This is a genomic window from Stenotrophomonas sp. FW305-3-2-15-E-LB1 (assembly GCF_058787375.1).
Genome location: NZ_JBYSZR010000008.1, coordinates 54,743 through 111,019, shown reverse-complemented (window position 1 = coordinate 111,019; position 56,277 = coordinate 54,743). Strand labels below are relative to the sequence as shown.

Below are 56,277 nucleotides of genomic sequence, written 5' to 3'. Positions count from 1 at the left end.
GTGGCAGCGCCATGGACACGATTGTCAAAGCGCTGCTGGCGCAAGGAGAGGATTCCCCGCATGTTGTATGAACTGGCTCGATGGTTGCAGCAGTTGGAGAGCCTGTTCGGGCTGTTCAACTACCAGACGTTCCGCGCCATCCTTGCCGCGCTGACGGCCCTGTTCCTGTCGCTGTGGCTCGGCCCGGCGGTGATCCGCCGGCTTGCCCAGTTCAAGGGCGGCCAGCCGATCCGTACCGACGGCCCGCAGACCCACTTCGTCAAGGCCGGCACGCCCACCATGGGCGGTTCGCTGATCCTGCTCACCGTCACCCTGTCGGTGCTGATGTGGGCCGACCTGCGCAACCGCTACGTGTGGCTGGTGCTGGCGGTGATGCTGTGCTTCGGCGCCATCGGCTGGTACGACGACTGGATCAAGATCGTGCGCCGTGACCCGAACGGCCTGGCCTCGCGCTGGAAGTACCTGCTGCAGTCGATCTTCGGCCTGGCTGCGGGCATCTTCCTGCTGCAGACCGCCGACGTGCCGGCGGCGCTGACGTTCTACATCCCGATGTTCAAGTCGATCGCGCTGCCGCTGGCCGGCATCAGCTTCGTGGCCATCGCCTACTTCTGGATCGTCGGCTTCTCCAACGCGGTCAACCTGACCGACGGCCTGGACGGCCTGGCGATCATGCCGACCGTGCTGGTGGCCTGCGGCCTGGGCGTGTTCGCCTATGCCTCGGGCAACGTGGTGTTCGCCAACTACCTGCAGATCCCGCAGATCCCCGGTGCCGGTGAACTGGTCATCATCTGCGCGGCCATTGCCGGTGCTGGCCTGGGCTTCCTGTGGTTCAACACTTACCCGGCCATGGTCTTCATGGGCGACATCGGCGCGCTGGCGCTGGGTGCGGTGCTGGGCACGATCGCCGTCATCACCCGACAGGAGCTGGTGCTGGTGATCATGGGTGGCGTGTTCGTCATCGAAACCCTGTCGGTGATGATCCAGGTGGCCTCGTTCAAGCTGACCGGCAAGCGCGTGTTCCGCATGGCGCCGATCCACCACCACTTCGAGCTGAAGGGCTGGCCGGAGCCGCGCGTGATCGTGCGCTTCTGGATCATCTCGGTCGTGCTCGTGCTGATCGGCCTTGCCACCCTGAAGGTGCGCTGAGAATGAACGACCTGTCCCGCCAGGCAACACGCCTCGAAGCCATCGAAGGCAGCTACGACAAGTGGCTGCTGGGCGCGATCATCGCGCTCACGGGCATTGGCGTGGTCATGGTGGCGTCCAGCTCGATCGCGCTGATGAGCAGCCCCTTCTACTACCTCAACCGCCATCTGATCTTCCTGGCGGTGGGCATCGTGCTGGCGGTCGTGGCCGCCCGCACCGAGCTGAAGTCGATCGAGCAGTACAACCAGCTGCTGCTGCTGGGCTGCTTCGTGCTGCTGCTGGCGGTGTTCACGCCGGGCCTGGGCAGCACCGTCAACGGCGCGCGCCGCTGGATCAACCTGGGCATCTCCAAGTTCCAGACGGTCGAAGCGGTGAAGGTCCTCTACATCGTCTGGCTGTCCAGCTACCTGGTGCGTTTCCGCGACGAGGTCAATGCGACCTGGCCGGCGATGCTCAAGCCGCTGGGCGTGGCCGGTGCGCTGGTGGTGCTGCTGCTGCTGCAGCCGGACTTCGGTTCGTCCACCCTGCTGCTGGCGATCACCGCCGGCATGCTGGTGCTGGGTGGCGTCAACATGCCGCGCATGTCGATGCCGGTGATCATCGGCCTGGTCGGCATGAGCGCGCTGGCGATCATCGAGCCGTACCGCATGCGCCGCATCACTTCCTTCCTGGACCCGTGGGCCGACCAGCAGGGCGACGGCTACCAGCTGTCCAACGCGCTGATGGCCGTGGGCCGTGGCGAGTGGACCGGCGTGGGCCTGGGCAACTCGGTGCAGAAGCTGTACTACCTGCCCGAAGCACACACCGACTTCATCTTCTCGGTCACCGCCGAGGAATTCGGCTTCCTGGGCACCTGCGTGATCGTGGCGCTGTACGCGCTGCTGGTCGGCCGCACCTTCTGGCTGGGCATGCGCTGCGTGGAAATGAAGCGCCACTTCTCCGGCTACATCGCCTTCGGCATCGGCCTATGGATCAGCATGCAGACCTTCGTCTCGATCGGGGTGAACCTGGGCATCCTGCCGACCAAGGGCCTGACCCTGCCGCTCATTTCGTCGGGTGGCTCGTCGGTGCTGATGACCTGCGTGGCGATGGGCCTGCTGCTGCGCGTGTCCTATGAACTGAAGCGCGCCGAGCGCCGCCAGGCCGTGCGCATCGGTGGTGGCGAAGACGCCGTGGCCGCGCCCGTGCCGGAACCGGCCGCGCCGGCCGCCGCCAGTGCGCCGATGGGCGCCGAGCCGGTGGCTGCCGCTGCACCGGCGGCCGCACGTGGCACCAGCCGCCTGCAGTCGCGCATCGAACCGACCTTCGGGAGGCTGTCATGAGCACCGCCTCCACCCAGGCCACCCAGGCCCGCCCGGTGATGATCCTGGCCGGCGGTACCGGTGGCCACATCTTCCCCGGCCTGGCCGTGGCCCGCGTGCTGCGCCAGCGCGGCGTGCCGGTCACCTGGATGGGGGCCGACGGTGCGATGGAAACGCGCCTGGTACCGCAGCACGACATTCCGATCGACACGCTGGCCATCACCGGCCTGCGCGGCAAGGGCAAGCTGGCCCTGCTGGGCGCGCCGTGGCGGCTGATGCGCGCCCTGCGCGCGGCCGGCATGATCATCCGCAAGCGCCAGCCGCGTGCCGTGGTCGCCTTCGGTGGCTTCGCCTCCGGCCCCGGTGGCATGGCCACGCGCCTGCATGGCCTGCCGCTGCTGGTACACGAACAGAACCGTGCGCCGGGCATGACCAACCGCATCCTGGCCCGCTACGCGCGCCGCCTGCTGACCGGTTTCCCGGGCACCTTCGCCAAGGGCGAGGAGTTCGTGGGCAACCCGGTGCGCGCGGAAATCGCCGCGATCGCGCCGCCGGAACAGCGCTTCGCCGATCGCCAGGGCCCGCTGCGGCTGCTGGTGGTGGGCGGCAGCCAGGGCGCGCGTGCACTCAACACCGGCGTGCCGCAGGCCATTGCTGCACTGGGCAGTTCCGTGCCGGTGCAGGTGCGCCACCAGAGCGGTGAGAAGCTGCATGCCGAAGCGGTCGAGGCGTATGCCAAGGCCGGCGTGCAGGCTGAAATCACCCCGTTCATCGCCGACATGGCCGAGGCCTTCGCATGGGCCGACCTGGTGGTGTGCCGCGCGGGCGCGTCCACCCTGGCCGAGCTGTGCGCGGTGGGCGTGGGCAGCGTGCTGGTGCCGTTCCCCGCCGCCGTCGACGATCACCAGACCCGCAATGCGGAGTACCTGGTCGAACGCGACGCGGCCGTGTTGCTGAAGCAGGATGGAACGCTGGCCGACGGCATTGCCGCACTGCTGCGCGAACTGTCCGAAAATCCCGCCCGCCGCATGCAGATGGCACAAGCCGCGCGTGCGCTGGCCAAGGTCGATGCCGCCGAGCGCATCGCCGATATCATTCTTGAGGAAGCTGTATGAAGAAGGCCCGCCACTGCGCCTGCCACGCGCGAGGCCGCGCATGATCCGCCGCCTGCACGACACCAACGACCTGGTGCGCGCGTTCCCGCGCGTGCATTTCGTCGGCATCGGCGGTACCGGCATGAGCGGCATCGCCGAAGTGATGCTGACGCTGGGCTATGAAGTGTCCGGTTCCGACAACGCCGACAACGCGGCCACCCGCCGCCTGGCCGGCCTGGGGGCGCGCATCATGCGCGGCCACTCGGCGGCCAACGTGCTGGGCACCGACTGCGTGGTGGTGTCCAGCGCCATCCGCGAAGACAACCCGGAACTGATGGAAGCGCGCAGCCAGCGCATTCCGATCATGCCGCGTGCGGCCATGCTGGCCGAGCTGATGCGCTTCCGCCGCGGCATCGCCGTGGCCGGCACGCACGGCAAGACCACCACCACCAGCCTGACCGCTGCGGTGCTGAGCGAAGGTGGCCTGGACCCGACGTTCGTGATCGGTGGCCAGCTGCTGGCCGCCGGTGCCAACGCCAAGCTCGGTGGTGGCCAGTGGCTGGTGGCCGAGGCCGACGAAAGCGACGGCAGCTTCCTGCGCCTGAACCCGCTGATGTCGATCATCACGAACATCGATGCCGACCACCTGGAAAACTACGGCAACGATTTCGCCCGCGTGCAGGCGGCGTTCGCCGAGTTCCTGCAGCGCCTGCCGTTCTACGGCCTGGCCGTGCTGTGCATCGATGACCCGGAAGTGGCTGCACTGGCGGCCAAGACCCCGCGCCACGTGATGAGCTACGGCATGAGCCCGCAGGCCGACGTGCGCGCCGAAAACGTGGTGCAGGAAGGCTCGCGCATGCGTTTCACCCTGCGCCTGCCGCAGGGCACCAGCCAGGAAGTGGTGCTGGCCCTGCCGGGCAAGCACAACGTGCTGAACGCGCTGGCCGCCGCTGCGGTCGGCTGGCAGCTGGGCGTGGCCCCGGACGCGATCGCGCGTGCACTGGAAAGCTTCGCCGGCGTCGGCCGTCGCTTCAACGACCTGGGCGAAGTGACCACCGCCAGCGGCGCCAAGGTGCGCATCATCGACGACTACGGCCACCACCCCAGCGAGCTGGAAGCGGTGTTCGCCGCCGCCCGCGGTGGCTGGACCGACAAGCGCCTGGTGGTGGCGTTCCAGCCGCACCGCTACAGCCGTACCCGTGACCAGTTCGACAAGTTTGCCGCCGTGCTGTCCAGCGTCGATGCGCTGGTGCTGAGCGAGGTCTACCCGGCCGGCGAAGAGCCGATTGCCGGTGCCGATTCGCACGCCCTGGCCCGCGCCATCCGTGCGCGTGGCCGCAGCGAACCGGTGGTGGTGGGCAAGGCGGCCGAGCTGGCCAGCGTGCTGCCGGACGTGCTGCAGGACGGTGACCTGCTGCTGATGATGGGCGCGGGCGACATCGGCGCCGTCGCCAGCCACATCGCCGTGGAAGGCTTCAAGGCGGAGGGCCAGGCGTGAGCGCACTGACCTTCCCGCCGCTGCGCGCCACCGACCCGGCCGTGTTCGGCCGCGTCGCGGTGCTGCTGGGCGGCAGTTCCAGCGAACGCGAGGTGTCGCTGGATTCGGGCCGCAACGTGCTTGAAGCGCTGCAGTCGCGCGGCGTCGATGCGGTTGCCGTGGATGGCATCCCGGCGCTGGCCACGGCGCTGGCCGCCGGCGGCATCGACCGCGTGTTCAACATCCTGCACGGCCACAATGGTGGGGGTGAGGACGGCATCGTGCAGGGCCTGATGGACGCCTTCGGCGTGCCGTACACCGGTTCCGACGTGCTGGGTTCGGCGCTGAGCATGGACAAGATCCGCACCAAGCAGGTGTGGCTGTCGCTGGGGCTGCCGACCCCGCAGTACCGCAAGGTGACCGCGGAGAACGTGCATGCCAATGCGGCCGAACTCGGCCTGCCGGTGGTGGTCAAGCCGGCCAACGAAGGTTCCAGCGTGGGCATCAGCCGGGTGACCGACGAAGCCGGCCTGGACGAAGCGGTGGCCCTGGCCGCGCGCTACGACGGCCAGCTGCTGATGGAACAGATGGTGGTGGGCGACGAGCTGACCGTGGCCATCCTGGGCGATGTCGCGCTGCCGTCGATCCGCATCGTGCCCAAGGGCCAGTGGTACGACTACAACGCCAAGTACGTCGCCGAGGACACGCAGTACCTGTGCCCGGGCCTGGACGGCGCCGACGAAGACGAGATCCGCCGCATCGCCCTGGCCGCGTTCCGCGCTGCCGGCTGCCGTGGCTGGGGTCGCGTGGACGTGATGCGCGACCGCGCCAGCGGCCGCTTCTTCCTGCTGGAAGTGAACACCGCGCCGGGCATGACCAGCCACTCGCTGGTGCCCAAGGCTGCCGCGCAGGCCGGCATCGGGTTCGAGGAACTGGTGTGGCGCGTGCTGGAACAGACCCTGGAGGCAACGCACGCATGAACGCGCTGCTGCGCATCTTCGTCTGGCTGTTGGCCCTGTCGGTGGTTGCACTGCCGGTGGTGGCCGTGGTCAATGGCTGGGTCGGCGCCGAGCGCTGGCCGCTGGCGAAGCTGCGCGTGCACGGTGAGTTCAAGCGGGTACCGCCGGAACAACTGCAGCAGGTGCTGCTGCCGTACGCGCATGCCGGCTTCTTCGCGGTCAAGCTGCAGGACGCGCAGGACGCCCTGGAAAAACTGCCGTGGGTGGAAAGCGCGCGCGTGCGCAAGCAGTGGCCGGACGTGCTGGAAGTGACCCTGATCGAGCACAAGCCGTTCGCGCGCTGGGGCGAAGGCCGCCTGCTGTCCGAGCAGGGCAAGCTGTTCCCCACGCCGAAGAAGCTGGCCGACCTGCAGCTGCCCGAGCTGGATGGCCCGGACAGCCAGACCGAAGAAGTGGTGAAGCTGTACAACGATGCACGCGCGCTGTTCGCACCGGCCGGTGTGGACGTGCGCCGCCTGACCATGGACGCGCGCGGCAGCTGGTCGCTGCTGCTGAGCAATGGCACCGAAGTGGTGGTCGGCCGTGACGATGCCCGCTCGCGCCTGCAGCGCTTCGTGCGCGTGCTGCCGCAGCTGGCCAACCAGGCTGCGCCGATCGAGCGCGCCGACCTCCGATACACCAATGGTTTCACCCTGAGCTGGGGAACGCCGGCCACGCCGGCCGGCGCACCCGCGACCCCGGCCAGAAGAACGCAGGAAAGGACATGAATCGCAAGGGTGACAAATCGCTGATCGTCGGCCTGGATATCGGCACCTCCAAGGTGGTGGCGCTGGTGGGCGAGTATTCGCCGGGCAACCCGATCGAAGTGATCGGCATCGGCTCGCACGAATCGCGCGGCCTCAAGCGCGGCGTGGTGGTGGACATCGAATCGACCGTGCAGTCGATCCAGCGCGCGGTGGAAGAAGCCGAGCTGATGGCCGGCTGCGAGATCCGCTCGGTGTATGCCTCCATTTCCGGCAACCACGTGCAGTGCAAGAACTCGCCCGGCATCGTGCCGATCCGCGACGGCGAAGTGACCTGGGGCGACCTGGATCGCGTGCTCGATGCGGCCAAGGCGGTGGCGATCCCGGCTGACCAGAAGATCCTGCATGCGATCCCGCGCGAATACGTGCTGGACGATTCGCAGGAAGGCATCCGCAACCCGGTCGGCATGACCGGCGTGCGCCTGGAAGTGCACGCCCACCTGGTGGTCTGCGCGCAGTCCGCTGCAGCCAACATCAGCAAGTGCGTGCAGCGCTGCGGCCTGCAGGTGGACGACCTGGTGCTGTCCTCGCTGGCCTCCAGCGTGGCGGTGCTGACCGCCGACGAAAAGGAACTGGGCGTGGTGCTGGTGGACATGGGCGCCGGCACTACCGACATCGCCGTGTTCGTGCAGGGCGCGATCTGCCACACCGCCTCGCTGCCGATCGCTGGCGACCACGTGACCAACGACATCGCGCACATGCTGCGCACGCCGACCCCGGAAGCCGAGCAGATCAAGGTGCGCTACGCGTGCGCCCTGGCCCAGCTGGCCACCGCCGAGGAAAGCATCCAGGTGCCGTCGGTGGGCGACCGCCCGCCGCGCCGCATGCCGCGCCATTCGCTGGCGCAGGCAGTGCAGGGCCGCTACGAGGAAATCTTCGAGATGGTGCAGGCCGAACTGCGCCGCTCCGGCTTCGAGGAACTGGTGCGCGCCGGCCTGGTGCTGACCGGTGGCGCCTCGAAGATGGAAGGCGTGGTCGAACTGGCCGAAGAAATGCTGCAGATGCCGGTGCGCGTGGGCATTCCGCAGCACGTCACCGGCCTGGGCGAAGTGGTGGGCAACCCGGTGCATGCCACCGGCGTGGGCCTGCTGCTGATGGGCAGCCAGAACGAGCATCCGCGCCGGCCGTCGCTGCCGACCGGACGCGCGGGCAGCATGTTCAAGAAACTCAAGACCTGGTTCCGCGGCGAATTCTGACGCGGAACCTGCACCACCCGGGTCCGCCCGGTTGCATTACCGGCAACACGACGCAACAACGCAACACACAACCCACACAGCCGCACCGGCAACATGACGCGCAAAGGCAGGAGGCCTGAACGCCCATGCCACCGACAAGCGGATACAACGAGGACACGGACATGGCGCATTTTGAACTGATCGAAAAGATGGCACCCAATGCGGTGATCAAGGTGGTTGGCGTGGGCGGCGGCGGCGGCAATGCCGTGGCGCACATGGTCAACTCGGCAGTGGATGGCGTGGAATTCATCACCGCCAACACCGACTCGCAGGCCATCAAGAATTGCGGTGCCAAGCTGCAGCTGCAGCTGGGTACCAACGTGACCAAGGGCCTGGGCGCAGGCGCGAACCCGGAAGTCGGCCGCCAGGCCGCGCTGGAAGACCGTGAGCGCATCATGGACGCGCTGCAGGGTGCGGACATGGTGTTCATCACCGCCGGCATGGGCGGCGGCACCGGCACCGGTGCTGCACCGGTGGTGGCGCAGCTGGCCAAGGAAATGGGCATCCTGACCGTGGCCGTGGTCACCAAGCCGTTCCCGTTCGAAGGCCGTCGCCGCATGCAGGTGGCGCTGAAGGGCATCGAGGAACTGAGCCAGCACTGCGACTCGCTGATCACCATCCCGAACGAAAAGCTGATCACCGTGCTGGGCCGCAACGCCACCATGATCCAGGCCTTCCGTGCCGCCAACGACGTGCTGCAGGGCGCCGTGCAGGGCATCGCCGACCTGATCGTGCGTCCGGGCCTGATCAACGTCGACTTCGCCGACGTGCGCACCGTCATGTCCGAAATGGGCCTGGCGATGATGGGTACCGGCACCGCCCGTGGCGATGACCGCGCCCAGGCCGCCGCCGAAGCCGCCATCCAGAACCCGCTGCTGGACGACGTCAACCTGGCCGGTGCCAACGGCATCCTGGTCAACATCACCGCCGGCGCCGACTTCACCATGGCCGAGTTCGACGAGATCGGCCGCACCATCGATGGCTTCGCTTCCGAAGACGCCACCGTGGTGGTGGGTACCGTGCTCGACCCGGACATGCAGGACGAAGTGCGCGTGACCGTGGTGGCCACCGGCCTGAACCGTGTCTCGGCCAGCAAGAGCCAGCGCCCGGGCGAGCGTGCACCGATCAAGCTGGTGCGCAACGCGACCACCGGCCAGCCGGAATTCGGCGACTTCGACAACGGTGGCGACGCCGTGTCCAAGGCCGTCGGCGGCATGGGCCTGGGCCTGCGTCGTGCCAGCAGCGACAGCGTGGCGGCTTCGACCCCGTCGGCGCCGGCTTCCTCGGCCCCGGCTTCGGCTGAACTGCCCAACGATTACCTGGACATCCCGGCCTTCCTGCGCCGCCAGGCGGACTAAGCGGAGCTGCCCGGGGCTTGTCCCCCCCGGGTTGCGCCACCATGTCCTGATAATGCGGGCGCCGGGCCAGGATGGGCCCGGCCGCCTTGCTTGACGCGTGTCCCACCGGCAGCCTGCAGAGGCGTTTCAGCCGGGGTATGGGACCGTGCGTGTTAATCTAGCGTGTCACTTCCGGTCTACCCCCATGATCCAGCAACGCACCCTCAAGAACACGATCCGCGCCACCGGCGTTGGCCTGCACAGCGGTGACAAGGTCTACATGACCCTGCGCCCGGCACCGGTCAACCATGGCATCGTGTTCCGGCGCGTGGACCTGGACCCGGTGGTGGAAGTGCCGGCCAAGGCCGAACTGGTCACCGAAGTGACCCTGTGCACCGGCCTGACCTGCAACGACGCCAAGATCCAGACCGTCGAACACCTGATGTCGGCATTGGCCGGCCTGGGTGTGGACAACATCATCGTCGAACTGTCCTCGGCCGAGCTGCCGATCATGGACGGTTCGTCCGGCCCGTTCGTGTTCCTGCTGCAGTCGGCAGGCATCGTGGAGCAGGACGCGCCCAAGCGTTTCATCCGCGTGCTGAAGACCGTGGAAGTGACCGAGGGCGACAAGGTGGCCCGCTTCACCCCGTATGAGGGGTACAAGCTGGGCTTCACCATCCAGTTCGACCACCCGATGATCCCGGCCAAGCAGTCGCGCCAGGAAATCGAGTTCTCGACCATGGCCTACACCAAGGAAATCTCCCGCGCGCGCACCTTCGGCTTCATGCGCGACCTGGAGTACATGCGCGAGCGCAACCTCGGCCTGGGCGGTTCGATGGACAACGCCATCGTGCTCGACGAGTTCCGCGTGCTCAACGAAGACGGCCTGCGCTACGCCGACGAATTCGTGCGCCACAAGATCCTCGATGCGATCGGCGACCTGTACCTGGCCGGTGGCCAGGTGCTGGGTGCCTACGAGGGCTTCAAGTCCGGCCACGCGCTCAACAACAAGCTGGTGCGGGCGCTGATGGCCGACGCCACCGCCTGGGAGTGGGTGACCTATGAGTCGCCGACCGCCGAAGATCCGGTGGTGTACGCCGTCCCGGCCTACGCCTGATCGTTCCAGGTTGTTGAAATAAAACAGGAAAACGCCGCCTTCCAGGGCGGCGTTGTCGTTTCCGGGCGCTGTTGGCTGAATGGCGCAGCGGGTAAAGCGACTGTCGGCTCCGGATCACGGTTTTGTGAACCAGACCATCTGGAAGCCTGAATATAACGATTATTTAACAACAATCTAACGACTCGACCACCCGGGGCGGCTAGGATGCGACCCGGCCCCCGAAAATGTTTCACGCTGCGGTGACACGCGCGACGGGGATCGGAGCAGGATGCTCCGTTGTCCTCAGGACCCTTGCTTCGGTTTGACCGGGGCATCCTGCAGGGCCGCCAAGGCGTCGCGTAGCCCTTTGTGCGTGGCGGCTGAAACTGCGTGGGGGCCATTCCGGTTGTCGTGCGCTGGGGAGCGCGTGGGAGTGGGAGACGCAGTCTTGATGGTCACCTTGGTGGCCTTCAGCCCGATGGACCGGGCCGCGTCGAGCAACTGGGCTTCGGCAAGCCGCAACTTGGCATGCCAGACCGGTGATTCGACGAGAAAAATGAGGTGTTCCCCGTCCACATTGGCCAGCCGGCAACGGTTGCGCAACGCGGGCGGTAACTGGGGGCGCAACTGACGGTCCAGCGCATCGAGCCACAGGGCACGACGCAGAGGGTTCCCGCTTTTGTCCGCCATCACTGCATCCAGTGCCGGTTTCGGCCTGGTCGCGGGACGAACGCTGGATTTCGGCTCAGACATGAAAACTCACTGATGGCATTCAAAAAGATCGTAATCAAAACGCGTGAAGGGCAGGCCAAATCGCCGATCGCGCGTTTGCGGTTCTATTTCGAGGACCGCCCCCGCGCCCTGCTGGGCAGCGTGCTCGGGGTAGGCTGCATTATCGGCCTTGCCGGTGGCTTTGGCGCCAGCGCGCTGAACGACTCGCGCCTGCAGGCCAAGGTCGACCGCCAGGAAGCTGAACTGGCCAAGGTCCAGCGCGATGCGCAGACCCAGGTCAACGCACTGGCCGCCCGGCTGGGCGAGCTGCAGGCACAGGCCACCCGCCTGAACGCCCTCGGCGAGCGCCTGACCCAGATGGGCAAGCTGGAAGACGGCGAGTTCGACTTCAACGAGACCCCCGGCCTGGGTGACGGCGATGCCGGCGGCCCGACCGCGGACATCCCGGTCAAGGACGTCAACGCCGACTTACAGGTGCTGGAGCAGCGCTTCGCTGCTTCAGGCCGCCAGTTGTCGGTGATGGAATCGCTGATGTTCGACCACCAGCTGCAGCAGAACGCCGTGCCCTCGCGCATGCCGATCCGCAACAGCTACGTCACCTCCGGCTTCGGCACCCGTGCCGACCCGTTCGGCCGCGGTGCCGCCACCCACAAGGGCATGGACTTCCACGCCCGCGTCGGCGACCCGGTGATGTCCGTGGCCGATGGCGTGGTCAGCTTCTCCGGCGTGAAGGGCGGCTACGGCAACGTGGTCGACGTCGACCATGGCAACGGCTATGTCACCCGCTACGCGCACAATTCGCGCCTGGTGGTGAAGGTCGGTGACCTGGTCCGTGCCGGCCAGGAAGTGGCCAAGGCCGGTTCCACCGGCCGCTCCACCGGTGCCCACGTGCACTTCGAGGTGTGGGAGAACGGCAACGTGGTCAACCCGCGCAAGTTCCTCGGCGACGGCGGCAATACCCCGGTCGGCCGCATCAGCCGCGGTTGAACCCAACGCCGGGCATGGCCCGGCGCTACCGGGCGAAGGTGGTAGCGCGGGGCCACGCCCCGCGAGCGCGCAGCGCGGTCGATCCGACCCCGATCCCGGTTCCGCAGACGCCTGCGGGGTTGAAACCCCAGCGGCCCGTCCCAAGCTACAATGGGTGTTGCCATCGACAGGGCGCCAGGCGCCCTGTTTCGTTTGCGGCGATCGGATCCCCGGGGGGGAGGCCGGGCCGCTGTGTCCATCCAACCCGGTTCCTTCAATGATCAACAGCCTGCTTACCCGCGTATTTGGCAGTCGTAACGAACGACAGCTGCGCCAGCTCAACCGCATCGTCGCCAAGATCAATGCGCTGGAGCCGGAGATCGAGAAGCTTTCCGACGAGCAGCTGCAGGCCAAGACGCCGGAGTTCAAGCAGCGCATCGCCGGGGGTGAAGCCCTGGACAAGGTGCTGCCGGAAGCGTTCGCGGTCTGCCGCGAAGCCGGCCGCCGCGTGCTGGGCATGCGCCACTACGACGTGCAGCTGATCGGCGGCATGGTGCTTCACCTGGGCAAGATCGCAGAAATGCGCACCGGTGAAGGCAAGACCCTGGTCGCGACCCTGCCGGTGTACCTGAACGCGCTGGAAGGCAAGGGCGTGCACGTGGTCACCGTCAACGACTACCTGGCCCGCCGCGATGCCGCGCAGATGGGCAAGCTGTACAACTGGCTGGGCCTGAGCGTGGGCGTGGTCTACCCGGGCATGCCGCACAGCGACAAGCGCGAGGCCTATGCCTCGGACATCACCTACGGCACCAACAACGAATTCGGTTTCGACTACCTGCGCGACAACATGGCGCTGTCCAAGGCCGACCGCTACCAGCGCGGCCTGCACTACGCCATCGTCGACGAAGTCGACTCCATCCTGATCGACGAAGCGCGTACCCCGCTGATCATCTCCGGCCCGGCCGATGATTCCCCGGAGCTGTACATCCGCGTCAACCGCGTCGTGCCGAACCTGGTCAAGCAGGAAGTGGAAGACGGCGAGGGCGACTTCTGGGTCGATGAGAAGGGCAAGCAGGTGCACCTGTCCGAAGCAGGCATGGAGCACGCCGAGCAGCTGCTGGTGGAAGCCGGCATCCTCGACGGCGAGACCGAAGGCCTGTACGCGCCGCAGAACCTGACCGTGGTCCACCACCTCAACGCCGCCCTGCGCGCGCACGCCATCTACCAGCGTGACGTGGATTACATCGTGCGCGACGGCGAAGTGGTCATCGTCGACGAATTCACCGGCCGTACCCTGGCCGGCCGCCGCTGGTCCGACGGCCTGCACCAGGCGGTGGAAGCGAAGGAAGGCGTGCCGGTCCAGCGCGAGAACCAGACGCTGGCGAGCATCACCTTCCAGAACCTGTTCCGCATGTACAAGAAGCTGTCCGGCATGACCGGTACGGCTGATACCGAAGCGTTCGAATTCCAGAGCATCTACGGCCTGGAAGTGGTGGTCATCCCGACCAACCGCCCGACCATCCGCAAGGACAGCCCGGACCAGGTGTTCCTCAACCGCAAGGGCAAGTTCAATGCGGTGCTGGCCGACATCGAAGAGTGCGCCAAGCGCGGCCAGCCGGTGCTGGTGGGTACCACCTCGATCGAAACCTCGGAAATGCTGTCCGAGCACCTGAGCAAGGCCGGCGTGAAGCACGAAGTGCTCAACGCCAAGCAGCATGACCGCGAAGCGACCATCGTCGCCAACGCCGGTCGCCCGGCTGCCGTGACCATCGCCACCAACATGGCCGGCCGCGGTACCGACATCGTGCTGGGCGGTTCGCTGGAATCGGAAATCCACGAGCTGGGCGAGGGCGCGACCGACGAGCAGAAGGCGGCGGTCAAGGCCGAATGGCAGAAGCGCCATGACGCGGTGAAGGCCGCCGGCGGCCTGCACATCGTGGGCACCGAACGCCACGAATCGCGCCGTATCGACAACCAGCTGCGTGGCCGTTCCGGCCGCCAGGGTGACCCGGGTTCGTCCCGCTTCTACCTGTCGCTCGAAGACAACCTGATGCGCATCTTCGCCTCCGACTGGGTGCAGAAGGCCATGCGCATGATGGGCATGAAGGAAGACGACGTCATCGAGGACCGCCTGGTCAGCCGCCAGATCGAAAAGGCGCAGCGCAAGGTCGAGGCCCATAACTTCGACATCCGCAAGAACCTGCTGGACTTCGACGACGTCAACAACGACCAGCGCAAGGTGATCTACGCCCAGCGCGACGAGCTGCTGGACGCCGAATCGGTGAAGGACAACGTCGACGGCATCCGCGACGACGTGATCTTCGACGTGGTCGCCCGCTTCGTGCCGCCGAACTCGGTGGACGAGCAGTGGGACCTGCGTGGCCTGGAAGCGACCCTGGAGTCGGACTTCGGCCTGCAGATGTCGCTGGTGGACATGGTCAAGTCGCACGAGGAACTGGACGCCGAAGGCATCGCTGCGAAGGTGCTGGAGCGCGTCAACCAGCACTTCGCCGAGAAGGAAGCCGGTGTGGGCGAGGAAACCATGCGCGCGCTGGAAAAGCACGTCATGCTGACCGTGCTCGACCAGAGCTGGAAGGAACACCTGGCCCGCATGGACTACCTGCGCCAGGGCATCTACCTGCGTGGTTACGCGCAGAAGCAGCCCAAGCAGGAGTACAAGAAGGAAGCCTTCGAGCTGTTCTCGGACATGCTGGAGAACGTCAAGCGCGAAGTGGTGACCCTGCTGGCACGCGTGCGCATCCGCAGCGACGAGGAAGTGCAGGCGCTGGAAGCGGCCGAGCGGCAGCAGGTGGAAGCCCGCCTGAGCCAGTCGCAGTTCCAGCACCAGGACGCCGGCAGCTACAGCGCCGACGAAGAAGCGGCACAGGTGGAAGCCGCCCAGCAGGGCGGGAGCCCGCTGCAGCGTGACGAGCCGAAGATCGGCCGCAACGATCCGTGCCCCTGCGGCAGTGGCAAGAAGTACAAGCACTGCCACGGCCAGCTGAGCTGACCCCAGGAAGCCCCGCGAAAGCGGGGCTTCTTCGTTGTGGCCGGGGCGATGGCGGCGCCGGGCCGGCGGCCGGCATTGCGCGGCGCCCTGTCGATTCGGCATCCTGTCCGCATGCCTTCCCCGAAACGATCGATCCATGTCGTGGCCGGCGTCATCACCGACGTCCGTGGCCGCGTGCTGCTCAACCGCCGTACCGAGAACCGCGACATGGCCGGCCTGTGGGAATTCCCCGGCGGCAAGCGCGAGGCCGGCGAGAGTTCCGAACAGGCGCTGGTGCGTGAGCTGCGCGAAGAGCTCGGCATCGAGGCCGAGATCGGCGAGTGGATCATGGACGTGCCGCAGCACTACCCGGACAAGCACCTGACCCTGGAGGTGCGGCACATCCGCAGCTGGAAGGGCACCCCGCGCGGGCGCGAGGGCCAGGCCATCACCTGGGTGGCGCCGGACAAGCTGGGCCGCTATTCAATGCCGCCGGCCGACCTGCCGGTGGTGGCCGCGCTGCGCCAGCCCGACCGCTACCTGATCACCCCGGCGCCGGAAGAGGGCGAGGCCGGCGTGCAGCGCTGGCAGGACCAGCTGCAGCAGGCGGTGGCCACGGGCCAGCAGCGCATCCAGCTGCGCCTGCCGGCCGCGCACCCGCAGCGGCAGGTGCTGATCGAGCAGGCCCTGCAGGCGCACCGGCAGGGCGTGCAATGGCTGCTCAACTGCGATATCGAACTGGCCCGCGCGCTGGGCATCGGCGTGCACCTGGGCAGCGAACAGCTGCTGGCCCTGCAGGAACGACCGCTGCCGGAGGGCCAGCTGGTGGCTGCTTCCTGCCATGACCTGGCGCAGCTGCAGGCAGCGCAGCGGCTGGGCTGCGATTTCGCGGTGCTCGGCCCGGTGCAGGCCACGGCCAGCCACCCCGGAGCCACCCCGCTGGGCTGGGAAGCGTTCGCCGCGTTGCGGGCGCAGGTGTCGCTGCCGATCTACGCGCTGGGCGGGCTGGATGCAGGCCAGGTCAGCCAGGCCCGTCGCCACGGCGGGCAGGGCATCGCCGCGATCCGCGGGCTGTGGCCGGCCTGAACCCGGTAGCGCGGGGCCATGCCCCGCGAGCGCGTAGCGCGGCGCTTCTGGCCTTCCGCCGGGCATGGCCCGGCGCTACCACAGGTTCGGTCGCCCGCTGTCAGTAGATCCACGCCATGCGTGGATGCGGCCCTACAACGTGATCCAGAAACACCCGTACTGCCGCCGCAGCCCCAGCACCGTTGCCGCGCGCGCCGCACTGCCCGGCAGGGTCTGTTCCAGGCGCAGGCCGACCGGATGGCGCGCCATCGGCGGCTCGGGCCCGGTTCCCGGCGCGGCAGGGTCCTGCGCTTCTTCCTGCGACGTGTCCGCAGCCTGCTGCTGCGGGTACACCGGCACCACGTCCACCAGCGGACGCCGCACCACCGATTCCAGCTGGCCGAGGATGCGCTGCGCGCCGGCGTCGGACACCGCGCTCCACAGGTACAGCGTGGACAACCGGTTGACGTCCTGGGTGTTCACCGCGTCATGCAGGGCCTGCACCAGCTCGCTGAGGCGGCGCGGGCAGCTGGCCCCCAGGCTGTCGCGCTGCAGGGTGCTGCCGGCCGGTGGCGGCGGCGGACGCCGCGACTGTGCGCCCACGCTGTCACACGGGCGGTCGGTGTAGACGCTCTGGCCCTGCGCATCGGTGCAGCGGTTCAGGCGCGCGGATTGGGCGTGGGCATCGATGCTGGCCGCGGACAGCAGCACCAGCAGCAGGGACAGGACAGCTTTCATTGCCACAGGGTAGCGTTGAAAGCGACAGCGCAGTGTGCTTTCAGCCGTTCAGCAGCTTCAGCACCGACACCGTCGGCTTGGCCAGGTTCAGCGTGTAGAAGTGCAGGCCTGGCGCGCCGCCTTCCACCAGGCGCTGGCACAGCCTGGCCACCACTTCGGCGCCAAAGGCACGCACCGATTCGCTGTCGTCGCCATAGGCCAGCATCCTGCGGCTGATCCAGCGCGGGATCTCGGCACCGCACTGTTCGGAAAAGCGACGCAGCTGGCTGAAGTTGGCGATCGGCATGATGCCCGGGGTGATCGGCACCTGCACGCCCAGCCGCTGCACTTCATCGACGAAGTGGAAGTAGGCGTCGGCGTTGTAGAAGTACTGGGTAATGGCGGCATCGGCGCCGGCATCGATCTTGGCTTTGAAATGCTTCAGGTCGGTCAGTGCATCCGGTGCCTGCGGATGGGTTTCCGGGTAGGCGCCGACCTCGATGCGGAATGCATCGCCATGCTCGGCGCGGATGAAGGCGATCAGTTCGGCCGCGTAGCGCATGTCGCCTGGAAAGCCCATGCCCGAGGGCAGGTCACCGCGCAGCGCGACCAGCCGCCGGCAGCCGATGGCGCGGTACAGCTTGAGCAGCTCGCGGATTTCCTGCCGGGTGCCGCCCACGCAGGACAGGTGCGGCGCCGCATCGAAGCGATGGTGCTGGTTGAGGTGGCGCACCGTCTCGGAGGTGTAGCTGAGGGTGGAGCCGCCGGCACCGAAGGTGCAGGACACGTACTCCGGGGCATACGCCTTCAGGCGGGCGGCGGTACGGTCCAGCTGGCCACGCTGCTCATCGGTCTTGGGTGGGTAGAACTCGAAGCTGATGGCGGTCATGGCACGGGCGGTGGCAGCGGGTGCGGTTGAGTATATCTCTCCATCAAGATGGATGTGAAGCATGAGGGCGTGAAGAGGCGGCAGGGCGTGGCGACCGTTCACCCGGCGTGGCGGCCGTTGCTCCGGAACTGCACCCCGGCGGCGCCCATCGCGGCCACGCTGGCCGCACACCCCACGCACCCGCCCCTGGAAGGAACACACGATGAAGATGATCCTGGCGATCTACTACGCAATGAAGGCCCTGGCCCGGCTGGCCATGCTGGGCATGGCGATGGCCGTGCTCGGCTCGGGCGCCGCCCATGCTGCCGAGGCAGCGCCGATCGGCACCGGCAAGCTGCAGGTCGAGGTGGTCGGCCACGGCCGCCCGTTGCTGATGATCCCCGGTTTGAACAGCAGCGCCGAGGTCTGGCGCGAGACCTGCCTGGCATTGAAGGACGTGCAGTGCCATCTGGTGCAGCTGCCGGGCTTTGCCGGTGCCCGCGCCGCCGCGCCGCGCCCGGCGGATTTCCTGTCGGCCATGCGCGACCAGCTGCTGGCCTATGTGCATGACCGGGCGCTGGACCATCCGGCGGTGATCGGCCACAGCCTGGGCGGCGTGCTGACCCTGCAGATGGCGGTGAAGGAACCGGATGCACTGGGGCCGCTGGTCATCGTCGACTCGCTGCCGTTCTACGCGGGCATGCAGAACCCGCACGCGACCGCACAGAGCGTGCAGCCGATGGCCGGACAGATGCGCATGGCCATGCTGGCTGCGGACCCGGCCAGCTACCAGGCGCAGGCCGAAGCGGCGCTGGCCCCGCTGACCAACAGTGCCGCGCGCCTGCCCGATCTGAAGCGCTGGGGCCGGGACAGCGATCGCGCCACCACCGCCGATGCGATGTACTCGCTGCTGGTGACCGACCTGCGCAGCGACGTGGCCGGTATCCAGTCACCCACGCTGGTGCTGGGCGCCTGGGCGTCCTACCAGGCAATGGGTGCGACCGAAGCGTCGGCGCGTGCGATCTTCCAGGCGCAGTACACCGCGCTGCCGGGTGTACGCATCGAACTGAGCGCGACCGGCCACCACTTCCTGATGTGGGATGATCCGCAATGGCTGCGTGGGCAGGTGCAGGCGTTCCTCGACAGCCACCGTTGATCCTTCCATTCCGCCGGCCATTGCCATGCCCGAATCGACCTCCACGCTGCGCTTCTGGTTGATCAACACCTTCGGCTGGGCGCTGTTCTGCGTGGTCAGCCTGGCCATGACCGGCGCGTTTGGTGGCGGCAGCAGCAGTGGGAGCACGCTCATCAGCGTCGGCCTGGGCGTGCTGCTGTATGCCATCAGCGGCAGCGTGCGCGCGTTGGCATTGCGGCGTCACTGGTGGCGGCTGGACCTGGGCGCGCTGGTGCTGCGGCTGGCGTTGGCGGTGCTGCTGGGTGCAGCACTGGCGCAACTGCTGCTGACGGCGGTGCTGCAGCCGGCGCTGGCACTGGGTTGGGTGGATTTTGCTGGCCGATCGGGTGATTTCCGCCCGGTGGCGCGCCTGCTCTACTGGCTCAACACCGTGCTGATGCTGGGGCTGTGGACCGCGTTGTGGGCCGGCCTGCACGGCGTGCGCAGTGCGCGCCAGGCCGAACTGGCGCGCCTGCGTGCCGAAGCCGAACGCAGTGCGCTGGAGCGCGATGCGCTGCGCGCGCGCTTGAACCCGCACTTCATGTTCAACGCGTTGAACAACCTGCGCGCGCTGATCCTCGAAGATCCCGAGCGCGCACGGCAGATGGTCACCGATCTTTCGCGCACGCTGCGCCATGCACTGGAGCACGCGCGCAGCGAGGAGGCAGTGCTGGCCGACGAACTGGCCGTGGTGCAGGACTATCTGGCCGTTGAAGCCGTGCACTACGAGCAGCGCCTGCAGGTGCACTTCGAGGTGAGTGGCGAAGCCGCACAGGCGCGCCTGCCGGTGATGGCGCTGCAGCTGCTGGTGGAAAATGCGATCAAGCACGGCATCGCCGTGTGTCCCGGCGGTGGCGAGGTGCGTATCAGCGCGCAGTGCAGCGATGGCCTGTTGCGGCTGCAGGTCGACAACCCGCTGGGTGTGGCCGCCGCAGGCAATGCCACCGCCACCGCCGGGCACGGCGTCGGCCTGGCCTACCTGCGTTCGCAGCTGGGCCGCGGTGGCCGCTTCCACCTGCAACCGCTGGACGGCCGCATGCAGGCCGTCCTGGAGATCCCGCAATGCGCACGCACCTGAATGTCCTGATCGTCGATGACGCGCGGCTGGCGCGGCAGGAACTGCGCACGCTGCTGGCGGCGCTGCCGTGGGTGCAGTGCGTGGGCGAGGCCGATGACGTGCCGGCCGCGCGCGAGGCGATCGCCCGGCTGAAACCCGACCTGGTGCTGCTGGATGTGCAGATGCCCTCCGGCACCGGCTTCGATGTGCTCGATGGCCTGGAACAGGCGCCGGCCGTGGTGTTCGTCACCGCCTACGATGCGTATGCGGTGCGCGCATTCCAGACCAATGCACTGGACTATCTGGTCAAGCCGGTGGAAGCGCCGCGCCTGCATGAAGCGCTGGAACGCGTGCGCCAGCGCGATGTGCCTGCCGCGCCGCCGGTGACCGCAGGTGGCAGCTTGAGCGCGCAGGACCAGGTGTTCGTGCGTGATGGCGAGCGGTGCTGGTTCGTGGCCGTGGGCGAGATCCGCCGGCTGGTGGTGGATGGCAACTACACGCGCCTGTGGTTCCGCGACCAGAACGCGCTGCTGGCACGCAGCCTGAGCGCGCTGGAAGCACGCCTGCCGGTGGAGCTGTTCTTCCGTGCCAACCGCAACACGCTGGTGAACCTGCGACGGATCCGCGCGGTCAGCCCCAGCGTGGGCGATGGCTACGACCTGGCGCTGGATGATGGCAGCGAGGTGGAAGTCTCGCGGCGGCAGGCGCGCGAGCTGCGCGAGCGGATGGCGCTGTAGTTGCTGCTACAGCTCGGCGCTGACCGGGCTGGTGATGAAGCCCCACGACAGTCGCGCCATCACTGCAGGCGAACGTGCCTGCCTGCGTGCGTAGTCCAGCAGTCTATCCAGCCGCGGGCGGTCATACAGGTGGCCCGCCAGCAGCACGGCGTGGATGCGGCGGGTGTTGCCGATGTCCTGCAGGGGATTGGCATCGAGCAGCACCAGGTCGGCGGCCTTGCCTACCTCGACGCTGCCGTGCGATGCCTGTAGTTGCAGATGCCGCGCCGCCTGCAGCGTGGCTGCATGCAGTACGTCGGCGTGGCTCAGGCCGGCCTGCCGTAGCCACTGCAGTTCATCGTGGTAGCGGAAGCCCCCCAGGCCGGTGTCGGTGCCGACCAGCACCGGCACGCCCGCACGGTGCGCTGCGCCGGTCAACGCCAGGCCATGGCGGAAGTACGCCTGCAGTGCGGCGTCGCCACGGGGCCCGGAATAGCGCGCGGCAGTGGCCTGCAGATCATCGCGCCAGGCCCAGCGCGAGAGTGGATCCAGATAGGCCAGGCGTGGGTCGTTGAGGAATGCTGGATCGCGGGCGCGCGCATCTTCCTCGCGGGTGACGTGGGTGGGCACGAATGCTGCGCCGCTGGCCTGCATCTGCTTGAAGGCTTCGGTACAGAGCGCTGGCTGATGGCCGGCAACCATGCGCTCGGCCAGTGCCGTGGGGTCTTCGCCATCCAGTGCGCCCTCGCGCCATTGCGCGGCCTTATCGAAGCAGTGGCGGGCAAACAGGTGGGCATGCTCGAAGCTCCGCTGGCCGGCCTGCAGCGCGTCCTGCAGCGAAACCGCCTTGGGCAGGTGGCCGACCAGCGGACGCTGCAGGCGTTGCGCCTCGGCAGCGAGCTGCTGGTAGGTATCTGCGCGCAGGCGGTTGTAGACCTTCAGCGCATCGATGCCGCGTGCGTCGTACTCGCGGGCGCGGCGCAGCGCTTCATCGGCGCGCATCGCCGGGTCTTCGAAGTAGAAGCTGGCGACCTGCACGAAGCGCGGTGCGACCTGCTGCCCGGCGATGGCCTGCGCGGTCCAGCGGCGCTTGTCGGCCACGCAGGCGATCAACGGATCGGTGGGCTGCGGGCAGTCCATCATGTCGCGCGTGCCGGTGATGCCGTTGGCCAGCATCAACGGGAACTGCACCTGCGGTGACAGCTGCAGGGCGTGGGTGTGCATGTCCCAGAAGCCGGGCGACAGCCATCGCCCGCCGGCGTCGAGCACGGGCAGCGAGGGGTCCGCCGCGGCCCCGCCAATGGCGGCGATACGCCCCTCGCGCACGGTCACCGTGGTGGGTTCGCTGGCCTGGCCGTTCACCACGTCCAGTACCCGCACGTTGATGATCACCCGGCTGTTGCCGGCCTCGGGCAGCGGCGGTGCCTGCAGCGGCCAGAACACTGCGGCGGTGAACAGCAGCGGGGGTGTCGCCAGCACGGCGGCCAGTACCAGGGCCAGGCGCTTCCAGCGACGGCGAGGGGTGGGGGACAACGCGCGTGCTGCGTGCATGGGCCGGCAATCCTTGCAGGGGGGCACCAACAGGGTGCGACAACCACGACGCAGGCGCCAGTGACGTTCAGCCCAGCGCCCCCAGCTGGGCCGTGGCGGTTACCCTGTGCGCCTGATATTCCAACCCCGGCACGCCATGTCCATCGTCCTCACTGAATTCGCCCGTCCCCGCCTGTTCCCGCGCGTGCCGCGCGCCAACACCATCCAGGACATCAGCGCCGAGCAGTTCCAGGCGCACCTCAACGCGCATGCGCCGCTGAAGGTGCTCGATGGCTATGCGCCGTTCTGCAAACTGTTCGTGTACGAGAACTGGACCAGCACGCGCTGCCTGACCGTGCCGGTCACCGAGGCCAACCGCCACCTGCTGCGCAGCGGCTACGAAGCGCGCAACCGCGAGGAACTGCCGGTGCTGGTGCGCTGGTTCGAGGGCGTGGAATCGCCGCGCGCGAATTACCTGGTGGTGATCCTGTACAGCGCCGAGCAGCTGGCCAAGGAAGGCTCGCCGATCGACGCGGACTGGGGTATCGTCGGCTGCATCTATACCGCCGAGCCGGAAGAGGTTCCGATGGCGCCGATCACCATGATGCGCAATGCACTGGGTGTGGAGGAGGGCGGTTCCGGCGTGCCACTGGACCGCGAGGCCTACCAGCGCGCTGTGCAGTTCTGGGAAGGCAACGCCAACTGGCGGCCGTAAGTCTCCGGCCCCGGTAGATCCACGCCATGCGTGGATGCTCTTCCGTCAGGCGGCTTTCCACTCCCACCATGGGTAATGGTATTCGCGGTCGGTCGCTTTCCAGCGCTGGCCGCACTGCGTGCAGGCGACGTGGTGGCATTCGCCCCAGCCGTCCTCGGCGTCGCCTACCGAGAGCAGCTGCATCTGCCCCTGTGCAATCAGCTTGCGCGGGTCGAAGAACAGATACTTCGGCGTCAGCGCGCACAGGCAGCCGGCCTGCGCCTGCCAGTAACGCAGGCGTTGCAGCGCCGCCTGCAGATGCACCTGGTTGGCCAGCAGTGCGCCGCCGAGTGTGACCCCGGCGCAGGCACGTTCGATACGGTCGGCATGCGGGGCCAGCGCGTCCAGTACAGTGCGGTCGAACATCACCGCGACCCGGCTTGCCGAGGCATGGATGCGCGTGGCATCACCGCTCATCAGGTCCTGCAGCAGGGCATCCGCCGCAGACATCAGCGGGCCTTCCCGATGGGCGCGTAATGCCCGGCGGTCAGGCGCAGCAGATCGGCCGGGGCCAGTTCCACTTCCAGGCCACGGCGGCCGGCGCTGACGTGCAGCGTCGGCAGCGCCTGTGCGCTGGCATCGAGGAAGCTGCGCAGGCGCTTCTTCTGCCCGAGCGGGCTGATGCCGCCGACCAGGTAGCCGGTGGCACGCTGCGCGGCATCGGCGGCGGCCATCTCGCACTTCTTGCAGCCGGCGGCTTCGGCCAGTGCCTTCAGGTCCAGTTGCCCGGCCACCGGCACGATCGCCACCAGCAGTTCGTGGGTTTCGGTACTGGCCAGCAGGGTCTTGAACACCTGGGCCGGGTCCAGGCCGAGTTTCTCCACGGCTTCGCCGCCGTAGGATTCGGCATGCGCATCGTGCACGTAGCTGCGCACGGTGTGGGCGATTTTTTCGCGCTTGAGCAGGTTGATGGCGGGGGTCATGCGGGCATCGTAGCGCGCGCGGGGCGGGTTGCCTTGACCGAGGCTCCTGCCAGGCGCAGCGCGGTGATAATGGACGACAGACACCGGCTGGATTTCGAACATGCGCGCTCCGCAACATCTTCATGACCTGACTCTGGATGCCGAACCGTGCGCGGGGCCGTACCCGCCGCAGGGCTTCTGGCCGGTCGCCGAAGGCGCGCTGGGGAATGGCGACCAGTTTGGTCTGTACTGGCCGCTGGGGCGCGAAGCGGAGCCGCCGGTGGTCTGCGAGATGTTCCATGACGAAGGGCGCATGGTCTTCAGTCATTCGTCGCTGGATGCCTTCGCCCGATGGCTGGATGCCGGTGGCGGCTGGGACGGTGACGATGAAGAACGCGATCCACGCGAGCACGAGGTTGCAGATGCGGATTCGCCGTTGCTCCTGGTCGAGCGCGCGCAGCGGCATGTGCAGGCCGGTGCGCCGGCTGAAGCCATCGTGCTGCTGGAAGATGCCTGCAGCCGCTTTCCCGAGCTGCAGCGGGCATGGGCCATGTTGGCAGGGCAGCAGATGCGCCTGGGGCAGCACGCGGCGGCCGTGGCGTCGGCGCGTGCGGCGGTCCTGGCGAACTGGGCATTCGGCATTCCCGAGCCCGGTGTACTGCGCATCCTGCGTGCAGCCGATGCGGCCGGCGATCCTGTGCTGGTGATGGCCCAGCAGATGGGGTTTGCCTTCGGTGGCGCCAAGACCAACCCGGACTATGCGTTGATGCAGGCGTGCATCGACCGCTGCTGGGAGGGGGGCGACACGATCGGGGCGCTGCGCCTGAGCCAGAATCGCTGCTATGCGCTCAGTGCCGAGACCGTTTCATTCCAGCAGCGCGAGGGTTTCGATCTGGCTTCCTGGCAGCGCGACTTTGTCGCGCATTGCCAAAGCGCCTTGCAGGATGATCGGCAGCGAATGTAGCGCCACGACCACCTGCGTGCTTCGGCAGAGGGGTCGGAACGCGGAACGGGCGCCCGAAGGCGCCCGTTCCGTGTGCTGCGTGCATGGGTAGTGCCGGCCGCTGGCCGGCACCCCGCACGACATCAGTAGCGGTAGTGGTCCGGCTTGAACGGGCCTTCCACCGGCACGCCGATGTAGTCGGCCTGTTCCTGGGTCAAAGTGGTCAGCTTCACGCCGATCTTCTCCAGGTGCAGGCGGGCCACTTCTTCGTCCAGGTGCTTGGGCAGCAGGTAGACCTTCTTCTCGTAGCTGTCCTTGTTGGCCCACAGGTCGATCTGGGCCAGGGTCTGGTTGGCGAACGAGTTGGACATGACGAAGCTCGGGTGGCCGGTGGCGCAGCCCAGGTTCACCAGGCGGCCTTCGGCCAGCAGGAAGATCGCATTGCCGTTCGGGAAGATGTACTTGTCCACCTGCGGCTTGATGTTGACGTGCTGCACGCCCTTGAAGCCCACCAGCGCATCGACCTGGATCTCGTTGTCGAAGTGGCCGATGTTGCAGACGATGGCCTGGTCCTTCATCGCGCTCAGGTGCTCGATGCGGATGATGTCCTTGTTGCCGGTGGTGGTGACGTACAGGTCGGCACGGCCCAGGGTCGATTCGATGGTGTTGACTTCATAGCCTTCCATCGCCGCCTGCAGGGCGCAGATCGGGTCGATCTCGGTGACGATGACGCGCGCGCCGTAGGCACGCAGCGAAGCGGCGCAGCCCTTGCCCACGTCGCCGTAGCCGCAGACCACAGCCACCTTGCCGGCCAGCATCACGTCCATCGCGCGCTTCAGGCCATCGGCCAGCGACTCGCGGCAGCCGTACAGGTTGTCGAACTTGCTCTTGGTGACCGAGTCGTTGACGTTGATCGCCGGGATCAGCAGGGTGCCGGCCTGGGCCAGCTGGTACAGGCGGTGCACGCCGGTGGTGGTCTCTTCGGAGACGCCCTTCCAGTCCTTCACCACGCGGCCCCAGTAACCCGGGCGCTCGGTGGCCACGCGCTTGAGCAGGTTCTTGATGACCTGTTCTTCGTGCGAGGAGGAGGCGGTGTTGACCCAGTCGCTGCCGTTTTCCAGCTCGTAGCCCTTGTGGATCAGCAGGGTCACGTCACCGCCGTCGTCCACCACCAGCTCCGGGCCGGTCAGGGTGCCGTCGGCCAGGGTGAAGGTCAGCGCGTCCAGGGTGCAGTCCCAGTACTCTTCCAGGGTTTCGCCCTTCCAGGCGAACACCGGGGTGCCGGTGGCGGCGATGGCCGCAGCGGCGTGGTCCTGGGTCGAGAAGATGTTGCAGGAGGCCCAGCGCACGTCGGCGCCGATGTCCTTCAGGGTCTCGATCAGCACCGCGGTCTGGATGGTCATGTGCAGCGAGCCGGTCACGCGCACGCCCTTCAGCGGCAGGCTGGTGGCGTGCTTGCGGCGGATCGACATCAGGCCCGGCATCTCGTGCTCGGCGATGTCCAGTTCCTTGCGACCCCAGTCGGCCAGGGTGATGTCGCGGATCTTGTAGTCACCTTCGGTGGAGAAGGTCTTGGCAACAGCGTTCATGCAGTAGCTCCGGTTGTGGGCGAGCGGGTACTCGCATCTAGCCGGGCGCCGTTGTTACAAAGCCACCTTACCGAGCCTGGCCGGGCCTCATGGGTTCCGGTCGCAGCGCCCCTCGGCAGGGGAGAACGCGCAGTATATCGCGGCCCCGGGGGGGAACCGGAGCGACCCAACCATCGGCAGATGGGGCGCGGGTCGGTGCCTGTTAAGGTCGAGGGTCTTCACGCAACCAAAACAGGAAGATCGATGAGCAAGCACGCGCGCCGCAGCCGGCGCTGGACCGGCCTGGTCCTGTCCATGGCCCTGCTGGCGGTGGTCCCGCAGGCCTGGTCCGCCGACAGCCCGCAGGTGGCGGCGGCCAAGGGCGAGACCGGCTATGAACTGCCGTCGGCCGCGCTGCAGGCGGTGGTTGATGCGCCGCGTGCGCCCAGCCTGTTCCTGTCGCCGCGCCGCGACGTGGCCGCGCTGATGCAGATGCCGTCGCTGCCGTCGATCCAGGTGGTGGCCCAGCCGGAACTGAAGCTGGCCGGCATCCGCATCAACCCGCGCACGTTCTCAGACAGCCGCTTCAGCTTCGGCGAGAAGCTGTGGCTGATGAACGTGGCCGACGGCAAGGAACTGCAGATCAGCGGCCTGCCGCCGCAGCTGTCGATTGCAGGCCTGGCCTGGTCGCCCGACCAGAAGTGGCTGGCCTTCAACCAGGTCGACGCCGCCAGCGGTGCCAACGAGCTGTGGCTGGTGGATGTGGCCAGCGCCAGCGCACGCCGCGTCCGCACCGACCTGAACACCGTGTTCGGCGATGGCTACCAGTGGCTGCCCGACAGCCGCGGCCTGATCGTGATGACCCGCGTGGCCAACGCGGGCGACCCGCCGCCGGCCGATGGCATCCCCACCGGCCCGGCCGTGCAGCAGACCGGCAAGAGCACCGGCGTGGTGTCCATCCGCACCTACCAGGATCTGCTGAAGAACCAGGCCGATGCGAAGCTGTTCGACTACTACGCCAACGCCCAGCCGATGCAGGTCAGCCTGGACGGGCAGGCGCGTGCCATCGGCATGGCGGGCATCTACCTGGGCCTGAGCGTGTCGCCGGATGGCAACTACCTGCTCAGCCAGCGCGTGCAGCGCCCGTATTCGTACGTGGTGCCGGTGGGCAGCTTCCCGCGCCGCATCGAAGTGCTGGACCGTAACGGCCAGCTGGCCCACAGCGTGGCCTCGCGGCCGCTGGTGGAGGGCCTGCCGACCGGCAATGATGCCGAAGTGACCGGCGTGCGCGACATCAGCTGGCGCGCCGATGCGCCGGCCACCCTGGTCTGGGCCGAAGCGCAGGACGGTGGTGATCCGAACCGCGACGCCAAGGTGCGCGATGCGGTGTTCATGCAGGCCGCGCCGTTCGAGAAACCGCCGGTGACCCTGGCCCAGCTGGGCAGCCGCTTTGCCGGCATCACCTGGGGCCGTGGCGATCTGGCCCTGCTCAGCGAATCGTGGTGGAAGACGCGCAACACCAAGACCTGGCGGATCGCCCCGGACGATGCGGCGCAGTCGCCGCAGCTGCTGTGGGACCGCGATGCGCAGGACCGCTACAACGATCCGGGCCGCGCCGGCGTGGTGCGCGACGTCAACGGCCGCAGCCGCCTGCAGACCACCGCCGATGGCCGCAGCATCTTCCTGTACGGGCAGGGTGCATCGCCGGAAGGCGATCGTCCGTTCGTCGACCGCTTCGACATCGAAAGCCGCAAGGCCACCCGCCTGTTCCATTCGCAGGCGCCGGTGTATTCGGCACCGGTCGCGCTGCTGGACCAGGAAGGCGAATCGCTGCTGCTGACCCGCGAAAGCCCGGATGCACCGAGCAACTTCTACGTGCAGTCGCTGGCGCAGGCCGATGCCGCACCGCGCGCGCTGACCCACTTCGTCCACCCGCTGCCGCAGCTGAAGGGCGTGCAGAAGGAGCAGATCCGCTACAAGCGTGCCGATGGCGTGGACCTGACCGCAACGCTGCTGCTGCCGCCGGGTTACGACCCCAAGCGCGATGGCCCGCGGCCGCTGCTGATGTGGGCCTATCCGGGTGAGTTCAAGAGCGCCGCGGCCGCCAGCCAGGTGACCGACTCGCCGTACCGCTTCAACGCGATCAGCTACTGGGGGCCGCAGGCCTTCCTGGCCAAGGGCTACGTAGTGCTGGCCAGCCCGACCATGCCGATCATCGGCGAGGGCGACAAGGAACCCAACGACACCTACATCGAGCAGCTGGTGGCCAATGCACAGGCCGCTGTGGATGAAGTGGTGCGCCGTGGCGTGACCGACCGCGAGCACATCGCCATTGGTGGCCATTCCTATGGTGCGTTCATGACCGCCAACCTGCTGGCGCACACCCGCCTGTTCAAGGCCGGCATCGCCCGCAGCGGGGCCTACAACCGCACGCTCACCCCGTTCGGTTTCCAGGCTGAGGAGCGCAACTACTGGCAGGCGCAGGACGTCTACCAGAAGATGGCGCCGTTCAACTACGCCGACAGGATCAAGGATCCGATCCTCTTCATCCACGGCGTGGACGACAACAACTCCGGCACGTTCCCGCTGCAGAGCGAGCGCATGTTCGCCGCGGTGAAGGGCCTGGGCGGCACGGCACGGTTGGTGATGCTGCCGAACGAATCGCACGCCTACCGCGCACGCGAGTCGATCATGACCATGCTGGCCGAGAGCGAGCGTTGGCTGGAACAGACCATCGGCCCGGCCGAGCAGGGCAAGGCGAAAAAGAAGCGCTGACCCGCGCGCGATGATGGCGGCCCCTGCAACGGGGCCGCCTGTGCGGCTGCGCCGCCGCCCGGGCATGGGCTCGGGCGCTACACGTGTAGAGCCGAGCCCATGCTCGGCTGCATCTGCTGGATACGTGCAGATGAAACCATTCCTGCAGCGCAGCAACGGCTTCGAACTGGGGTAGGCTTGGCGACGGATCATGCCCCGAGGTTCGTGCGTCGCCGATGAACGAGTACCGCAGCAGCATCGAATTCGCTTCCCCCGATCTTCCGCTTCGCGATGATGTGCGCCGGCTGGGCGCACTGGTCGGCGACCTGCTGGTCGAACAGGTTTCCGCCGCGTTACTCGATGATGTCGAGGACGTGCGCACCCGCGCCATCGCGCGGCGCGAGAACCAGGCACCGCTGTCCGAGCTGGCCGATGGCCTGGCCGGGCGCACGCCGCAGCAGGCCGAAACCATGGTGCGTGCATTCAGCACGTACTTCCAGGTGGTCAACATCGCCGAGCGCGTGCACCGCATCCGCCGCCGCCGCGACTACCAGCGTGCCGGCACCGCCGCTGCGCAGCCCGATGGCCTGCAGGATGCGCTGCAGCACCTGAAGGCGCAGGGCGTGGGCCTGGACGAGCTGGCGCAGTGGCTGCCGCGCATCGACATCGAACCGGTGTTCACCGCGCACCCCACCGAAGCGGTGCGCCGCGCGCTGCTGGAAAAAGAGCAGTTGATGGTGGCCAGCCTGGTGGACAACCTGGATGGCCAGCGCACGCCGGGCGAGGCCGCTGCCGATGCCGCGCGTTTCCGCATGGCACTCACGGCATCGTGGCAGACCACCGATTCCTCGCCGGTGCGGCCCACGGTCGACGACGAACGCGAGCATGTTGGCTTCTACCTGGTGCAGGTGCTGTACCGGGTGATTCCGGTGCTGTACGAATCGCTGCAGCAGGCGCTGCGCGATACCTATGGAGAGGAGTTGCCGCTGCCGCGCCTGCTGCGCTTCGGTACCTGGGTGGGCGGCGACATGGACGGCAACCCGAACGTGGATGCCAGCACCATCCGCAACACGCTGGATGCACAGCGGCAGGCCGTGCTGGGGCGCTACCAGAAGGAACTGCTGCAGCTGGCCAGCCTGCTCAGCCAGTCCACCGAACGGGTGGGCGTGAGCGACGCACTGCAGGCGCGCGTGGCGCACTACCAGCAGCTGCTGCCACAGGTGCAGTCGCGCCCGCGGCACGCCGACATGCCGTACCGCCTGCTCAACGACCGCATGCGCGCGCGCCTGCAGGCCACGCTGGACGATGGCGAAGGTTCCTATGCCGGCCCGGATGAACTGATCGACGACCTGCAGCTGATCCTCGACAGCCTGCGCGCCAACCGTGGCGAACATGCCGGTGGCTTCGCGGTGCAGCGCCTGCTGTGGCGGGTGAAGACCTTCGGCTTCCACCTCGCGCGGCTGGACGTGCGCCAGGAATCGAGCGTGCATGCACGTGCACTGGCCGCGGTGCTGGGTGGCGATGATGCATGGCAGGCGCTGGATGCGCTGGGCCGTGCGCGCCTGCTGGGCCCGCATGCCAGTGGCGAAACTGCACTGCCCGGCAGTGATGACGAAGGCAACCAGCGCCTGGACGCGGTGTTCGCGGCGCTGGCCGATGCACGTGCGCGGCATGGCGGCGACGCACTGGGCAGCTACATCATTTCCATGGCGCATGACCGCGGCGACGTGCTGGCGGTGCTGGCGCTGGCGCGGCGGGGGGGCCTGGTCGATGCCGATGGCGCGGTGCCGCTCGACATCGCACCGCTGTTTGAAACCGTGGATGACCTCAAACGCGGCACTGCCACGCTGCGCGACCTGCTGGACGACCCGGTGTACCGCGCGCACCTGCGTGCACGCGACGACGTGCAGATGGTGATGCTCGGCTACTCGGACAGCAGCAAGGATGGCGGCATCGCGGCATCGCGCTGGGGCCTGCAGCGTGCGCAGGTGGAACTGCTGGAGGTGGCTGCCGAGGCGGGCATCCGCCTGACGTTCTTCCATGGCCGTGGTGGTTCGATCAGCCGTGGTGGCGGCAAGACCACCCACGCCGTGGATGCATCGCCGCGCGGCAGCATCGATGGGCGCCTGCGGGTGACCGAGCAGGGCGAGGTGATCCATCGCAAGTACGGTATCCGCGCGCTGGCGCTGCGCTCGCTGGAACAGGCCACCGGTGCGGTGCTGCGCGCCAGCCTGCGGCCACGTGCCCCCGAGCCGCGCGAGGACGACTGGCGGCCGGTGATGGATGCGGTGTCTGCGGCCAGCAGCGAGGTGTATCGCGCCTTCGTTGGGCAGCCCGGTTTCATGGACTACTTCCGCACGGCCACGCCGATCGATGTGATCGAGCGGATGACGCTGGGCTCGCGGCCGTCGCGCCGGCTGGGCCAGGACGCGGCGCTGGGCAACCTGCGCGCGATCCCCTGGGTGTTCGCCTGGAGCCAGGCGCGTGCGGTCATTCCCGGCTGGTACGGCGTGGGCAGCGGCCTGCAGGCCGCGGTGGATGCCGGCCACGAACAGACGCTGCGCGGGATGGCGCGTGACTGGCCGTTCTTCCGCACCTTCCTCGACGACATCGCGATGGTGCTGTCGAAGGGCGATATCACCATTGCCGAACAGTTCTCGCAGTTGTCCGGCGACCTGCACGGGCGCTTTTTCCCGCAGGTGCAGCGCGAGCTTGAGCTGACCCGGCAGTGGCTGCTGGCGCTGATGGGCCAGCAGACGCTGCTGGACCACGACGCGCGGCTTGCGCTGTCGATCCGCCTGCGCAATCCCTACGTGGATCCGATCAGCGTGCTGCAGGTGGACCTGCTGCAGCGCTGGCGGGCCAGCGGGCGCGAGGATGACGATCTGCTGCGCGCGCTGGTGGCATGCGTGAACGGCGTTTCGCAGGGCGTGCAGAATACCGGTTGACCAACATCCGCCGGGCATGGCCCGGCGGGTGTTGGTCAGCCGGCAATTCACGGTAGCGCCGGGCCATGCCCGGCGAGCGCGGTCAGTCTTCCGGCGACGGCGGGTTCGAGGCCAGCAGTTCCAGGTGCCGCTGTTCCATTTCCTGCCGCAGCTGGCGGCGGATCTGCGCGGCGGCCTGGCGGCGTTTCTCATCCGAACTGGCCGGCTGCAGCGGCGGCACGGCCGTCGGCCGGCCTTCCTCGTCCACAGCCACCATGGTGAAGAAGCAGCTGTTGGCGTGGCGCACGCTGCGCTTGAGGATGTCCTCGGCCACCACCTTGATGCCGATCTCCATCGACGAGGTGCCGGTGTAGTTCACCGAGGCCAGGAAGGTGACCAGCTCGCCCACCGCGATGGGCTGGCGGAACATCACCTGGTCCACCGACAGGGTAACCACGTAGCTGCCCGCGTAGCGGCTGGCGCAGGCGTAGGCAACCTGGTCGAGCAGGCGCAGGATGGCGCCACCGTGGACCTTGCCGGAGAAATTGGCCATGTCCGGCGACATCAGCACGGTCATGGACAGCTGGTGGGTTTTCAGTTCAGTCGACATGCGCCGATTGTATCGGCAACCGGTAGTGCCGGCCGCTGGCCGGCAACCACGCAATGGCGTCCGGCCATGAAAAAGCCGGCCAGCGGCCGGCTCTACCAGAAAGCAGAAGGGCCGCTTGCGCGGCCCTTCGTGTTTCTTACTTCAGCTTCGCATCGGCGCGCAGGGCGGCGGCGCGGTCGGTCTTCTCCCAGGAGAAGGCCGTGGCGTTGACGGTCTCGCCTTCGCCGTTGAGGTAGCTGAACTCCTTCGGCTTGCGGCCGAAGTGGCCGTAGGCCGCGGTCTGCTGGTACATCGGGTGGACCAGGTCCAGCATCTTGATGATGCCGTACGGGCGCAGGTCGAAGTGCTTGCGGATCAGCTTCTCGATCTTGTCGTCGCTGATCTTGCCGGTGCCGAAGGTGGTGACCGAGATCGAGGTCGGCTCAGCCACGCCGATGGCGTAGGAAACCTGCACTTCGCAACGGTCGGCCAGGCCGGCGGCAACCACGTTCTTGGCGACGTAGCGGGCAGCGTAGGCAGCCGAACGGTCGACCTTGGACGGGTCCTTGCCGGAGAAGGCGCCACCACCGTGACGGGCCCAGCCGCCGTAGGTGTCGACGATGATCTTGCGGCCGGTCAGGCCGCAGTCGCCCACCGGGCCACCGATCTCGAACTTGCCGGTCGGGTTGATGTGGAACTTGGTGCCCTTGTGCAGCCACTTGGCCGGCAGCACCGGCTTGATGATCTCTTCGCGGACGGCCTCGATGAGGTCCTTCTGCTTGATGCCCGGGGCGTGCTGGGTCGACAGGACCACGGCGTCGATGGCCGAAACCACGCCGTTTTCATAGCGCAGGGTGACCTGGCTCTTGGCGTCCGGGCGCAGCCAGGACAGCGGCGAGTTGCGCTTCTTGCGGATCTTGGCCTGCTGTTCGACCAGGCGGTGCGACAGGTGGATCGCGGCCGGCATGAAGCTGTCGGTCTCGTTGGTGGCGTAGCCGAACATCAGGCCCTGGTCGCCAGCGCCCATTTCTTCCGGCTTCTTGCGGTCCACGCCCTGGGCGATGTGCGGCGACTGCTTGCCGATCAGGTTCAGCACGCCGCAGGTGGCGCCGTCGAAGCCGACGTCGGAGCTGTCGTAGCCGATGTCCGTGATGACCTTGCGGGTCAGCGCTTCCAGGTCGATCCAGGCGCTGGTGGTGATTTCACCGGCCACGATGGCAACACCGGTCTTGACCATGGTCTCGCAGGCCACGCGGGCGCGCTGGTCCTGGGTCAGGATCGCGTCCAGCACCGCATCGGAGATCTGGTCGGCAACCTTGTCCGGATGGCCTTCGGAGACCGACTCGGAGGTGAAGAGATAGCTGGACATCAGGCGGTATATCCCTTGATTCGGATGGAAAGATGGGCGCGCATCATACACGGGGTGCGCCGCCTGTGCATTGTGAACCCGTATGGGTTGCCGGTGGTTAAGGTGTTGTGCCCACCGCGACAAGGCCTGGCGGGCCCTCGGGGGCCATGGTGCGCAGGCAGTGTTCCACTGGCGTGACCATTGCCGGGCGGGCTTCGGGCCCCGGCGGACCCATCCGGGCGCCCGGCCGGGGCCGTCATCGTTCTGCCGCCAAACCGCCATCTGCCTGCCGCGTGGCGGGCGCAGGCTCTCGGCCAATCCGGCCGCCGGGCATCAGTGACCACGCCATGCAGGAACTCGAGCAGCGCTTGCAGCAACGTTTCCCCGATTGGTTCCACGGCCCCCGTGGGCGGCTGGCGCGGCCCCTGTTGCGCAGTGTCGGCCGCTGGTCGCGGCTGGACCGGGTGGAGGCCTTCCTGCAGCGCAGCGCCAACCTGCGCGGCTTCGATTTCGTCGCCGCCGGGCTGGAGTTCCTCGAAAGCGACTACCAGGTCGATGCGCGGGACCTGGCCCGTATCCCGGCCACCGGCCGCCTGCTGATCGTGGCCAACCATCCCTCCGGCGCACTGGACGCACTGGCCCTGCTGGACGCGGTCGGCCGGGTGCGGCGCGACGTCCGCATCGTCGCCAACGATCTGCTGGGCGCCATCGGCCCCCTGCAGGACCTGCTGCTGCCGGTGCGCATCCTCGGCGGCAAGGTCCAGCGTGGCAGCCTGCACGCGGTGGAACAGGCGCTGGACGCCGAGCAGTGCGTCATTGTGTTCCCGGCCGGCGAGGTGTCCCGGCTGTCGCTGCAGGGCATCCGCGATGGGCGCTGGCAGCGCGGCTTCGTGCGTTTCGCCCGCGCGGCCGCTGCACCGGTGCTGCCGGTGCGGGTGGAGGCACGCAATTCGGCGCTGTTCTACGGCGCCTCGACCCTGTTCAAGCCGGCCGGCACCGCCCTGCTGGCCCGTGAGATGTTTGCCCGCCGCGGGCGCCCGCTGCGCCTGCGCATCGGCCAGCCGATGCAGCTGGGCCAGGGCGACCCCGGCGCGCAGCTGCTGGCCGTGCGCCGGGCGCTGTACGCGCTGGGCCCGGCCGACAGCAGCGCCGACAGCGTGCCGGCCGGCCCCGAGCCGCTGGCCGCCCCGGTGCCGCCGGCGCAGGTGGCCGCCGATATCGCCAGGGCCACCGTGCTGGGCCAGACCGGTGATGGCAAGCAGATCCTGCTGGCCAGCTGCACGGCCGATTCGGCCCTGCTGCGCGAACTGGGCCGGTTGCGCGAGCTGACCTTCCGCCAGGTGGGCGAGGGTACCGGCCGTAGCCGCGACCTGGACGACTACGACCTGCAGTACCAGCACATCGTCATCTGGGACGGCAGCGCGCAGCGCATCGCCGGTGCCTACCGCATCATGCGCGGCGCGCAGGCACTGGCCCGCCGCGGCCTGGCCGGTCTCTACAGCGCCTCGCTGTTCCGCTATTCCGACGATGCCATCACCCGCATCGCCGAAGGCCTGGAACTGGGCCGCAGCTTCGTGGTGCCCGACTACTGGGGCAGCCGCAGCCTGGATTACCTGTGGCAGGGCATCGGCGCCTACCTGCAGTGCCAGCCGGGCATCCGCTACCTGTTCGGTGCGGTGTCGATCAGCGCCGCGCTGCCGCGTGAGGCGCGCGAGCAGCTGGTGGCCTATTACCAGCGCTACTACGGTGGTCGCAGCGGCCTGGTCGAATCCAACCAGCCGTTCCAGTACTTCGCGGCACCGCCCAGCTTCGGTGAACTCGATGCCGGCGCCGCCTTCGACGTGCTCAAGGCCAACCTGGCTGCGCTCGGCACCGGCGTACCGACGCTGTACCGGCAGTACACCGACCTGTGCGAACCCGGTGGCGCGCGCTTCCTCGCTTTTGGCGTCGACCCGGATTTCAGCGATTCGATCGATGGCCTGATCGAAGTGGACCTGCAGGCGATCCGGCCGCACAAGCGCAAACGCTATCTGCGCGACGCGGGGATGCCGGCGTGAGCGCGCTGGCGAACCTGTCGCCGCACCGGCGCGCAGTGTTCGTCTCCGATGTGCACCTCGGGTCGCGTCATTGCCATGCGGCCGAGCTGGCCACCTTCCTCGGCCAGCTGCGCTGCGAGCGCCTGTACCTGGTGGGCGACATCATCGACCTGTGGTGGATGGCGCACCGCCGCGCCAACTGGCGCGCCTCGCACAGCGAGGTCATCCAGGCGCTGCATGCACTGCGTCGCGCCGGCACCGAGATCATCTACATTCCCGGCAACCACGATGCCTCGCTGCGCCATGTCTGCGGGCTGATGCTGCCGGCGATGCAGGTGCGCCGCCGTGCCATCCACGTGACGGCGGACGGGCGCCGGCTGCTGGTGGCGCACGGCGACGACTACGATGGCGTGACCCACTTCGGTGGCCTGCAGGAACGCTTCGGCGACTGGCTGTACTACCGCATCCTCACCGGAAACCAGGCGTTGAACGCGGTGCGGCGCCGGCTGGGCATGCGTTACTGGTCGCTGTCCGAGTTCCTGAAGAAGCGCAGCGGCGCCGCCGAGCGCTACATCGAACGCTTCGTCCAGGCCGGCCTGGAGGACGTGCGCCGGCGTGGGCTGGACGGCATCATCTGCGGCCACATCCACCGCGCGGCGCTGGTCGAGCGCGATGGCCTGGTCTATGCCAACGATGGCGACTGGGTGGAAAGCCTGACCGCCCTGGCCGAGGACCACGAAGGCGCGCTGCGGCTGCTGGACCACCACGGCCAGACCCTTGTGGAACTGCCCGGCGCGCGCATGGCGCAGGCGGCGTGATGCCCGCGCGGTTGTGTGGCGGGCGGGTTCTGTAGAGTCGACTGTTAGTCGACTGCTCCTGCCTTCCGCCCGCGCCATGCACGGCAGTCGACTAACAGTCGACTCTACCAACCGTCGCCTCTACCAACGGCCGACCCACCAACAGTCGCCTCCACATAACCGCGGCCGTCGCGCTAGCATCGGCCCATGGACTCGTTGACCCAGATCTTTCTCGGTGGTGCCGTCGCTGCCGCCATCGCTCCGCCCGGCCACCGCCGCGCGGCCCTGCTGGCCGGTGCCGCGCTCGGTACGCTGCCCGACCTCGATGCCCTGTGGCTGGGCTTCGCCGCGGCCGATCCGGTGGCCAACATGGTCGACCACCGCAGCTTCAGCCATTCGCTGCTGGTGCTGCCGTGGGTGGCGGCACTGATCTGGTGGCTGTTCAAGCGCTTCGGCAACGGCCGCGTGGCGCAGGCGCCGATGCGCTGGTTCTGGGCCATCCAGCTGGCGCTGGTCACCCATCCGCTGCTGGACGCGTTCACCGTCTACGGCACCCAGCTGTGGTGGCCACTGCGGCCACATCCGACGATGGGCTCCAGCGTCTTCATCATCGACCCGGCCTACACCGTGTGGCTGCTGCTGGGCTGCGTGGTGGCCTGGTTCGCGCGCGCGCGGCCGTGGGCGGGCAAGGTGCTGGGGGTATCGCTGCTGGTCAGCACCGCCTACCTGGGCTGGGGCCTGGTGGCCAAGGCACAGGTCGACCGCGCCGCGCAGCAGAGCCTGGCCGCCATGGGCCTGGGTGATGCACCGCGCTTCTCGGTGCCGATGCCGTTCAACACGCTGCTGTGGCGGGTGGTGGCGATGACCCCCAGCGGTTACGTGGTGGGTGACCGTTCGCTGGTGGCCGACCAGGGGCCGATGCGGTTTGAAGGCTACCCGTCCAACGTGCAGGCGCTGCGCGAAGCCTCCGCGATTCCGGCGGTGCAGCGGCTGCAGTGGTTCAACCGCGGCTTCATGCGTGCGCAGGTGGTGGATGGCCAGCTGGTGCTGAGCGACCTGCGCATGGGCCTGGAACCGGACTACACCTTCAATTTCGCAGTGGCCGAGCAGGTGGACGGGCAGTGGCGGGCGATCGTGCCGCAGCAGCAGCGCATGGACTACAGCAGCCCCGCCGCACGCGCCGACGCCGGGCAGCGGCTGGCCGCGATGTGGCAGCGGATCTGGCAGGCGCCGCCGACAGCGACCCTGCACATCGATCCGTGAACCCGCGCCACGCGCGGGCCGCGCCTCAATACACCGTCGCGCGGCCCTGCACGAACGAATAGAAGAACACCGCGTTCGGATCGTTCTGCACCAGGCGGAACTCGCGGCGCATGCCGTCCACGGTCTCCTCGTCCACGGCGCCGGCCTGCAGCAGCTGGTCGGCGGCCGACAGCAGCAGCTGCTCCCAGAACGCGATCATGGTCTTGCGCCGTGCGGGTTCGCGGTTGTCCAGGTGGATGGTCTTGATTTCGGTATGCACGTCGCGGAAGCCGCCGGCCAACAGCAGGTTGCCCAGCTTGGCGCCGACGAACGGGTCGCCACCGTGGTCGTGCTGGAAATCATTGAAGGCCATCCAGTAGCGCCAGATGTGCGGCGAGTACGGGTCCAGCAGGAACGAGGCGTTCATCACCTCGGTGATGTAGACCGGCGAGCCCGGGGCCAGCACGCGGCGCACTTCGCTCAGCACGCGGGCAGGGGAGGGCACGTGTTCCAGCACCCAGCACAGGAACGCCGAATCGAAGCTGCGGGCCTCGAACGGCAGCTCGCCGGCATCGGCCTGCTGCAGGGTGTAGCGGTCGCTGCACCACGGGGTGCGCGCCAGGTTCTCGCGCGCCGTGGCCAGCTGCGCCTCGCTCAGGTCCACGCCGGTCACGTGCAGCTCGGGGAAGCGGCGCAGCAGGATTTCGGTCTGCGCGCCGACGCCGCTGCCGACTTCCAGCAGGTGGCGCGCACCGGTGTAGTCGATCTGGCTGAAGATGCTCGATTCCAGCAGGCGTGCCTGGGTCATCAGGCGCTGCTGTTCGGTACCGGAAAAGCCGTGCAGGTAGGTCGGGGAAGAGATCGGCGGCGTCATGGTGGCGGACTCTTGGGGCGTCGAGCAGGATCGATGGGAAGGGTGCGTAGAGTCGAGCTTGCTCGACTGCTCGGGGAGGCCAGTCGAGCAAGCTCGACTCTACGGTGTGGAGCAGTCGAGCAAGCTCGACTCTACGGATCAAGGCAGTCGGACAGGTTACGAGGTGGCCGGTCGGTCAGGCGGCCGAAGGCATCGCCGGTTCCCCGGCGATCAGGCGGTTGAAGTACTCGCTGGTCAGCGCGATCTGGCTGGCCGGGTCCTCGGCGCGGTTGACCACCGCGCGGAAGGCAGCGTTTTCCGGGCGGTCCTTGGCGTACCAGCCCAGGTGCTTGCGGGCGATGCGCACGCCCTGCGGTTCACCATAGAAGGCATGCAGCGCGTGCAGGTGGCCCAGCAGGATGTCGCGCACTTCCTCCAGCGAGGGCGGCGGCAGCTCCTGGCCGGTGGCCAGGTAGTGCGCCACCTCGCGGAAGATCCACGGCCGGCCCTGCGCGGAACGGCCGATCATCACTGCATCCACGCCGGTCTGCTGCAGCACGTAGGCGGCCTTCTGCGGCGAATCGATATCGCCGTTGGCGATGACCGGGATGCGCAGCGCGGCCTTGATCTCGCCGATCGTGGCGTACTCGGCCTGGCCGGTGTAATGCTGGTCGCGGGTCCGGCCATGCACGGCCAGCGCGGCGATGCCGCTGTCCTCGGCGATGCGCGCGATCACCGGCCCGTTGCGGTGGTCGCAGTCCCAGCCGGTGCGGATCTTCAGCGTGACCGGTACGTCCACCGCGTTGACCACGGCTTCAAGGATGCGCGCCACCAGCTGCTCGTCGCGCATCAGCGCCGAACCGGCCCAGGCGTTGCACACCTTCTTGGCCGGGCAGCCCATGTTGATGTCGATGATCTGCGCGCCATGGTCGACGTTGTAGCGCGCGGCCTCGGCCAGCTGCTGCGGCTCGGTACCGGCGATCTGCACGCTGATCGGCGCCGGCTCGCCCTCGTGGTCCATGCGGTGGATCGACTTGCGCGTGGTCCAGAAGCGCGGGTCGCTGATGGTCATCTCCGAGGCGGCCAAGCCCGCGCCCAGCCGTTTGCACAGCAGGCGGAAGGGCTTGTCGGTGACGCCGGCCATGGGTGCCAGCACGACGTTGGGGGCAATGGTGTACGGGCCGATCTGCATGCGCCCATTGTAGGCCGCCGGGCGTGGCGCGAAGGTGCCGGCAGGGGCCCTGTTCAGGCCAATCTGGACCGACCTCATGCCACACCGGCATCAGCAGATGCTTGATGGTCGGTTCCGCCGCCCCCACGGCCGGGTCATGGTGGGCGGCTGGGCCATGGGGCCGTGTCGCCGGACACAAAAAAACCCGGGTGTCTGCACACCCGGGCTTCTCATCCACGCATGGCGTGGCTCTACTTGGCTTCGGCGTCGGCCGGGGTGAAGCGCGGCATCGCCGCAGCGGCGCCTTCCTTCTCGGTGGAACGGCCGGCGAACTGGTTGGCGAAACGCACGTGGCGGGCGAACGGCGCGTCCGGCACCTGGGCGATCGAGGCCGCCAGTGCGCCGTTGAAGGCATCACCGGCACCGGTGGTGTCGATCGCCTGTACCTGTTCGGCACCCACGCGGTAGTACGGCTGGGTGTCGCCACGCAGGTTCTCGTCGGCGTGCGAAACGAACACGCCCACCGCACCCAGGGTCACCACCACGGTGCCGTTGCCGACCAGCTTGCGGCACAGCGCGTGCAGGCTGGCGCCGTCCAGTGCGGCCACGTCGTCGGCATCCACGCGCTCACCGACATGGCGGCCGAGCAGGGAGGCGAACTCGGTCTCGTTCGGGGTCAGCACATCGGCCAGCTTCAGCAGGCCGATGCTGGACGGCGCGTCGGCCGGGGCGGCGTTCAGCACGGTGGTGACCCCGGCTTCGCGCGCTGCTGCCAGGGCCGCTTCAATCGTCTGCACCGGCGATTCCAGCTGCACCAGCACCACCTTGGCACCGGCCAGCAGGGCCTGCTGCTGCTCCAGGAAGCCGGTGCTCAGCGCGGCGTTGGCGCCCGGGCCGATGACGATGGTGTTGCGGCCACGGGCATCGACGTAGATGCCGGCGGTGCCGGTCGGTTCGCTGCTGGCCTCGGCGATCAGCGCGAAGCCGTCCTGCGCGGCCAGGTCACGTGCCGTCGCGCCACCGGCGTCATCGCCCAGCGCGCACACGAACGTCGTCTCGGCGCCGGCACGGCAGGCGGCCACGGCCTGGTTGAAGCCCTTGCCACCCGGGCCGGTGCTGTAGCGGCCGGCAATGGTCGCGCCCGGCGCCGGCAGCGCTTCGCACCGCCACACGTGATCGACATTGAAGGAACCGACGACAACGACACTGCTGCTCATAGGGGATGTCTTCTCAAACAAGGGTTCAACTGAAGTGCGTCAGCACGCCGGCGATGGTGGCCGTCATGAAGGTGGCAATGGTACCGCCCAGCACGGCGCGCAGGCCGAACTTGGCCAGGTCGTGGCGACGTTCCGGGGCCAGGCCACCGATGCCGCCGATCTGGATGGCGATCGAGCTGAAGTTGGCGAAGCCGCACAGGGCGTAGGTCGCGATCAGGCGGCCTTCGTCGGACAGCGACACGCCGGCGACCTGGCCGTTCACGATCTGCGACAGCTCGGTGTAGGCCACGAATTCGTTGATGACGACCTTCTGGCCGATCAGCGAACCGACGGTGGTGGCATCGGCCCACGGGGTGCCGATGACCCAGGCGATCGGGGCCAGCACGTAGCCGAAGATGGTCGACAGGTTGGTCGGCTTGCCGATGGCGGCGGCCAGGCCGGTGACATCACCGATCCAGGTCAGCGGGGCGTTCAGCAGGGCGATCAGGGCGATGAAGGCCAGCAGCATCGCACCGATGTTCAGCGCCAGCTTCAGGCCGTCACCGGCGCCGGCCGCAGCCGCGTCGATGATGTTGCTGGAGGTCTTCTCCACTTCCATCTTCACCGTGCCGCGGGTGAGCGGGGTGCCGGTTTCCGGGATCAGCAGCTTGGCCACGACCAGGGTGGCCGGGGCCGCCATGATGCTGGCAGCCAGCAGATGCTTGGCATAGAAGGCCTGCTGCACCGGGTCACCGCCGCCCAGCATGCCCACGTAGGCCGCCAGCACGCCGCCGGCGATGTGGGCCATGCCGCCGATCATCATGGTCAGCAGCTCGGACTGGGTCATCCTGGCGATGTACGGGCGCACGGTCAGCGGCGCCTCGGTCTGGCCGATGAAGACGCTGGCGCAGACGCTGGTGGTTTCCGCACCCGACACGCGCATCACCTTGGTGATCGACCACGCCATCACGCGGACGATGCCCTGCATGACGTTCAGGTGGTACATCACGCCCATCAGCGCCGAGAAGAAGATGATGGTCGGCAGCACCTGGAAGGCGAAGATGAAGCCGTAGTTCTGGGTGTCCATCAACGAGCCGAAGATGAAGCCCGAGCCCTCGTTGACGAAGCTGAGGATCTTGACGAAGCCCTTGCCCAGGGCATCGAACACGTCGCGCCCGCCCGGCACCAGGATCACCAGCGCCGCGAACGCGATCTGCAGGGTGATGCCGGTGATGACCAGCTTCCAGTCCACCGCGCGCTTGTTATTGGAAAACAGCCAGGTGATGCCGATCAGCACCGCCAACCCGAAAAGGCCGAAGCCGATCCTGCCCAAACCTTCGACCATGAGAGCTCCCCCCGGGGGCGCGCGAAAAACGGGAAGCCTAGTGCAGGGCCGGGGCTGGGGCAAGGAAAAGCAGCGTGCGCGAGCCCATCGGCAGCGAACAAGCCAGCAACGGCAAGGGGTTGCCGCCGCCGGGGCCGGGTAGAATGGGGTTCGATCCCGGCCCGTATGCGGGCCTGCAACAGGAGAATCGCATGCTTTATCGTCGCCTCGGCTCTACCGGCCTGCCGGTGTCCGCCCTGTCCTTCGGCGCCTGGGTGACCTTCGGCGACCAGGTGCCGCGTGACGAGGCCCGCAACCTGATCGCTGCCGCCTGGGATCACGGCATCAACTTCTTCGACAACGCCGAGGGCTATGCCAACGGCCGCGCCGAGCAGGTGATGGGCGATGTGATTGCCGACCTGCGCCTGCCGCGCGACGGCTACTGCGTGTCCAGCAAGGTGTTCTTCGGCAGCGCCAAGGACCCGCGCCCGACCCAGCGCGGCCTGTCGCGCAAGCATGTGACCGACGCCTGCCATGCCGCGCTCAAGCGCCTACGCGTGGACTATCTGGACCTTTATTACTGCCACCGCCCGGATCCGGACGCGCCGATCGCCGAGACCGTTCATGCCATGGACACCCTGATCCGGCAGGGCAAGGTGCTGTACTGGGGCACCTCCGAGTGGTCGGCCACGCAGATCGAGGAAGCGGTGGACATCGCCGCCCGCCACAACTGGCAGGCACCGTCGATGGAACAGCCGCAGTACAACCTGCTGCACCGCGAGCGGGTGGAAGTGGAATACGCCCCGCTCTACGCCAGCGCCGGGCTGGGCACCACCATCTTCTCGCCGCTGGCCTCGGGCCTGCTCAGTGGCAAGTACGACCAGGGCATTCCGGCCGACGCACGGCTCGGCCGCGAGGGCATGGGCTGGCTGCAGGACCTGGTGCTGGGCCAGAACGCAGCCGTGCGCCTGGCCCAGGTGCGCCGCTTCAGCGAGGTCGCCGCCGAGCTGGGCCATGCCCCGGCCAGCCTCGCCATCGCCTGGTGCCTGCGCAATCCCAACGTCTCCAGCGTGATCCTCGGCGCCAGCCGGGTCAGCCAGCTGCTGCAGAACCTGCAGGCGCTGGATGTGCTGCAGCAGGTGGACGATGCCGGCTGGGCGCGGGTGGAAGCGGTCTTTGCCTGACCGCCACGACGCGCGGATCGGTCCGTCGATCCGCGCCTTCAATTGATGTGATCTATCGAAATCGTGAATTCGATCATAAATCCCATCAATGGAAGTGAGAATGGTTGTTGATTGTCAACTGAGAATCATTATCATCTAAATCGTCCCTCGCACGAGTCCAGATGCTCATGAATGCTCAACCTGTACTGCTGCGCCCCGAAACGCTGACCCTGCGCGACCGCCCGGTGCGTGTCGTTCCGCCGGAAGAAGTGATCGACAGCGAAGCCCTGCTGAAGGGCCGCCGCGAAATCCTGATCCAGCACGGCGACCGTTTCTACCGGCTGCGCCACACCAGCAACGACAAGCTGATCCTGACCAAGTAACGCGGTCTGGTCGCCCGCCTCCCTCCCTCCTGCCGGCAGCGCCGGCAGGGTGGGCGACCCGTCCGCTCCCGCTCTCTCCCCCTCGGCTGTCCGTGCACGCCTGGCGTGCCGGTGGCCGGGGGCTCCCCCTGCCTGATCGATCACCGCCGATGACCCGCCCGACTGCCCTGTCCGTTGCCCTGTGGATGGCCTTGCCGCTGTCCGCCCATGCTGCTGCCGATGCCGCGCCCGAAGCGCGCGAATTTGATCGGGTGCAGGTCACCGCCACCCGCACCGAACGTGCGGTCAGCGACGTGGCCGCCACCGTCGATGTGATCGACCGCGAGCAGATGGACCGGCAGCTGGTGCACGACATCAAGGATCTGATCCGCTACGAACCCGGTCTGTCGGCCGGCCGCAGCGCCACCCGCTTCGGCCTGGGCAGCATCCGCATCCGTGGCCTGGACGGCAACCGCGTGCGCATCCAGACCGATGGCATCGCCATGCCGACCAGCTTCAGCATCGGCTCGTTCTCCAACGCCAACCGCAACTTCACCGATCTGGACACGCTCAAGCGCGTGGAGATCGTGCGCGGGCCGGCCAGTTCCCTGTACGGCTCGGACGCGCTCGGCGGCGTGGTCGCGTTCGTCACCAAGGACCCGGCCGACTACCTGAAGGACGGCAAGGACAGCTACGCCGGCCTGAAGTTCGGCTATGACGGCGAGTGGAAGGGCCTGCTGGGCGGCGTCACCGGTGCCTGGGGCGGCGAACACTGGAGCGGCATGGTCAACATCAACCATCGCCAGGGCCAGGAAACCGGCAACCAGGGCGACATCCGCAGCCTCGACAACACCCGCACCGCCGCCAACCCGCAGGATCGCGACGGTCGCAGCGGCCTGGCCAAGCTGGTGTACGCGCCCAGCGAAGACCAGCGTTTCCGGCTGACCGTGGAAGGCAACGAAGACAACACCGATACCAACGTGTTTTCTTCCATCGACCACACCACCACGACCAGCATGAAGGCGCGCGACACGCAGAACCGCACGCGGGTGTCCTTCGCCCATGAAATGGATGCGCTGGACAAGGGCTTCGCCGACAGCCTGCATTGGCAGCTGTACACCCAGCACAGCGAAACCACCCAGATCACCGATGAAGGCCGCGCCAACCGCAGCCGCCGCCATCGCGAGTTCAACTTCGACCAGCGTGCGTGGGGCCTGCAGGCGCAGTTCAACAAGGCGTTCAGCACGGGCAGCGTCGAACACGCGCTGACCTACGGCTTCGACGGCGCGCGCACCGACATCCGCCAGAAGCGCGACGGCTACCAGATGCTGGCCAACGGCCAGGTCACCAGCACGCTGCTGCCGGATGTATTCCCGGTACGCGATTTCCCGATCAGCAAGACCACCGAGCTGGGCCTGTACGCGCAGGATGAAATGCGCCTGGCCGACGGCAGGCTCTCGCTGGTGCCCGGCGTGCGCGTGGACCGCTACGAGCTGAAGCCGGAAGTGGACAGCATCTTTGCCGAAGACAATCCCGGCGTGCCCGTGTCCAAGCTGAGCAAGACCAGCGTGTCGCCGAAGTTCGGCCTGGTCTACCGCTTCACCGATGCGTGGTCGCTGTTTGCCGGCTATTCGCGCGGCTTCCGCTCGCCGCCGTACAACGACGTCAATCTCGGCTTCACCAACTTCGCCTTCGGCTACACCGCCATTCCCAACCCGGACCTCAAGCCGGAAACCAGTGATGGCGTGGAGCTGGGCCTGCGGTTCGTCGCGCCGGTGGCGTATGTCAGCCTCAGCGGCTACTACAACGATTACAAGGATTTCATCGAGTCGCAGTCGCTGGTCGGCACCAACGACCAGGGCCTGATGGTGTTCCAGTCGCGCAACATCGCCGACGCGCGCATCTACGGTGCCGAACTGAAAGCCGGCGTGGATTTCGGCCAGGTCAGCCCGGCGCTGCAGGGCTGGGCACTGCGCAGTGCGGTGGCCTGGTCGCGCGGTGACAACAAGACCGAAGACACGCCGCTGGATTCCATCGACCCGCTGCGCGGCACCGTCGGCCTGATGTACGACACCGACACCTGGGGCGTCGAACTGGCCGGCACCTTCGTCAAGCGCAAGGACCGCGTTGCAACCGCGACCGCCTACCGCCCGGCCGGCTACGGCGTGGCCGACCTGATGGCGCACTGGAACTTCGCGCCGGGTGCCACCGTCAACGTCGGTGTGTTCAACCTGGGTGACAAACGCTACATCGACTGGTCCAACGTGGGCTCGACCCTGTCGGCCAGCAGCACCGTCCTGGACCGCTATACCAGCCCCGGCCGCACTCTGTCGGCCAGCCTTGCCGTTTCCTGGTGAATCCCATGAGCCGAGCCCTGTCTGCACGTCGCCTGTCGTCCTTCCTGCCGCACCACGCGCTGCAGGCCTGGCCCACGCCGGCGCAGCTGGCCGCGCTGGGCACCGTGCTGTGCCTGTACCACGCTGACAGCAGCGAACTGGGCGGTTGGCGCCAGGCCGTTTCGGTACACGCCTGCCAGGGCGTGGACAGTGAAGGGGTGCGTGAAAGCCTGTGTTTCCTCGACGGCCGCGGCCGCTGCGTGTGGCGCCTGTACCTGCTGCCGGACAGCGATTTCCTGGCGTGGGACCGGCTGGTGGCGTCGCTGCCCCCGGGCCCGGAACATGATGCCGAAGGCAGTGTCGGCGAGCGCCTGTGGCGGCGCCTGGCCGGCCACTTGGGGGGCCAGCGTTGGCGCCTGTGCGCGCTGCGCCTGCATGCCGCCGACGAAGGCCGCACCCTGGCCGCCAGCCTGTCCACGCTGTCCTCGCTGGGCGCCGCGACGGCGCGCCGCATCGCGCGGCTGGAAGGTGCCGAGGGCGAGCTGTCCATCGATGACTGCTGCTGCGCCGATGCCGCGCGCAGGCCCGCACCCCGCATTCCGGGCGAGCTGCCGCTGGTGCGCCTGTAACCCGAACCTGAAGGATCGAATGCGGCCATGGATGGCCACCCCTCGAACGTGACACCCCGAAGGAATTCCAGATGAAGTTGCAGACAGCCAGCGTGATGGTGCTGATCGCCGCAAGCGGTGCAGCCAGCGCGCAGCCCTCCGATATCGCCCGTGACCACGCCAGCATCCTGGCCATGCAGGGCGAGTACACCGTGGATTTCGCCTTCGACGAAACCGTGCTGCTGAAGCCGGGCTACGAGCGTGCGCCGGCCATGCGCAGTGCCGGCAACGAGGTGGTGATCGTGGTTGAAGACAGCCCGCGCCGCGTTGTCCTGCAGCACCTGCTGGTGGACGCCAAGAGCGGCCACGTGACCAAGCACTGGCGCCAGGACTGGGTGTATGAAGCCCCCAACCGGTTCGAGTTCAGCGCCGACCAGACCTGGCAGGTGCGCACGATCGCAGCGGCCACCAACACGGGCGCCTGGACCCAGTGCGTCTACGAAGTGAGCGACGCCCCGCGCTACTGTGGCACCGGCACCTGGACCTACGACAACAACGTGCCGACCTGGACCAGCGACATCAGCTGGCGCCCCCTGCCGCGCCGCGAATACACCAAGCGCAGCGACTACAACGCGCTGGCCGTGGTCAACCGCCACACGCTCACGCCGAACGGCTGGACCCACGAACAGTTCAACACCAAGGTGCAGCGCAACGCCGATGGCAGCCAGGTGGAGATCGCCCGCGAGTTCGGCTTCAACGACTACATCAAGACCACCGAGGTCGACTTCACCCCGGCGCGCGACTACTGGAAGGCGACCGCTGGCTACTGGGCCAAGGTGCGCCAGCGCTGGGACGGCTTCCTGACCCAGGCCCCGGGCGTGCACCTGAAGACCAAGCTGGATGGCATGGCGATGATCATCCCGCTGTTCACCCAGGCCGACGACATCCAGTCGGGCAAGAAGGTGAAGGACACGCAGATCGACGAAGTGTTCGCCAAGTACGTGGAAAAGGCCCAGTAACGTCGGGCCGCAACCGCATCCACGCCATGCGTGGATGCCGTCATCCGTCAGTAGATCCACGCCATGCGTGGATGCGCTTATTCCTTGAACATCAGGAACGCCGCCAGCACGATCAGCCCGAACGCGGCGTAGTGGTTCCACTTCAGCGGCTGGCCCAGGTAGAACGCGGAGAACACCGCGAACACCACCAGGGTGATCACTTCCTGCATGCCTTTCAGCTGCGGCGCCGAATACACCGCGCTGCCCAGCCGGTTGCCCGGCACCTGCAGGCAGTACTCGAAGAAGGCGATGCCCCAGCTGACCATGATGACCATCATCAGCGGCGCGCTCTTGTACTTCAGGTGGCCGTACCAGGCGAAGGTCATGAAGATGTTGCTGCCGAGCAGCAGCAACACCGGGTACAGGTAAGCGGCGAACGACGTGCCGGGCATCCGGGCGATCTCATCAGGTGGGGCGCGCAGCATACAGCCGACCCCACCCGCAGCGTGTCACGGCGGCGTCAGGCCTCGCGCAGGGCCAGCGCCGGCGGGGTGTGCAGGATCGCCCGCGTGCCCCACCAGCCGGCCAGCAGGCTCAGGCCGATGCCGACCAGCCCACCCAGCAGCAGCCCAGGCCAGGGCGGCAGCAGCGGCAGTTCGAACACCTTCTGCGACACCGCCACGCCGATGCCGGCGGCCGCACCCACGGCCAGCAGCGCGGCCAGCGCACCCAGCGCGCCGAACTCCACCAGCACCGCACCGCGCAGCTGGCGGCGGGTGGCCCCCAGCGTACGCAGCACCGCGCTGTCGTAGCGGCGCTCGCCGGCCGTGGCCTGCAGCGCGGCCAGCAGGACCAGCACGCCGGCCAGCAGGCTGAACACCATCACCAGCTGCACCGCCTGCGCGACGCGGTTCATCACCTCGCGCACCTGCGAGATCACCGCGTCCACATCCAGCAGCGACAGGTTGGGTTGTTCGCGCACCAGCGCACCCAGGCCCGCCGCCTTGCCGGCCGGCAGATGGAACGCCGACAGCAGGTTGTGCGGCGTATCGCCCACCGCGTTGGGGTTGAGCAGCACGAAGAAGTTCGGGCGGAAGGTGTTCCAGTCCGCCTTGCGCACGCTGGTCACGGTGAACTCGCGTTCCTGCTCGCCCACGGCAATGGTGATGCGGTCGCCGGGATACACGCCGTAGCGCTTGGCCCAGCCGATCTCCACCGAGGCTTCCGGCGCGGTGCTGTCGGCCTTCCAGAACGTGCCGTTGACCAGCGTGTTGGCCGGCGGGAAGGTGCTGCGCCAGCTGAAGTTCAACGGCCGGTTCTCGTCATCATCGTCGCGCTGGGCGTCGCCCTGTGCCGGCGTGCCGTTCTGTTCCGGGGTGCGGTCCACGCGCAGCGGCGGCTTGCCGTTGATCGCGATCAGGCGGCCGGTGGCCATCGGTTCAACGCTGGCATCGGCCGCGCCCAGCCCCTGCAGCGCGGCCAGCACGCCGTCGCGCTGTTCGGGCTGGATGTTGATCAGGAAGTAGTTGGGCGTGTTCTCCGGCAGGCGCTCGCGCCACTGCTGCAGCAGGCCGGGGCCGGTCACCGCCAGCAGCAGCAGCGCGCACAGCGACAGCGACAGTCCCACCAGCTGCATCACCGCCAGCATCCGCCGCCGGGTCAGCGCAGCCAGGCCCAGCCGCCAGTTGCCATGCAGGCGGTGCTGCAGGCCGCGCAGCAGCTGCAGCAGCAGGAAGCCGACCACGCCGGCGGCCAGCGCCAGCGCCGCCAGGCCGCCCAGCACCCACAGGGCCAGCTTCAGATCGCCGGTGACCTGCACCGCCAGCAGCAGGCTGGCCCCCAGCGCGGCCACGTAGGCCAGCAGCGAAGCTGGCGGCAGGGCGGCGAAGGAGCGGTTGAGCACGCGCATCGGCGGCACCCCGCGCAGGCGCAGCAGCGGCGGCAGTCCGAAGCCGAACAACAGCAGCAGGCCGATGCCCGCGCCGGTCAGCGCCGGGGTGGCCTCGGGCAGCGGCAGGCGCTGCGGCACCAGGCTGCCCAGCACCTGCACCAGGCCTTCCTGCGCGGCCATGCCCAGGCCGATGCCGAGCACGCAGGCCGGCACTGCCAGCATCAGCAGCTGCAGCGCCAGGCCGGCCAGGATGTCGCGCTGGCGTGCGCCCAGGCAGCGCAGGATCGCCACCTGGTCAATGCGACGCAGGGCGAAGCGGTTGGCCGCCAGCGCCGTAGCCACGCCGGCCAGCAGCACCGCCAGCAGCGCGCTGAGGCCGAGGAAGCGGCCGGCCAGATCAAACGCCTGGCGCACGCCACGCTGGGTGTCGTCCACGCTGAGCAGGCGCATGCCCTTTACCTGCGGCAGCAGCCACTGCCGGTACGCGGCCACCTGGGCGGGCGCACCGGCCACCATCAACCGGTAGTTGATGCGGCTGCCGGGCCCGAGCAGGCCGGTGCCGTCCACGTCGGCGCGGTTCACCAGCAGGGTGGGGGACAGGGTCAGCAGGTCGCCGCCGGTGTCCGGCTCGGCCTCGATGATGCCGGCCACGCGCAGCGTGCCCGCACCGAATTCCAGTGCATCACCGACCTTCAGCCCCAGCGCCTGCAGCAGGCGCGGGTCGGCGTAGGTCTGGCCCTGCGGCGGCATGCCGGCATCGGCGATCAGCGCACCGCCCGGCGTGGCCCGCACCCGCAGCGTGCCGCGCAGCGGATAGCCGGCCTGCACCGCCTTGATGCTGGCCATCTGGCTGGCATCGCCGTTGAACAGCACGCTGCCGAAGCCGGCGATGCGCGTATGCGCCAAGCCGCGCCGCTGCGCTTCCTCGGCGAAGACCGCCGGCGGATCGCTGCGCCCGGCCACGCCGAGGTCGCCGCCCAGCATCTCGGCCGCGCTGCCGGTCAGGGCCAGGTTGACCCGGTTCACCAGCGTGCCCACGGCGGTCATCACCGCCACGCCCAGCACCAGTGCGGCGAACACCGTCAGCAGGTCACCGGCCAGGGCTTCGCGGCGCAGCGCGCGCCAGGCGTGCCGCAGCAGGTTCATGCCTGTGCCCCGTACTCGACCGCCTGCAGGCGGCCATTGTCGATGCGATGGATGTACTGGCAGCGCTGCGCCAGGCGCAGGTCGTGGGTGACCAGCACCAGGGTGGTGCCGCTGCCGGCATTGAGTTCGAACAGCAGGTCGCTGATGTGCTGTCCGGTGGCCTGGTCCAGCGAACCGGTGGGTTCATCGGCGAACAGGATGCGCGGGCGGGTGACGAAGGCGCGGGCCAGGGCGACGCGCTGCTGCTCGCCACCGGACAGCTGCCGTGGGTAATGGCGGGCGCGGTGTGACAGGCCGACCTGGGCCAGCACTTCATCGACCCGCGCGCGGTCCTCGCGGCCGGCCAGTTCCAGCGGCAGTGCGACGTTTTCGGCCGCCGTCAGCGCCGGCAGCAGGTGGAAGCTCTGGAACACGAAGCCCACTTCGCGCGCACGCAGCTGCGCCCGGGCCTCCTCGTCCAGCGCGCCCAGCGATTGCCCGGCCAGGGTGATGCCGCCGCGGCTGGGCAGGTCCAGCCCGGCCAGCAGGCCGAGCAGGGTGGTCTTGCCGGAACCGGAGGCCCCGACAATCGCCACGCTGGTGCCTTCATGGACGGTGAGGGTGATGTTGTCCAGTATGTGGACTTCACCCTCCGGGCCATGCACGGATTTGCCGACCTGGTCGACGGCGATGGCGACGGACGCGCTGCGGGGGGACAGGCTGTCGATGAGGAGACTCCAATGCGCATTACAGGGTGGAGCCGGCAAGCCGGCACGATGATGGTGCTGCTGCTAGGGTTGCTGCTGTGGTCCGGGCTGGCGTGTGCCAAAGGTCCGGCCGGCACGGTGCTGGTGCTCGGCGACAGCCTCAGTGCTGCCCACAATATCCCGGCCGACGCAGGCTGGGTCAGCCTGCTGGACAAGCGGGTCAGGCAGCAGTCGAAAACCCCGCCGCGCATCGTCAACGCCAGCATGAGCGGGGAAACCACCGCCGGCGCGCTGACCCGCCTGCCGGGCCTGCTGGCCAAAGAGAAGCCGAGCGTGGTGGTCATTGCCCTGGGCGGCAACGACGCGCTGCGTGGGCTGACCCCGGCGCAGGTGCAGGGCAACCTGGAAAAGATGCTGCTGGCCAGCCGCGCCGCCGGGGCCAAGGTGCTGCTGCTGGGCATCGACGTGCCGCCCAACTACGGCCCGGCCTACCGCCAGCGCCTGGCCGCCGCCTACCGCGCGCTGGCCGACAAGTACCAGGTGCCGCTGCTGCCGTTCCTGCTGGAAGGCGTGGCCCTGCAGCCGGGGCTGATGCAGGCCGACGGCCTGCACCCCACCGCGCAGGCCCAGCCGAAGGTGCTGGACAACGTCTGGCCGCTGCTCAAGCCGCTGCTGTGAATCTTTTTTCAGCGTCTTGACGGAACTTCACATCGCGTCCACCGTCGATCGGGCATGTTTCACAAAGCTGAAGAAAGAGGGACTCACATGCGTCAGACGAAGGAGACTTCCGGCTTGGTGCTGGTGGTCGAGGACAACCGCAACATCTCCGAGATGATCGGCGAATACCTGGAAGGCCGTGGCTTCGAGGTGGACTATGCGCAGGATGGCCTGGACGGCTACCGTCTGGCGGCTGAAAACAGCTACGACGTGGTCGTGCTGGACCTGATGCTGCCGCGCCTGGATGGCATCGAAGTGTGCCGCCGCCTGCGCAACGATGCACGCAAGTCGACCCCGGTGCTGATGCTGACCGCGCGCGATACGCTGGACGACAAGCTCACCGGCCTGGGTTTTGGTGCCGATGACTACCTGACCAAGCCGTTCGCCATCCAGGAACTGGAAGCCCGCCTGCGCGCGCTGATCCGCCGCGAACGTCGCCAGGTGGGTTCGGAAGTGCTCAAGGTCGCCGACCTGGTGCTCGATCCGGTCAGCATGCGGGCCACCCGCGCCGGTACCGAACTGCAGCTCTCGCCCATCGGCCTGCGCCTGCTGACCATCCTGATGCGGGAATCGCCCCGCGTGGTCACCCGCCAGGAAATCGAGCGCGAGATCTGGGGCAACGGGCTGCCGGATTCGGACACCCTGCGCAGCCACCTGTACAACCTGCGCAAGATCATCGACAAGCCGTTCGACCGTCCGCTGCTGCACACCGTGCAGAGTGCCGGTTACCGCATCGCCGACATCGCCCAGCCGATGGCCTGAAGGGTGCCGGCGCAGGAACAGGCCCGCCCCGGCTCCGGCCGGGTCGCGGGGCAGGGAACGGGCCGTCGGCCGCACGCGGGGTCATCCCCCGTGCACGTCGCCGGCACGTCGCGCTGCCTATAATCGCAGCGCTTCAACCGGGACCCCGCAATGCCGCACGGCCTGCCGCGCAAGATCCGTATCGCTTTCATCCTGCAGGCAGTGCTGGCCAGCGTGGGCATCCTGCTCGGTGCCTGGCTGGTCTCGCTGGTGATCAAGCACAGCCTGGTGGGCGCCGCCCTGCGCGAAGAGGCGGCCTATTACTGGACGCTGCACGAGGCCTCGCCCGCGCAGCCGCCGCCCAACACGCAGAACATCCGTGGCTACCTGCTCGAGCGCGGGCGCTCCAGCCTGTCGCTGCCGGCCAACCTGCGCACGCTTGAACCCGGTTTCCACGAACTGCCCGACGATGACCAGCTGGTGCTGGTCGATGCCCGGGCCGAAGGCCGCCTGTACCTGGTGTTCCTGCGCTCGCGCGCGGAAATGCTGGCCTTCTGGTTCGGCATCGTGCCGGTGCTGCTGACCCTGCTGGCGGTGTATGGCGCCAGTTGGGTGACCTACCGTGCGTCCAAGCGGCTGGTGTCGCCGGTGAACTGGCTGGCGCGCCGGGTGTCGCGTTGGGACCCCGGCCACCCCGAAGCAGCCGACCTGGAGCCGGACAAGCTGCCCGCCGACATGCAGGGCGAGACCCGCCAGCTGGCGGCCGCGCTGCATTCACTGGCCAACCGGGTCACCGACCACGTGGCCCGCGAACGCAACTTCACCCGCGACGCCAGCCACGAGCTGCGCACGCCGCTGACCGTGATCCGCGTGGCCAGCGACATGGCGCTGGGCGATGACAGCCTGGAACCGCGCCTGCGCCGCAGCCTGCAGCGCATCCAGCGCGCCGGACGGGACATGGAAGCGGTGATCGACGCGTTCCTGATCCTGGCCCGCGAGGCCGACATCGAACCGCAGATCGAGCTTTTCGATGTCAACGACATCGTCCGCTACGAGGTGGACAATGCCAACGAACTGCTGGGCAACCGCCCGGTGGCGGTGCACCTGCACAGTGCCGGCCCGGTGCAGCTGCATGCCCCGCCGCGCGTGCTGCAGGTGGTGGTCAGCAACCTGGTGCGCAACGCCTGCAACTACACCGACGAAGGCCGCATCGACGTGCAGGTCGAGCCTGACCGGGTGGTGGTGCGGGATACCGGCATCGGCATGTCGGCCGAGGCGCTGGCCCGCGCGTTCGAGCCGTTCTACCGCGCCGAGCCGGACCGCCCGCAGGGCACCGGCCTGGGCCTGTCGATAGTGCGCCGGCTGTGCGACCGCTTCGGCTGGAAGGTCGCCCTGGCCAGCGAGCCGGGCAAGGGCACCGAAGCGACGGTCATCTTCCGCTGACCCACGACGCCGGGCATGGCCCGGCGCTACCGGGGTCGGCACGGAAACCCTGCGTCGCCGGGCATGGCCCGGCGCTACCAGTAGATCCACGCCATGCGTGGATGAATCCCGGGTCACGCCTTGCTCAATCGCACTTCACCTTCGGCGCCACCGCCTTGGTCCAGATCGCGTAGCCGGCCGGGGTCATGTGCAGCATGTCCTCGCGGAACAGCTTCGCGTCCGGCTGGCCATCGGCACCCAGCATCGGGGTGTAGATGTCGGTGTAGCCGGTGTTGGGCAGCTTGGCCAGGGCGGCCTTGATCATCGCGTTGGCCTGGTTGATCGCCGGCAGCAGGTGCGCGCGTGACGGGCTGGGCTTGATCGACAGGTATTCCACCTTGGTCTTCGGCAGGTCGCGATGCACGCGCTGCACGAAGGCCACCACGTCATCGCGGACCTGGGTGGCGCTGCGGCCGCTGTTGAGGTCGTTGTCGCCGGCATAGAAGAACACCTTGCACGGCGCATACGGCACCACGACCTGGCCGGCATACCAGGTGCTGTCGCGCACTTCCGAACCGCCGAAGCCACGGTTGAACACCGGCTGGCCGGGGAAGTCCTGGGCCAGGCTCTCCCAGAAGCGGATCGAGGAGCTGCCGATGAATTCGATGCCACCGCGCGGCGGCGGGTTGCTCTGGTCGGCCTTGAGGAAGCTGGCCATGTCGCCTTCCCAGGCCACGTTGGACACCTGTTCGGGTACGCGCGGCGGGGCCGGCGGGCTCAACGCCTGGGCCAGCGGGGCCAGGGTCAGCAATCCAAGCGACAGCAGGCAGGTACGGGCGACGGACATCAGGGGCTCCAGCAAGGGCAGGGGACACCCATCATAGGAGTTTGCCGCGGTGCTGCGCTTGCGGATGGCGGGTCGTTGGCCGGCCCGCGCGGGGTGCCGCCGCCGCCCTTGTGGCAAAATGGGGGCTGTCTGCCCATCCCTGTGCACCCATGATTGCCTGCCGTGCGTCTGAGCGGTCGCTGCGCCGCGCCCCTGTTGCTGGATGTTCCACCCGTGGCTGATCAGTTCGGCCACATGCCCCGCGGCCCGCGCCGCATCTTCCAGGCCGCCCGCTGGTCCTGGCAGGGCCTGCGTGCTGCCTGGCTGCACGAGTCCTCGTTCCGGCTGGAGGTCTACCTGCTGGTGCTGCTGACCCCGCTGGCGCTGTGGCTGGGGCAGACCCCGGTCGAGCGCGCGTTGATGATCGGCTCGATGCTGCTGGTGCTGGCGATGGAACTGGCCAACTCGGCCATCGAAGCGGTCATCGAGCGCTACGGCGCCGAGATCCACGAGCTGGCCGGCCGCGCCAAGGACATGGGCTCGGCGGCCGTCTTCGTGCTGATGATGAACGTGCTGCTGTGCTGGGCGCTGGTCGTGGTGCCCCACCTGCTGGCCGGCGCTTACGCCTGAACCCCCATTCCCCCACTGTCCTGAAGAGTTTCCATGTCCTTTGAGTTCCTCGCCGACCCCAATGCCTGGGTAACCCTGTTTACCC

50 protein-coding genes and 1 riboswitch (2 of these 51 only partly in view) are annotated in these 56,277 nt (G+C 68.1%); of the genes, 33 read left to right on the top strand and 17 right to left on the bottom strand.

Annotation, left to right across the window (positions count from 1 at the left end):
* The 10 genes from AC3WL7_RS08410 to lpxC form a co-directional block, all read left to right on the top strand.
* Positions 1–71: the final stretch of a UDP-N-acetylmuramoyl-tripeptide--D-alanyl-D-alanine ligase gene (locus tag AC3WL7_RS08410; protein ID WP_492749967.1), read on the top strand. 1,324 nt of this gene lie to the left of the window's left edge; 71 of the gene's 1,395 nt are visible here — the last part of the coding sequence; its start codon lies beyond the left edge, outside the window; it ends in the stop codon at positions 69–71.
* A complete protein-coding gene (gene mraY / locus AC3WL7_RS08405) occupies positions 61–1,146 on the top strand; it encodes a phospho-N-acetylmuramoyl-pentapeptide-transferase (protein WP_079220628.1) in 1,086 nt (361 codons plus the stop codon). The genes AC3WL7_RS08410 and mraY overlap by 11 nt, the downstream gene beginning before the upstream one ends.
* Positions 1,147–1,148: 2 nt before the next feature.
* Positions 1,149–2,468, top strand: coding sequence for a putative lipid II flippase FtsW (gene ftsW, locus AC3WL7_RS08400; protein WP_079220629.1), 1,320 nt, complete (start codon positions 1,149–1,151; stop codon positions 2,466–2,468).
* Positions 2,465–3,562 carry an undecaprenyldiphospho-muramoylpentapeptide beta-N-acetylglucosaminyltransferase gene (gene murG / locus AC3WL7_RS08395; protein WP_492749966.1) on the top strand — a complete coding sequence of 366 codons (1,098 nt, stop codon included), beginning with the start codon at positions 2,465–2,467 and terminating at the stop codon, positions 3,560–3,562. Before ftsW ends, murG begins: the two co-directional genes overlap by 4 nt.
* A 40-nt stretch (positions 3,563–3,602) precedes the next feature.
* Complete coding sequence (gene murC, locus AC3WL7_RS08390) at positions 3,603–5,039, top strand: UDP-N-acetylmuramate--L-alanine ligase (protein WP_200733245.1); 1,437 nt, start codon at positions 3,603–3,605, stop codon at positions 5,037–5,039.
* Positions 5,036–5,998, top strand: a complete 963-nt coding sequence (locus tag AC3WL7_RS08385; protein ID WP_492749965.1) for a D-alanine--D-alanine ligase — start codon at positions 5,036–5,038, stop codon at positions 5,996–5,998. Before murC ends, AC3WL7_RS08385 begins: the two co-directional genes overlap by 4 nt.
* The gene (locus AC3WL7_RS08380) at positions 5,995–6,744 is read left to right on the top strand and encodes a cell division protein FtsQ/DivIB (protein ID WP_079220633.1); all 750 of its coding nucleotides are present in this window, start codon (positions 5,995–5,997) and stop codon (positions 6,742–6,744) included. The genes AC3WL7_RS08385 and AC3WL7_RS08380 overlap by 4 nt, the downstream gene beginning before the upstream one ends.
* Positions 6,741–7,976 carry a cell division protein FtsA gene (ftsA, locus tag AC3WL7_RS08375; protein ID WP_079220634.1) on the top strand — a complete coding sequence of 412 codons (1,236 nt, stop codon included), beginning with the start codon at positions 6,741–6,743 and terminating at the stop codon, positions 7,974–7,976. Before AC3WL7_RS08380 ends, ftsA begins: the two co-directional genes overlap by 4 nt.
* A 161-nt stretch (positions 7,977–8,137) precedes the next feature.
* On the top strand, positions 8,138–9,373 hold the full coding sequence (ftsZ, locus tag AC3WL7_RS08370) for a cell division protein FtsZ (RefSeq protein ID WP_079220635.1): 1,236 nt from the start codon (positions 8,138–8,140) through the stop codon (positions 9,371–9,373).
* A gap of 184 nt (positions 9,374–9,557) precedes the next feature.
* Positions 9,558–10,469: a UDP-3-O-acyl-N-acetylglucosamine deacetylase gene (gene lpxC, locus AC3WL7_RS08365; RefSeq protein ID WP_079220636.1), complete on the top strand. Its 912-nt coding sequence runs from the start codon at positions 9,558–9,560 to the stop codon at positions 10,467–10,469.
* A gap of 282 nt (positions 10,470–10,751) precedes the next feature.
* On the opposite strand, the gene AC3WL7_RS08360 is transcribed toward lpxC, so the two are convergent.
* Positions 10,752–11,201: a DciA family protein gene (locus AC3WL7_RS08360; protein WP_079220637.1), complete on the bottom strand. Its 450-nt coding sequence runs from the start codon at positions 11,199–11,201 to the stop codon at positions 10,752–10,754.
* Positions 11,202–11,213: 12 nt separating this feature from the next.
* On the opposite strand from AC3WL7_RS08360, the gene AC3WL7_RS08355 reads away from it, so the two are divergent.
* From AC3WL7_RS08355 to AC3WL7_RS08345, 3 genes are all read left to right on the top strand, one after another.
* Entirely contained in the window at positions 11,214–12,167 is a 954-nt protein-coding gene (locus AC3WL7_RS08355) for a M23 family metallopeptidase (RefSeq protein ID WP_079220638.1), read from the top strand.
* Positions 12,168–12,423: 256 nt separating this feature from the next.
* A complete protein-coding gene (gene secA, locus AC3WL7_RS08350) occupies positions 12,424–15,156 on the top strand; it encodes a preprotein translocase subunit SecA (RefSeq protein WP_492749964.1) in 2,733 nt (910 codons plus the stop codon).
* Between the two features lie 111 nt (positions 15,157–15,267).
* Positions 15,268–16,221 (top strand): Nudix family hydrolase, encoded by a 954-nt coding sequence (locus tag AC3WL7_RS08345; RefSeq protein WP_492749963.1) that lies wholly within the window; start codon positions 15,268–15,270, stop codon positions 16,219–16,221.
* Positions 16,222–16,353: 132 nt separating this feature from the next.
* On the opposite strand, the gene AC3WL7_RS08340 is transcribed toward AC3WL7_RS08345, so the two are convergent.
* Together AC3WL7_RS08340 and metF are read right to left on the bottom strand one after the other, a co-directional pair.
* Positions 16,354–16,938: a DUF4124 domain-containing protein gene (locus AC3WL7_RS08340; protein ID WP_492749962.1), complete on the bottom strand. Its 585-nt coding sequence runs from the start codon at positions 16,936–16,938 to the stop codon at positions 16,354–16,356.
* A gap of 40 nt (positions 16,939–16,978) precedes the next feature.
* Complete coding sequence (gene metF / locus AC3WL7_RS08335; RefSeq protein ID WP_108745964.1) at positions 16,979–17,806, bottom strand: methylenetetrahydrofolate reductase [NAD(P)H]; 828 nt, start codon at positions 17,804–17,806, stop codon at positions 16,979–16,981.
* Positions 17,807–18,008: 202 nt separating this feature from the next.
* Between metF and AC3WL7_RS08330 the strand changes: the two genes are divergently transcribed.
* From AC3WL7_RS08330 to AC3WL7_RS08320, 3 genes are read left to right on the top strand one after another with little or no spacing between them, the layout of a single operon-like run.
* Positions 18,009–18,941, top strand: coding sequence for an alpha/beta fold hydrolase (locus tag AC3WL7_RS08330; RefSeq protein WP_492749961.1), 933 nt, complete (start codon positions 18,009–18,011; stop codon positions 18,939–18,941).
* Between the two features lie 25 nt (positions 18,942–18,966).
* Positions 18,967–20,037 carry a sensor histidine kinase gene (locus tag AC3WL7_RS08325; protein WP_492749960.1) on the top strand — a complete coding sequence of 357 codons (1,071 nt, stop codon included), beginning with the start codon at positions 18,967–18,969 and terminating at the stop codon, positions 20,035–20,037.
* Positions 20,022–20,753, top strand: coding sequence for a LytR/AlgR family response regulator transcription factor (locus tag AC3WL7_RS08320; protein WP_492749959.1), 732 nt, complete (start codon positions 20,022–20,024; stop codon positions 20,751–20,753). The genes AC3WL7_RS08325 and AC3WL7_RS08320 overlap by 16 nt, the downstream gene beginning before the upstream one ends.
* Before the next feature lie 6 nt (positions 20,754–20,759).
* Here AC3WL7_RS08320 and AC3WL7_RS08315 read toward each other — a convergent pair whose 3' ends face one another.
* Complete coding sequence (locus AC3WL7_RS08315) at positions 20,760–22,283, bottom strand: amidohydrolase family protein (RefSeq protein WP_492749958.1); 1,524 nt, start codon at positions 22,281–22,283, stop codon at positions 20,760–20,762.
* A 136-nt stretch (positions 22,284–22,419) separates the two neighbouring features.
* On the opposite strand from AC3WL7_RS08315, the gene AC3WL7_RS08310 reads away from it, so the two are divergent.
* On the top strand, positions 22,420–22,977 hold the full coding sequence (locus AC3WL7_RS08310; RefSeq protein ID WP_492749957.1) for a DUF3228 family protein: 558 nt from the start codon (positions 22,420–22,422) through the stop codon (positions 22,975–22,977).
* A gap of 45 nt (positions 22,978–23,022) precedes the next feature.
* Here AC3WL7_RS08310 and AC3WL7_RS08305 read toward each other — a convergent pair whose 3' ends face one another.
* Positions 23,023–23,466 carry a hypothetical protein gene (locus AC3WL7_RS08305; RefSeq protein WP_492749956.1) on the bottom strand — a complete coding sequence of 148 codons (444 nt, stop codon included), beginning with the start codon at positions 23,464–23,466 and terminating at the stop codon, positions 23,023–23,025.
* A complete protein-coding gene (gene ybaK / locus AC3WL7_RS08300) occupies positions 23,466–23,939 on the bottom strand; it encodes a Cys-tRNA(Pro) deacylase (RefSeq protein WP_200734390.1) in 474 nt (157 codons plus the stop codon). The genes AC3WL7_RS08305 and ybaK overlap by 1 nt, the downstream gene beginning before the upstream one ends.
* Positions 23,940–24,039: 100 nt before the next feature.
* Between ybaK and AC3WL7_RS08295 the strand changes: the two genes are divergently transcribed.
* Positions 24,040–24,882 (top strand): tetratricopeptide repeat protein, encoded by an 843-nt coding sequence (locus AC3WL7_RS08295; protein ID WP_492749955.1) that lies wholly within the window; start codon positions 24,040–24,042, stop codon positions 24,880–24,882.
* Between the two features lie 122 nt (positions 24,883–25,004).
* Here AC3WL7_RS08295 and ahcY read toward each other — a convergent pair whose 3' ends face one another.
* Positions 25,005–26,450 carry an adenosylhomocysteinase gene (gene ahcY / locus AC3WL7_RS08290; protein ID WP_108745972.1) on the bottom strand — a complete coding sequence of 482 codons (1,446 nt, stop codon included), beginning with the start codon at positions 26,448–26,450 and terminating at the stop codon, positions 25,005–25,007.
* 36 nt (positions 26,451–26,486) lie between these two features.
* A riboswitch (S-adenosyl-L-homocysteine riboswitch) is annotated at positions 26,487–26,570 on the bottom strand.
* Between the two features lie 123 nt (positions 26,571–26,693).
* Here ahcY and AC3WL7_RS08285 point away from each other — a divergent pair.
* Both AC3WL7_RS08285 and ppc read left to right on the top strand, forming a co-directional pair.
* Complete coding sequence (locus AC3WL7_RS08285; protein WP_492749954.1) at positions 26,694–29,204, top strand: alpha/beta hydrolase family protein; 2,511 nt, start codon at positions 26,694–26,696, stop codon at positions 29,202–29,204.
* 215 nt (positions 29,205–29,419) lie between these two features.
* On the top strand, positions 29,420–32,131 hold the full coding sequence (ppc, locus tag AC3WL7_RS08280; protein ID WP_492749953.1) for a phosphoenolpyruvate carboxylase: 2,712 nt from the start codon (positions 29,420–29,422) through the stop codon (positions 32,129–32,131).
* Positions 32,132–32,213: 82 nt separating this feature from the next.
* Here the strand turns inward: ppc and AC3WL7_RS08275 are convergent, their stop codons facing one another.
* The gene (locus AC3WL7_RS08275; protein ID WP_079220654.1) at positions 32,214–32,720 is read right to left on the bottom strand and encodes an acyl-CoA thioesterase; all 507 of its coding nucleotides are present in this window, start codon (positions 32,718–32,720) and stop codon (positions 32,214–32,216) included.
* 136 nt (positions 32,721–32,856) lie between these two features.
* Positions 32,857–34,068: a methionine adenosyltransferase gene (metK, locus tag AC3WL7_RS08270; protein ID WP_079220656.1), complete on the bottom strand. Its 1,212-nt coding sequence runs from the start codon at positions 34,066–34,068 to the stop codon at positions 32,857–32,859.
* A 326-nt stretch (positions 34,069–34,394) separates the two neighbouring features.
* Here metK and olsF point away from each other — a divergent pair, with 326 nt between their 5' ends.
* The 3 genes from olsF to AC3WL7_RS08255 all read left to right on the top strand — a co-directional run bounded on the left by olsF (position 34,395) and on the right by AC3WL7_RS08255 (position 38,143).
* Positions 34,395–36,104, top strand: a complete 1,710-nt coding sequence (gene olsF / locus AC3WL7_RS08265) for a bifunctional ornithine lipid synthase OlsF (protein WP_492749952.1) — start codon at positions 34,395–34,397, stop codon at positions 36,102–36,104.
* Positions 36,101–36,901 carry a UDP-2,3-diacylglucosamine diphosphatase gene (locus tag AC3WL7_RS08260; RefSeq protein ID WP_492749951.1) on the top strand — a complete coding sequence of 267 codons (801 nt, stop codon included), beginning with the start codon at positions 36,101–36,103 and terminating at the stop codon, positions 36,899–36,901. Before olsF ends, AC3WL7_RS08260 begins: the two co-directional genes overlap by 4 nt.
* 186 nt (positions 36,902–37,087) lie before the next feature.
* Positions 37,088–38,143, top strand: coding sequence for a metal-dependent hydrolase (locus tag AC3WL7_RS08255; RefSeq protein WP_492749950.1), 1,056 nt, complete (start codon positions 37,088–37,090; stop codon positions 38,141–38,143).
* 25 nt (positions 38,144–38,168) lie between these two features.
* Here AC3WL7_RS08255 and AC3WL7_RS08250 read toward each other — a convergent pair whose 3' ends face one another.
* The 4 genes from AC3WL7_RS08250 to AC3WL7_RS08235 form a co-directional block, all read right to left on the bottom strand.
* Positions 38,169–38,996, bottom strand: a complete 828-nt coding sequence (locus AC3WL7_RS08250; protein WP_079220660.1) for a methyltransferase domain-containing protein — start codon at positions 38,994–38,996, stop codon at positions 38,169–38,171.
* Positions 38,997–39,171: 175 nt separating this feature from the next.
* Entirely contained in the window at positions 39,172–40,167 is a 996-nt protein-coding gene (gene dusB, locus AC3WL7_RS08245) for a tRNA dihydrouridine synthase DusB (protein WP_492749949.1), read from the bottom strand.
* A gap of 230 nt (positions 40,168–40,397) precedes the next feature.
* Positions 40,398–41,363, bottom strand: coding sequence for a ribokinase (locus AC3WL7_RS08240; RefSeq protein ID WP_079220661.1), 966 nt, complete (start codon positions 41,361–41,363; stop codon positions 40,398–40,400).
* 25 nt (positions 41,364–41,388) lie between these two features.
* Complete coding sequence (locus tag AC3WL7_RS08235; protein WP_200733772.1) at positions 41,389–42,687, bottom strand: NupC/NupG family nucleoside CNT transporter; 1,299 nt, start codon at positions 42,685–42,687, stop codon at positions 41,389–41,391.
* A gap of 191 nt (positions 42,688–42,878) precedes the next feature.
* On the opposite strand from AC3WL7_RS08235, the gene AC3WL7_RS08230 reads away from it, so the two are divergent.
* The 5 genes from AC3WL7_RS08230 (at position 42,879) to AC3WL7_RS08210 (ending at position 48,154) form a co-directional block, all read left to right on the top strand.
* A complete protein-coding gene (locus tag AC3WL7_RS08230) occupies positions 42,879–43,850 on the top strand; it encodes a potassium channel beta subunit family protein (protein WP_492749948.1) in 972 nt (323 codons plus the stop codon).
* A 167-nt stretch (positions 43,851–44,017) separates the two neighbouring features.
* Positions 44,018–44,212 carry a hemin uptake protein HemP gene (hemP, locus tag AC3WL7_RS08225; protein ID WP_005412278.1) on the top strand — a complete coding sequence of 65 codons (195 nt, stop codon included), beginning with the start codon at positions 44,018–44,020 and terminating at the stop codon, positions 44,210–44,212.
* Between the two features lie 149 nt (positions 44,213–44,361).
* A complete protein-coding gene (locus AC3WL7_RS08220) occupies positions 44,362–46,548 on the top strand; it encodes a TonB-dependent hemoglobin/transferrin/lactoferrin family receptor (RefSeq protein WP_492749947.1) in 2,187 nt (728 codons plus the stop codon).
* 5 nt (positions 46,549–46,553) lie between these two features.
* The gene (locus AC3WL7_RS08215) at positions 46,554–47,156 is read left to right on the top strand and encodes a Hemin transport protein (protein WP_079220664.1); all 603 of its coding nucleotides are present in this window, start codon (positions 46,554–46,556) and stop codon (positions 47,154–47,156) included.
* A gap of 71 nt (positions 47,157–47,227) precedes the next feature.
* Complete coding sequence (locus AC3WL7_RS08210) at positions 47,228–48,154, top strand: DUF6607 family protein (protein WP_482990409.1); 927 nt, start codon at positions 47,228–47,230, stop codon at positions 48,152–48,154.
* Between the two features lie 77 nt (positions 48,155–48,231).
* On the opposite strand, the gene AC3WL7_RS08205 is transcribed toward AC3WL7_RS08210, so the two are convergent.
* The 3 genes from AC3WL7_RS08205 to AC3WL7_RS08195 all read right to left on the bottom strand — a co-directional run bounded on the left by AC3WL7_RS08205 (position 48,232) and on the right by AC3WL7_RS08195 (position 51,814).
* Positions 48,232–48,585 carry a DMT family protein gene (locus tag AC3WL7_RS08205; protein ID WP_079220666.1) on the bottom strand — a complete coding sequence of 118 codons (354 nt, stop codon included), beginning with the start codon at positions 48,583–48,585 and terminating at the stop codon, positions 48,232–48,234.
* A 68-nt stretch (positions 48,586–48,653) separates the two neighbouring features.
* A complete protein-coding gene (locus tag AC3WL7_RS08200) occupies positions 48,654–51,170 on the bottom strand; it encodes an ABC transporter permease (RefSeq protein ID WP_492749946.1) in 2,517 nt (838 codons plus the stop codon).
* On the bottom strand, positions 51,167–51,814 hold the full coding sequence (locus AC3WL7_RS08195) for an ABC transporter ATP-binding protein (protein ID WP_079220668.1): 648 nt from the start codon (positions 51,812–51,814) through the stop codon (positions 51,167–51,169). The genes AC3WL7_RS08200 and AC3WL7_RS08195 overlap by 4 nt, the downstream gene beginning before the upstream one ends.
* A 75-nt stretch (positions 51,815–51,889) precedes the next feature.
* On the opposite strand from AC3WL7_RS08195, the gene AC3WL7_RS08190 reads away from it, so the two are divergent.
* The 3 genes from AC3WL7_RS08190 (at position 51,890) to AC3WL7_RS08180 (ending at position 54,757) form a co-directional block, all read left to right on the top strand.
* The gene (locus AC3WL7_RS08190; protein WP_079220669.1) at positions 51,890–52,534 is read left to right on the top strand and encodes a GDSL-type esterase/lipase family protein; all 645 of its coding nucleotides are present in this window, start codon (positions 51,890–51,892) and stop codon (positions 52,532–52,534) included.
* A gap of 87 nt (positions 52,535–52,621) precedes the next feature.
* Positions 52,622–53,335: a response regulator transcription factor gene (locus tag AC3WL7_RS08185; RefSeq protein WP_002811889.1), complete on the top strand. Its 714-nt coding sequence runs from the start codon at positions 52,622–52,624 to the stop codon at positions 53,333–53,335.
* A gap of 150 nt (positions 53,336–53,485) precedes the next feature.
* Positions 53,486–54,757, top strand: coding sequence for a sensor histidine kinase (locus AC3WL7_RS08180; RefSeq protein WP_079220670.1), 1,272 nt, complete (start codon positions 53,486–53,488; stop codon positions 54,755–54,757).
* A gap of 124 nt (positions 54,758–54,881) precedes the next feature.
* Here AC3WL7_RS08180 and AC3WL7_RS08175 read toward each other — a convergent pair whose 3' ends face one another.
* Positions 54,882–55,583, bottom strand: a complete 702-nt coding sequence (locus AC3WL7_RS08175) for an SGNH/GDSL hydrolase family protein (protein WP_079220671.1) — start codon at positions 55,581–55,583, stop codon at positions 54,882–54,884.
* Between the two features lie 213 nt (positions 55,584–55,796).
* Between AC3WL7_RS08175 and AC3WL7_RS08170 the strand changes: the two genes are divergently transcribed.
* Positions 55,797–56,192, top strand: a complete 396-nt coding sequence (locus AC3WL7_RS08170) for a diacylglycerol kinase (RefSeq protein ID WP_079220672.1) — start codon at positions 55,797–55,799, stop codon at positions 56,190–56,192.
* 33 nt (positions 56,193–56,225) lie between these two features.
* On the top strand, positions 56,226–56,277 hold the beginning of the coding sequence (locus AC3WL7_RS08165; protein WP_079220673.1) for a TerC family protein. The gene runs 698 nt beyond the window's last position; only the first 52 of its 750 coding nucleotides appear in the window; the start codon lies at positions 56,226–56,228; its stop codon lies off the right edge, out of view.

Coding starts and splice junctions, on each gene's coding strand:
- mraY (WP_079220628.1), top strand. CDS start 61: ATGTTGTATGAACTGGCTCGATGGTTGCAGCAGTTGGAGAGCCTGTTC.
- ftsW (WP_079220629.1), top strand. CDS start 1,149: ATGAACGACCTGTCCCGCCAGGCAACACGCCTCGAAGCCATCGAAGGC.
- murG (WP_492749966.1), top strand. CDS start 2,465: ATGAGCACCGCCTCCACCCAGGCCACCCAGGCCCGCCCGGTGATGATC.
- murC (WP_200733245.1), top strand. CDS start 3,603: ATGATCCGCCGCCTGCACGACACCAACGACCTGGTGCGCGCGTTCCCG.
- AC3WL7_RS08380 (WP_079220633.1), top strand. CDS start 5,995: ATGAACGCGCTGCTGCGCATCTTCGTCTGGCTGTTGGCCCTGTCGGTG.
- ftsA (WP_079220634.1), top strand. CDS start 6,741: ATGAATCGCAAGGGTGACAAATCGCTGATCGTCGGCCTGGATATCGGC.
- ftsZ (WP_079220635.1), top strand. CDS start 8,138: ATGGCGCATTTTGAACTGATCGAAAAGATGGCACCCAATGCGGTGATC.
- lpxC (WP_079220636.1), top strand. CDS start 9,558: ATGATCCAGCAACGCACCCTCAAGAACACGATCCGCGCCACCGGCGTT.
- AC3WL7_RS08360 (WP_079220637.1), bottom strand. CDS start 11,201: ATGTCTGAGCCGAAATCCAGCGTTCGTCCCGCGACCAGGCCGAAACCG.
- AC3WL7_RS08355 (WP_079220638.1), top strand. CDS start 11,214: ATGGCATTCAAAAAGATCGTAATCAAAACGCGTGAAGGGCAGGCCAAA.
- secA (WP_492749964.1), top strand. CDS start 12,424: ATGATCAACAGCCTGCTTACCCGCGTATTTGGCAGTCGTAACGAACGA.
- AC3WL7_RS08345 (WP_492749963.1), top strand. CDS start 15,268: ATGCCTTCCCCGAAACGATCGATCCATGTCGTGGCCGGCGTCATCACC.
- AC3WL7_RS08340 (WP_492749962.1), bottom strand. CDS start 16,938: ATGAAAGCTGTCCTGTCCCTGCTGCTGGTGCTGCTGTCCGCGGCCAGC.
- metF (WP_108745964.1), bottom strand. CDS start 17,806: ATGACCGCCATCAGCTTCGAGTTCTACCCACCCAAGACCGATGAGCAG.
- AC3WL7_RS08330 (WP_492749961.1), top strand. CDS start 18,009: ATGAAGATGATCCTGGCGATCTACTACGCAATGAAGGCCCTGGCCCGG.
- AC3WL7_RS08325 (WP_492749960.1), top strand. CDS start 18,967: ATGCCCGAATCGACCTCCACGCTGCGCTTCTGGTTGATCAACACCTTC.
- AC3WL7_RS08320 (WP_492749959.1), top strand. CDS start 20,022: ATGCGCACGCACCTGAATGTCCTGATCGTCGATGACGCGCGGCTGGCG.
- AC3WL7_RS08315 (WP_492749958.1), bottom strand. CDS start 22,283: ATGCACGCAGCACGCGCGTTGTCCCCCACCCCTCGCCGTCGCTGGAAG.
- AC3WL7_RS08310 (WP_492749957.1), top strand. CDS start 22,420: ATGTCCATCGTCCTCACTGAATTCGCCCGTCCCCGCCTGTTCCCGCGC.
- AC3WL7_RS08305 (WP_492749956.1), bottom strand. CDS start 23,466: ATGTCTGCGGCGGATGCCCTGCTGCAGGACCTGATGAGCGGTGATGCC.
- ybaK (WP_200734390.1), bottom strand. CDS start 23,939: ATGACCCCCGCCATCAACCTGCTCAAGCGCGAAAAAATCGCCCACACC.
- AC3WL7_RS08295 (WP_492749955.1), top strand. CDS start 24,040: ATGCGCGCTCCGCAACATCTTCATGACCTGACTCTGGATGCCGAACCG.
- ahcY (WP_108745972.1), bottom strand. CDS start 26,450: ATGAACGCTGTTGCCAAGACCTTCTCCACCGAAGGTGACTACAAGATC.
- AC3WL7_RS08285 (WP_492749954.1), top strand. CDS start 26,694: ATGAGCAAGCACGCGCGCCGCAGCCGGCGCTGGACCGGCCTGGTCCTG.
- ppc (WP_492749953.1), top strand. CDS start 29,420: ATGAACGAGTACCGCAGCAGCATCGAATTCGCTTCCCCCGATCTTCCG.
- AC3WL7_RS08275 (WP_079220654.1), bottom strand. CDS start 32,720: ATGTCGACTGAACTGAAAACCCACCAGCTGTCCATGACCGTGCTGATG.
- metK (WP_079220656.1), bottom strand. CDS start 34,068: ATGTCCAGCTATCTCTTCACCTCCGAGTCGGTCTCCGAAGGCCATCCG.
- olsF (WP_492749952.1), top strand. CDS start 34,395: ATGCAGGAACTCGAGCAGCGCTTGCAGCAACGTTTCCCCGATTGGTTC.
- AC3WL7_RS08255 (WP_492749950.1), top strand. CDS start 37,088: ATGGACTCGTTGACCCAGATCTTTCTCGGTGGTGCCGTCGCTGCCGCC.
- AC3WL7_RS08250 (WP_079220660.1), bottom strand. CDS start 38,996: ATGACGCCGCCGATCTCTTCCCCGACCTACCTGCACGGCTTTTCCGGT.
- dusB (WP_492749949.1), bottom strand. CDS start 40,167: ATGCAGATCGGCCCGTACACCATTGCCCCCAACGTCGTGCTGGCACCC.
- AC3WL7_RS08240 (WP_079220661.1), bottom strand. CDS start 41,363: ATGAGCAGCAGTGTCGTTGTCGTCGGTTCCTTCAATGTCGATCACGTG.
- AC3WL7_RS08235 (WP_200733772.1), bottom strand. CDS start 42,687: ATGGTCGAAGGTTTGGGCAGGATCGGCTTCGGCCTTTTCGGGTTGGCG.
- AC3WL7_RS08230 (WP_492749948.1), top strand. CDS start 42,879: ATGCTTTATCGTCGCCTCGGCTCTACCGGCCTGCCGGTGTCCGCCCTG.
- hemP (WP_005412278.1), top strand. CDS start 44,018: ATGAATGCTCAACCTGTACTGCTGCGCCCCGAAACGCTGACCCTGCGC.
- AC3WL7_RS08220 (WP_492749947.1), top strand. CDS start 44,362: ATGACCCGCCCGACTGCCCTGTCCGTTGCCCTGTGGATGGCCTTGCCG.
- AC3WL7_RS08215 (WP_079220664.1), top strand. CDS start 46,554: ATGAGCCGAGCCCTGTCTGCACGTCGCCTGTCGTCCTTCCTGCCGCAC.
- AC3WL7_RS08210 (WP_482990409.1), top strand. CDS start 47,228: ATGAAGTTGCAGACAGCCAGCGTGATGGTGCTGATCGCCGCAAGCGGT.
- AC3WL7_RS08205 (WP_079220666.1), bottom strand. CDS start 48,585: ATGCCCGGCACGTCGTTCGCCGCTTACCTGTACCCGGTGTTGCTGCTG.
- AC3WL7_RS08200 (WP_492749946.1), bottom strand. CDS start 51,170: ATGAACCTGCTGCGGCACGCCTGGCGCGCGCTGCGCCGCGAAGCCCTG.
- AC3WL7_RS08190 (WP_079220669.1), top strand. CDS start 51,890: ATGCGCATTACAGGGTGGAGCCGGCAAGCCGGCACGATGATGGTGCTG.
- AC3WL7_RS08185 (WP_002811889.1), top strand. CDS start 52,622: ATGCGTCAGACGAAGGAGACTTCCGGCTTGGTGCTGGTGGTCGAGGAC.
- AC3WL7_RS08180 (WP_079220670.1), top strand. CDS start 53,486: ATGCCGCACGGCCTGCCGCGCAAGATCCGTATCGCTTTCATCCTGCAG.
- AC3WL7_RS08175 (WP_079220671.1), bottom strand. CDS start 55,583: ATGTCCGTCGCCCGTACCTGCCTGCTGTCGCTTGGATTGCTGACCCTG.